This window comes from Klebsiella pneumoniae complex sp. WS1778 (assembly GCF_049472055.1).
Lineage (GTDB): Bacteria > Pseudomonadota > Gammaproteobacteria > Enterobacterales > Enterobacteriaceae > Klebsiella > Klebsiella quasipneumoniae.
Genome location: NZ_JBKGTJ010000004.1, coordinates 1 through 55,481, shown reverse-complemented (window position 1 = coordinate 55,481; position 55,481 = coordinate 1). Strand labels below are relative to the sequence as shown.

Annotated in this window: 58 protein-coding genes and 2 pseudogenes (1 of these 60 running past the window's edge); 49 read left to right on the top strand and 11 right to left on the bottom strand. The window is 59.7% G+C overall.

Annotation, left to right across the window (positions count from 1 at the left end; translation table 11 throughout):
* The 3 genes in view from ACLEXF_RS18645 to ACLEXF_RS18635 are tightly spaced (each overlapping or abutting the next) and all read left to right on the top strand, a layout consistent with a single transcriptional unit that may run on beyond the window.
* Window positions 1-404 carry the 3' portion of an NAD(P)/FAD-dependent oxidoreductase gene (locus ACLEXF_RS18645; RefSeq protein WP_109938266.1) on the top strand. Its footprint begins 706 nt before the window's first position, so 404 of the gene's 1,110 nt are visible here — the last part of the coding sequence; its start codon lies off the left edge, out of view; it ends in the stop codon at window positions 402-404.
* Window positions 401-664: a (2Fe-2S)-binding protein gene (locus ACLEXF_RS18640; RefSeq protein ID WP_004204189.1), complete on the top strand. Its 264-nt coding sequence runs from the start codon at window positions 401-403 to the stop codon at window positions 662-664. The genes ACLEXF_RS18645 and ACLEXF_RS18640 overlap by 4 nt, the downstream gene beginning before the upstream one ends.
* The gene (locus ACLEXF_RS18635) at window positions 645-1,907 is read left to right on the top strand and encodes an FAD-dependent oxidoreductase (protein ID WP_231786840.1); all 1,263 of its coding nucleotides are present in this window, start codon (window positions 645-647) and stop codon (window positions 1,905-1,907) included. The genes ACLEXF_RS18640 and ACLEXF_RS18635 overlap by 20 nt, the downstream gene beginning before the upstream one ends.
* A 3-nt stretch (window positions 1,908-1,910) precedes the next feature.
* On the opposite strand, the gene hpaR is transcribed toward ACLEXF_RS18635, so the two are convergent.
* Window positions 1,911-2,351, bottom strand: a complete 441-nt coding sequence (gene hpaR, locus ACLEXF_RS18630) for a homoprotocatechuate degradation operon regulator HpaR (protein WP_002887503.1) — start codon at window positions 2,349-2,351, stop codon at window positions 1,911-1,913.
* A 64-nt stretch (window positions 2,352-2,415) separates the two neighbouring features.
* Here hpaR and ACLEXF_RS18625 point away from each other — a divergent pair.
* The 16 genes and pseudogenes from ACLEXF_RS18625 to ACLEXF_RS18550 all read left to right on the top strand — a co-directional run bounded on the left by ACLEXF_RS18625 (window position 2,416) and on the right by ACLEXF_RS18550 (window position 18,047).
* Window positions 2,416-2,580: pseudogene (locus ACLEXF_RS18625) on the top strand (hypothetical protein).
* 57 nt (window positions 2,581-2,637) lie between these two features.
* A pseudogene (locus ACLEXF_RS18620) lies at window positions 2,638-4,031 on the top strand (fumarylacetoacetate hydrolase family protein).
* On the top strand, window positions 4,028-5,494 hold the full coding sequence (gene hpaE, locus ACLEXF_RS18615; RefSeq protein WP_002887494.1) for a 5-carboxymethyl-2-hydroxymuconate semialdehyde dehydrogenase: 1,467 nt from the start codon (window positions 4,028-4,030) through the stop codon (window positions 5,492-5,494). Before ACLEXF_RS18620 ends, hpaE begins: the two are co-directional and overlap by 4 nt.
* A 1-nt stretch (window position 5,495) precedes the next feature.
* Entirely contained in the window at window positions 5,496-6,353 is an 858-nt protein-coding gene (gene hpaD, locus ACLEXF_RS18610) for a 3,4-dihydroxyphenylacetate 2,3-dioxygenase (RefSeq protein ID WP_002887492.1), read from the top strand.
* A 9-nt stretch (window positions 6,354-6,362) separates the two neighbouring features.
* A complete protein-coding gene (locus tag ACLEXF_RS18605; RefSeq protein WP_017899124.1) occupies window positions 6,363-6,743 on the top strand; it encodes a 5-carboxymethyl-2-hydroxymuconate Delta-isomerase in 381 nt (126 codons plus the stop codon).
* A 108-nt stretch (window positions 6,744-6,851) separates the two neighbouring features.
* Complete coding sequence (gene hpaH / locus ACLEXF_RS18600) at window positions 6,852-7,655, top strand: 2-oxo-hept-4-ene-1,7-dioate hydratase (protein ID WP_004204180.1); 804 nt, start codon at window positions 6,852-6,854, stop codon at window positions 7,653-7,655.
* 10 nt (window positions 7,656-7,665) lie between these two features.
* Window positions 7,666-8,463 (top strand): 4-hydroxy-2-oxoheptanedioate aldolase, encoded by a 798-nt coding sequence (gene hpaI, locus ACLEXF_RS18595; protein WP_101839055.1) that lies wholly within the window; start codon window positions 7,666-7,668, stop codon window positions 8,461-8,463.
* 21 nt (window positions 8,464-8,484) lie between these two features.
* On the top strand, window positions 8,485-9,843 hold the full coding sequence (hpaX, locus tag ACLEXF_RS18590) for a 4-hydroxyphenylacetate permease (RefSeq protein WP_057213291.1): 1,359 nt from the start codon (window positions 8,485-8,487) through the stop codon (window positions 9,841-9,843).
* A gap of 9 nt (window positions 9,844-9,852) precedes the next feature.
* Window positions 9,853-10,743: a 4-hydroxyphenylacetate catabolism regulatory protein HpaA gene (hpaA, locus tag ACLEXF_RS18585; RefSeq protein WP_004204176.1), complete on the top strand. Its 891-nt coding sequence runs from the start codon at window positions 9,853-9,855 to the stop codon at window positions 10,741-10,743.
* Between the two features lie 223 nt (window positions 10,744-10,966).
* Window positions 10,967-12,529 carry a 4-hydroxyphenylacetate 3-monooxygenase, oxygenase component gene (gene hpaB, locus ACLEXF_RS18580; RefSeq protein ID WP_002887473.1) on the top strand — a complete coding sequence of 521 codons (1,563 nt, stop codon included), beginning with the start codon at window positions 10,967-10,969 and terminating at the stop codon, window positions 12,527-12,529.
* 19 nt (window positions 12,530-12,548) lie between these two features.
* Entirely contained in the window at window positions 12,549-13,061 is a 513-nt protein-coding gene (locus ACLEXF_RS18575) for a 4-hydroxyphenylacetate 3-monooxygenase reductase subunit (protein WP_017899127.1), read from the top strand.
* 295 nt (window positions 13,062-13,356) lie between these two features.
* Window positions 13,357-15,507, top strand: a complete 2,151-nt coding sequence (locus ACLEXF_RS18570; RefSeq protein ID WP_004204173.1) for a carbon starvation CstA family protein — start codon at window positions 13,357-13,359, stop codon at window positions 15,505-15,507.
* Between the two features lie 110 nt (window positions 15,508-15,617).
* Window positions 15,618-15,821 carry a YbdD/YjiX family protein gene (locus tag ACLEXF_RS18565; RefSeq protein ID WP_002887451.1) on the top strand — a complete coding sequence of 68 codons (204 nt, stop codon included), beginning with the start codon at window positions 15,618-15,620 and terminating at the stop codon, window positions 15,819-15,821.
* An 11-nt stretch (window positions 15,822-15,832) separates the two neighbouring features.
* Window positions 15,833-16,789, top strand: coding sequence for a GTPase (gene yjiA / locus ACLEXF_RS18560; protein ID WP_017899128.1), 957 nt, complete (start codon window positions 15,833-15,835; stop codon window positions 16,787-16,789).
* Window positions 16,790-17,181: 392 nt separating this feature from the next.
* Window positions 17,182-17,727 carry a YfaZ family outer membrane protein gene (locus tag ACLEXF_RS18555; protein WP_004204167.1) on the top strand — a complete coding sequence of 182 codons (546 nt, stop codon included), beginning with the start codon at window positions 17,182-17,184 and terminating at the stop codon, window positions 17,725-17,727.
* The gene (locus ACLEXF_RS18550; protein ID WP_004204165.1) at window positions 17,727-18,047 is read left to right on the top strand and encodes a hypothetical protein; all 321 of its coding nucleotides are present in this window, start codon (window positions 17,727-17,729) and stop codon (window positions 18,045-18,047) included. The genes ACLEXF_RS18555 and ACLEXF_RS18550 overlap by 1 nt, the downstream gene beginning before the upstream one ends.
* 48 nt (window positions 18,048-18,095) lie before the next feature.
* Here the strand turns inward: ACLEXF_RS18550 and ACLEXF_RS18545 are convergent, their stop codons facing one another.
* On the bottom strand, window positions 18,096-19,466 hold the full coding sequence (locus tag ACLEXF_RS18545; RefSeq protein WP_136023488.1) for an NAD-dependent succinate-semialdehyde dehydrogenase: 1,371 nt from the start codon (window positions 19,464-19,466) through the stop codon (window positions 18,096-18,098).
* A gap of 159 nt (window positions 19,467-19,625) precedes the next feature.
* Window positions 19,626-20,540, bottom strand: a complete 915-nt coding sequence (locus ACLEXF_RS18540; RefSeq protein WP_043522348.1) for an Rpn family recombination-promoting nuclease/putative transposase — start codon at window positions 20,538-20,540, stop codon at window positions 19,626-19,628.
* A 215-nt stretch (window positions 20,541-20,755) separates the two neighbouring features.
* Between ACLEXF_RS18540 and ACLEXF_RS18535 the strand changes: the two genes are divergently transcribed.
* From ACLEXF_RS18535 to ACLEXF_RS18500, 8 genes are all read left to right on the top strand, one after another.
* A complete protein-coding gene (locus ACLEXF_RS18535; RefSeq protein ID WP_131076826.1) occupies window positions 20,756-21,571 on the top strand; it encodes an AraC family transcriptional regulator in 816 nt (271 codons plus the stop codon).
* A 47-nt stretch (window positions 21,572-21,618) separates the two neighbouring features.
* Window positions 21,619-22,281 (top strand): LysE family translocator, encoded by a 663-nt coding sequence (locus ACLEXF_RS18530; RefSeq protein WP_049092928.1) that lies wholly within the window; start codon window positions 21,619-21,621, stop codon window positions 22,279-22,281.
* Complete coding sequence (locus tag ACLEXF_RS18525) at window positions 22,274-23,566, top strand: DUF445 domain-containing protein (protein ID WP_023319661.1); 1,293 nt, start codon at window positions 22,274-22,276, stop codon at window positions 23,564-23,566. Before ACLEXF_RS18530 ends, ACLEXF_RS18525 begins: the two co-directional genes overlap by 8 nt.
* Window positions 23,567-23,619: 53 nt before the next feature.
* Window positions 23,620-24,867 carry a multidrug efflux MFS transporter MdtM gene (gene mdtM / locus ACLEXF_RS18520; protein WP_032431187.1) on the top strand — a complete coding sequence of 416 codons (1,248 nt, stop codon included), beginning with the start codon at window positions 23,620-23,622 and terminating at the stop codon, window positions 24,865-24,867.
* 25 nt (window positions 24,868-24,892) lie between these two features.
* Entirely contained in the window at window positions 24,893-25,132 is a 240-nt protein-coding gene (locus tag ACLEXF_RS18515; protein WP_004204157.1) for a DUF2164 domain-containing protein, read from the top strand.
* Window positions 25,133-25,228: 96 nt separating this feature from the next.
* The gene (locus ACLEXF_RS18510; protein WP_049116146.1) at window positions 25,229-26,380 is read left to right on the top strand and encodes a double-cubane-cluster-containing anaerobic reductase; all 1,152 of its coding nucleotides are present in this window, start codon (window positions 25,229-25,231) and stop codon (window positions 26,378-26,380) included.
* 9 nt (window positions 26,381-26,389) lie between these two features.
* The gene (yjiL, locus tag ACLEXF_RS18505; RefSeq protein WP_017899136.1) at window positions 26,390-27,157 is read left to right on the top strand and encodes a putative 2-hydroxyacyl-CoA dehydratase activator YjiL; all 768 of its coding nucleotides are present in this window, start codon (window positions 26,390-26,392) and stop codon (window positions 27,155-27,157) included.
* Window positions 27,154-27,408, top strand: a complete 255-nt coding sequence (locus ACLEXF_RS18500) for a DUF3343 domain-containing protein (protein WP_004204154.1) — start codon at window positions 27,154-27,156, stop codon at window positions 27,406-27,408. The genes yjiL and ACLEXF_RS18500 overlap by 4 nt, the downstream gene beginning before the upstream one ends.
* Here the strand turns inward: ACLEXF_RS18500 and ACLEXF_RS18495 are convergent.
* The 4 genes from ACLEXF_RS18495 to ACLEXF_RS18480 form a co-directional block, all read right to left on the bottom strand.
* Complete coding sequence (locus ACLEXF_RS18495) at window positions 27,405-28,469, bottom strand: DUF2955 domain-containing protein (protein WP_004204153.1); 1,065 nt, start codon at window positions 28,467-28,469, stop codon at window positions 27,405-27,407. The genes ACLEXF_RS18500 and ACLEXF_RS18495 overlap by 4 nt on opposite strands.
* On the bottom strand, window positions 28,459-29,526 hold the full coding sequence (locus ACLEXF_RS18490) for an HlyD family secretion protein (protein WP_423265803.1): 1,068 nt from the start codon (window positions 29,524-29,526) through the stop codon (window positions 28,459-28,461). The genes ACLEXF_RS18495 and ACLEXF_RS18490 overlap by 11 nt, the downstream gene beginning before the upstream one ends.
* Before the next feature lie 6 nt (window positions 29,527-29,532).
* Complete coding sequence (locus ACLEXF_RS18485) at window positions 29,533-29,997, bottom strand: MarR family winged helix-turn-helix transcriptional regulator (RefSeq protein ID WP_004204151.1); 465 nt, start codon at window positions 29,995-29,997, stop codon at window positions 29,533-29,535.
* A 164-nt stretch (window positions 29,998-30,161) separates the two neighbouring features.
* A complete protein-coding gene (locus ACLEXF_RS18480; RefSeq protein ID WP_004204150.1) occupies window positions 30,162-30,326 on the bottom strand; it encodes a DUF1127 domain-containing protein in 165 nt (54 codons plus the stop codon).
* A gap of 177 nt (window positions 30,327-30,503) precedes the next feature.
* On the opposite strand from ACLEXF_RS18480, the gene ACLEXF_RS18475 reads away from it, so the two are divergent.
* The gene (locus ACLEXF_RS18475) at window positions 30,504-31,916 is read left to right on the top strand and encodes a PLP-dependent aminotransferase family protein (RefSeq protein ID WP_004204148.1); all 1,413 of its coding nucleotides are present in this window, start codon (window positions 30,504-30,506) and stop codon (window positions 31,914-31,916) included.
* A 72-nt stretch (window positions 31,917-31,988) separates the two neighbouring features.
* Here ACLEXF_RS18475 and fosA read toward each other — a convergent pair whose 3' ends face one another.
* The gene (gene fosA, locus ACLEXF_RS18470; RefSeq protein ID WP_017899137.1) at window positions 31,989-32,408 is read right to left on the bottom strand and encodes a FosA5 family fosfomycin resistance glutathione transferase; all 420 of its coding nucleotides are present in this window, start codon (window positions 32,406-32,408) and stop codon (window positions 31,989-31,991) included.
* On the bottom strand, window positions 32,402-33,310 hold the full coding sequence (locus ACLEXF_RS18465) for a LysR family transcriptional regulator (protein ID WP_060656742.1): 909 nt from the start codon (window positions 33,308-33,310) through the stop codon (window positions 32,402-32,404). Before ACLEXF_RS18465 ends, fosA begins: the two co-directional genes overlap by 7 nt.
* An 86-nt stretch (window positions 33,311-33,396) precedes the next feature.
* Here ACLEXF_RS18465 and ACLEXF_RS18460 point away from each other — a divergent pair, with 86 nt between their 5' ends.
* From ACLEXF_RS18460 to ACLEXF_RS18360, 21 genes are all read left to right on the top strand, one after another.
* On the top strand, window positions 33,397-34,179 hold the full coding sequence (locus ACLEXF_RS18460; RefSeq protein ID WP_423265802.1) for an NAD(P)H-dependent oxidoreductase: 783 nt from the start codon (window positions 33,397-33,399) through the stop codon (window positions 34,177-34,179).
* Window positions 34,180-34,320: 141 nt separating this feature from the next.
* Window positions 34,321-34,905 carry a TetR/AcrR family transcriptional regulator gene (locus tag ACLEXF_RS18455; RefSeq protein WP_017899140.1) on the top strand — a complete coding sequence of 195 codons (585 nt, stop codon included), beginning with the start codon at window positions 34,321-34,323 and terminating at the stop codon, window positions 34,903-34,905.
* Window positions 34,906-34,926: 21 nt separating this feature from the next.
* Entirely contained in the window at window positions 34,927-35,733 is an 807-nt protein-coding gene (locus ACLEXF_RS18450) for a winged helix-turn-helix domain-containing protein (RefSeq protein ID WP_023319648.1), read from the top strand.
* Entirely contained in the window at window positions 35,730-36,248 is a 519-nt protein-coding gene (locus ACLEXF_RS18445; RefSeq protein ID WP_004204137.1) for a FidL-like protein, read from the top strand. Before ACLEXF_RS18450 ends, ACLEXF_RS18445 begins: the two co-directional genes overlap by 4 nt.
* 446 nt (window positions 36,249-36,694) lie before the next feature.
* On the top strand, window positions 36,695-36,973 hold the full coding sequence (locus ACLEXF_RS18440) for a BMC domain-containing protein (protein WP_004182810.1): 279 nt from the start codon (window positions 36,695-36,697) through the stop codon (window positions 36,971-36,973).
* A gap of 17 nt (window positions 36,974-36,990) precedes the next feature.
* Window positions 36,991-37,275, top strand: coding sequence for a BMC domain-containing protein (locus ACLEXF_RS18435; RefSeq protein WP_002442227.1), 285 nt, complete (start codon window positions 36,991-36,993; stop codon window positions 37,273-37,275).
* Between the two features lie 12 nt (window positions 37,276-37,287).
* A complete protein-coding gene (locus ACLEXF_RS18430) occupies window positions 37,288-37,566 on the top strand; it encodes a BMC domain-containing protein (RefSeq protein WP_004146125.1) in 279 nt (92 codons plus the stop codon).
* A gap of 53 nt (window positions 37,567-37,619) precedes the next feature.
* Complete coding sequence (locus ACLEXF_RS18425) at window positions 37,620-39,224, top strand: acetaldehyde dehydrogenase (acetylating) (RefSeq protein WP_114506241.1); 1,605 nt, start codon at window positions 37,620-37,622, stop codon at window positions 39,222-39,224.
* A 25-nt stretch (window positions 39,225-39,249) separates the two neighbouring features.
* Window positions 39,250-39,516 carry a EutN/CcmL family microcompartment protein gene (locus ACLEXF_RS18420; protein ID WP_017899143.1) on the top strand — a complete coding sequence of 89 codons (267 nt, stop codon included), beginning with the start codon at window positions 39,250-39,252 and terminating at the stop codon, window positions 39,514-39,516.
* 8 nt (window positions 39,517-39,524) lie between these two features.
* Window positions 39,525-40,679 carry a 1-propanol dehydrogenase PduQ gene (locus ACLEXF_RS18415; RefSeq protein ID WP_114506240.1) on the top strand — a complete coding sequence of 385 codons (1,155 nt, stop codon included), beginning with the start codon at window positions 39,525-39,527 and terminating at the stop codon, window positions 40,677-40,679.
* Between the two features lie 25 nt (window positions 40,680-40,704).
* Window positions 40,705-44,091 carry a choline trimethylamine-lyase gene (gene cutC / locus ACLEXF_RS18410; protein WP_017899145.1) on the top strand — a complete coding sequence of 1,129 codons (3,387 nt, stop codon included), beginning with the start codon at window positions 40,705-40,707 and terminating at the stop codon, window positions 44,089-44,091.
* A gap of 85 nt (window positions 44,092-44,176) precedes the next feature.
* Window positions 44,177-45,124 (top strand): choline TMA-lyase-activating enzyme, encoded by a 948-nt coding sequence (gene cutD, locus ACLEXF_RS18405; protein WP_023319643.1) that lies wholly within the window; start codon window positions 44,177-44,179, stop codon window positions 45,122-45,124.
* A 12-nt stretch (window positions 45,125-45,136) separates the two neighbouring features.
* Window positions 45,137-45,535, top strand: coding sequence for a BMC domain-containing protein (locus tag ACLEXF_RS18400; RefSeq protein WP_004204127.1), 399 nt, complete (start codon window positions 45,137-45,139; stop codon window positions 45,533-45,535).
* A complete protein-coding gene (locus ACLEXF_RS18395) occupies window positions 45,532-46,152 on the top strand; it encodes a phosphate propanoyltransferase (protein WP_080848031.1) in 621 nt (206 codons plus the stop codon). Before ACLEXF_RS18400 ends, ACLEXF_RS18395 begins: the two co-directional genes overlap by 4 nt.
* A gap of 12 nt (window positions 46,153-46,164) precedes the next feature.
* Window positions 46,165-46,833: a hypothetical protein gene (locus tag ACLEXF_RS18390; protein WP_114506239.1), complete on the top strand. Its 669-nt coding sequence runs from the start codon at window positions 46,165-46,167 to the stop codon at window positions 46,831-46,833.
* A 31-nt stretch (window positions 46,834-46,864) separates the two neighbouring features.
* Window positions 46,865-47,278 (top strand): DMT family transporter, encoded by a 414-nt coding sequence (locus ACLEXF_RS18385; RefSeq protein ID WP_017899148.1) that lies wholly within the window; start codon window positions 46,865-46,867, stop codon window positions 47,276-47,278.
* A gap of 19 nt (window positions 47,279-47,297) precedes the next feature.
* Window positions 47,298-47,627 (top strand): DMT family transporter, encoded by a 330-nt coding sequence (locus tag ACLEXF_RS18380; RefSeq protein ID WP_004204123.1) that lies wholly within the window; start codon window positions 47,298-47,300, stop codon window positions 47,625-47,627.
* Between the two features lie 279 nt (window positions 47,628-47,906).
* The gene (gene trpS, locus ACLEXF_RS18375; RefSeq protein ID WP_062914345.1) at window positions 47,907-48,914 is read left to right on the top strand and encodes a tryptophan--tRNA ligase; all 1,008 of its coding nucleotides are present in this window, start codon (window positions 47,907-47,909) and stop codon (window positions 48,912-48,914) included.
* Between the two features lie 306 nt (window positions 48,915-49,220).
* Window positions 49,221-50,288, top strand: a complete 1,068-nt coding sequence (locus ACLEXF_RS18370) for an HlyD family secretion protein (RefSeq protein ID WP_407259942.1) — start codon at window positions 49,221-49,223, stop codon at window positions 50,286-50,288.
* Window positions 50,285-53,029, top strand: a complete 2,745-nt coding sequence (rbbA, locus tag ACLEXF_RS18365; protein WP_407259943.1) for a ribosome-associated ATPase/putative transporter RbbA — start codon at window positions 50,285-50,287, stop codon at window positions 53,027-53,029. Before ACLEXF_RS18370 ends, rbbA begins: the two co-directional genes overlap by 4 nt.
* The gene (locus ACLEXF_RS18360) at window positions 53,029-54,153 is read left to right on the top strand and encodes an ABC transporter permease (protein ID WP_023319637.1); all 1,125 of its coding nucleotides are present in this window, start codon (window positions 53,029-53,031) and stop codon (window positions 54,151-54,153) included. Before rbbA ends, ACLEXF_RS18360 begins: the two co-directional genes overlap by 1 nt.
* A 41-nt stretch (window positions 54,154-54,194) precedes the next feature.
* Here ACLEXF_RS18360 and ACLEXF_RS18355 read toward each other — a convergent pair whose 3' ends face one another.
* Entirely contained in the window at window positions 54,195-54,512 is a 318-nt protein-coding gene (locus ACLEXF_RS18355; protein ID WP_004204117.1) for a hypothetical protein, read from the bottom strand.
* Window positions 54,513-54,833: 321 nt separating this feature from the next.
* Window positions 54,834-55,109, bottom strand: coding sequence for a DUF2574 family protein (locus ACLEXF_RS18350; protein WP_049004348.1), 276 nt, complete (start codon window positions 55,107-55,109; stop codon window positions 54,834-54,836).
* Window positions 55,110-55,481 lie beyond the last annotated feature (372 nt).

The following is a 55,481-nucleotide window of genomic DNA, read 5'->3' as shown; positions in this document are numbered from 1 at the left end:
ACGGCGGCGGCACCTCGGTGGCCTTTAACCTGCAGCCGCGGCCCACCGGCCAGCTGCTGATTGGCTCGTCGCGCCAGTTTGATAACCGCGAGCGCCAGCTGGATCTCCCCTTGCTGGGGCAGATGCTCGATCGCGCCCGCCATTTTGTGCCGGCGCTGGCGACGCTGAATATCATCCGCTGCTGGAGCGGCCTGCGCGCCGCCTCACAGGATGGCAATCCGCTGATTGGCCCGCACCCCACGCGCCGCGGTGTATGGCTGGCGCTGGGCCATGAAGGGCTGGGCGTCACCACCGCCCCGGCGACGGCTGAGCTGCTGGCGGCGCAGATCCTCGGCGAACGCTGCCCGCTGGCGCCTGAGGCCTGGCTCCCGACCCGTCTGTATCATCAGGAGGCGATCGCATGAATAACACGCTCAATATCACTGTCGATGGCGAAGCGCTGACGGTGCCGGAAGGGATCAGCGTGGCGGCGGCGCTGGCGTTGACCGGCGATCCCACCACCCGCCAGGCGGTTAACGGCGACCCCCGCGCGCCGTTTTGCGGCATGGGGATCTGCCAGGAGTGCCGGATCACCGTCGACGGCCGGCGGGTGCTGGCCTGCCAGACCCTGTGCCGGGCCGGCATGCAAATAGAAAGGAGCCGCTATGCACACGCTGCGCTGTGACATTTTAATCCTCGGCGCCGGCCCCGCCGGCATGGCGGCCGCGCTCTCTGCCGCCGCCTGCAATAAGCAGGTCATTATTCTCGACGATAACCCCGCACCCGGCGGGCAAATCTGGCGCGCCGGCTCGCAGACGACGCTGCCCGCCCTGGCCCGGCGCTACCGCGACGCCATCGCCGCGTCTGCCGCCATCCGGATGGTGAACGGCGCGCGGCTGATTGCCCGCCCCTCCGCGCGCAGCGTGCTGTTTGAAACCGCCGACGGCGGGGGCGTGGTTGACTGGCAGAAACTGATCCTCTGCTGCGGTGCGCGCGAGCTGTCGCTGCCCTTTCCCGGCTGGACCTTACCCGGCGTGACCGGCGCGGGCGGCCTGCAGGCGCAGATCAAGCAGGGCCTGTCGCTGAAAGGAGAAAAGGTGGTGATTGCCGGCAGCGGCCCGCTGCTGCTGGCGGTGGCGGATACGGTGAATAAGGCCGGAGGCCAGGTAACGAATATCATTGAGCAAGCGGCGCTCCCGGCGCTGCTGCGCTTCGCCAGCGGGCTGTGGCGCTGGCCGCAGAAGCTGCGCCAGTTAGCGACGCTGGCCCCGAAAGGCTATCTTAGCGGCGCCCAGGCGATCCGCGCCCACGGCACAACGCGGCTGGAGGCCGTGACATTGCGCCAGCGCGGCGTCGAGCGGACTATCGCCTGCGATCGGCTGGCCATCGGCTACGGGCTGGTGCCCAATATCGAGACGGGGCTGCTGTTCGGTTGCGCCACGGCGCAGGAGGCGATCCAGGTTAACCGCTGGCAGGAGACCAGCATCGCGGATGTCTACGCCGCCGGGGAGTGCACCGGTTTCGGCGGGAGCGAGCTGGCGCTGGTGGAGGGCGAAATCGCCGGGTATGCCGCCGCCGGTGCCAGCCAGCAGGCCCAGGCGCGATTTGCCCGTCGTGCCCGCTGGCAGCGCTTCGCCGCGGCTATTAACCGCACCTTCCAGCTGGCGGAGTCGTTGAAAAACGCGGCGACGCCGGAGAGCCTGCTGTGCCGTTGCGAAGATGTGCGCTGCGGCGACGTGGCTGCCGCCGACGACTGGCTGCAGGCCAAACTGACCCAGCGCTGCGGAATGGGCGCCTGTCAAGGGCGCACCTGCGCCGCCAGCGCCCGCTGGCTGTATGGCTGGCCGCTGCCGCAGCCGAGAGAGCCGCTGTCCCCCGCCCGCGCGGAAACGCTTATTGCCCTCGCCAGGCTGAGTGCCGAGCCGTAACCGCTACTCTTCTTCATCACCGCGCCCGGCAGGGACGCCAAGCGCAATAAACTCCTCCAGCAGCGAGGTCAGTTGCTGCAGCTTTTCCGTGGTGAACTGAGCCTCCAGCAGGCGATAGGTTTCTTCCACCTCCGCCTGGGCGCTTTCGTACAGCGCGGTTCCGGCAGGCGTCAGCGAGACGTATAGCTTGCGCTGATCGTTAACCGGCTTCAGGCGCAGCACCAGTCCATCCCGCTCCATACGCGTCAAAATACCGGTCAGACTGGGGCGCAGGATACAGGCGCGAAAAGCCAGATCGTGAAAGTCCATCGACGGACGTTCGGCGAGGATCCGCACGATCCGCCACTGCTGTTCGGTGAGATTGTGTCGTTTAACGATCGGTCGAAAGTAGGCCATCGCCGCTTCACGCGCCTGCAACAAGGCAATGGTTAATGAATCATGCATAGTTTCCCCTCAACGGCCTCATCTAAAACTTATTAACAAATTAATAATTAGCGTTAATCCTGCCATGTACAACCGGTTTCTGCACCTGAAAAGTACCAGTCTTTCCCTGAAAACAATTCAACTCATTGATTAATAATAAATAAGTTATTGATGTGTAAATATTGTGTTAATCCGATCACAAAACATTCACTTCCAGTTGCTAAACCTCAGCGCAAAGCATAAAAGATGATCATTAACATATTAACGAAATCCCTTTAAACCGAAATCAGTCCCAGAGGAGTGGTGAATGAAAGGTACCATCTTCGCCGTTGCGCTCAATCATCGCAGCCAGCTCGACGCCTGGCGCGAGGCGTTTCAACAGGCCCCCTACAAGACGCCGCCGAAAACCGCGGTCTGGTTTATCAAGCCGCGCAATACCGTGATTGGCGATGGCGAGGCGATCCCCTATCCGCCGGGTGAAACCGTGCAAAGCGGCGCCACCGTGGCGCTGATTGTCGGCAAAACCGCGCGCAAGGTGGCGGAAGAAGAGGCGGCGAACTATATCGCCGGCTACGCGCTGGCTAACGACGTCAGCCTGCCGGAAGAGAGTTTTTATCGCCCGGCGATCAAGGCCAAGTGCCGCGATGGCTTCTGCCCCGTCGGCGCGCTGTCGCCGGTGCGCAACGTCGATAACCTGACCATCATCACCGAAATCAACGGCCGCGAAGCGGACAGCTGGCATACCGGCGATCTGCAGCGTAACGCCGCGCAGCTGCTGAGCGCCTTGAGCGAGTTCGCCACCCTCAATCCCGGCGACGCGATCCTCATCGGTACGCCCCACTCCCGCGTCACGCTGCGCCCCGGCGACCGGGTACGTATCCTCGCCGACGGTTTCCCGACGCTGGAAAACCCGGTTGTCGCAGAAGGAGAGCTGGCATGAAACAGGCACGCATTGAATGGCAGGGACAGGTACGCGACGTGCTGGTCGATGAACGCGACCAGGTGCGCCTGGACGATGGCACGGTATTAAAAGGAGGTGAATTCCGTTGGCTGCCGCCCGCCGACGGCACGCTGTTCGCGCTGGGGCTGAATTACGCCGACCACGCCAGCGAGCTGGAGTTTAAGCCGCCAACCGAGCCGTTGGTGTTCATCAAAGCGCCAAACACCTTTACTGGCCACCAGCAGCAGTCGGTACGCCCGGATAACGTCGAATACATGCACTACGAAGCCGAACTGGTGGTGGTGATCGGGAAAACCGCCCGCCGCGTCAACGAAGCCGAGGCCATGGACTATGTCGCCGGCTATACCGTGTGCAACGACTACGCGATCCGCGACTATCTGGAAAACTACTATCGGCCGAACCTGCGGGTGAAAAGCCGCGACACCCTGACGCCGATCGGCCCGTGGATCGTCGGCAAAGAGGCGATCCCGGATCCGCATAATCTGGCGCTGCGCACCTGGGTCAACGGCGAGCTGCGCCAGCAGGGCACCACCGCCGATCTGATCTTCAGCATCCCGTTTCTCATCGCTTACTTAAGCGAATTTATGACCCTGCAACCGGGCGACATGATCGCCACCGGCACGCCGAAGGGGCTGTCCGACGTGGTGCCGGGCGACGAGGTGATCGTTGAAGTCGAGGGCGTGGGCCGCCTGGTCAACCATATCATCAGCCAGCAAGCGTATGAGGAGACACTGTCATGAAAAAAATTAACCATTGGATCAACGGTAAAAACGTTGCCGGCGCAGACTATTTTCATACCACCAACCCGGCCACCGGCGAGGTACTGGCTGAAGTCGCCTCCGGCGGCGAAGCCGAAATCAACCAGGCGGTAGCGGCGGCAAAAGAGGCCTTCCCGAAGTGGGCTAACCTGCCGATGAAAGAGCGCGCGCGCCTGATGCGCCGCCTGGGGGATCTGATCGATCAGAACGTCCCGGAGATCGCGGCGATGGAAACTGCCGATACCGGCCTGCCGATCCACCAGACCAAAAACGTGCTGATCCCGCGCGCCTCACACAATTTCGAATTTTTCGCCGAAGTGTGCCAGCAGATGAACGGCAAAACCTACCCCGTCGACGACAAGATGCTGAACTACACCCTGGTGCAGCCGGTGGGCGTCTGCGCGCTGGTGTCGCCGTGGAACGTGCCGTTTATGACCGCCACCTGGAAGGTGGCGCCGTGCCTGGCCTTAGGCAATACCGCAGTGCTGAAAATGTCCGAGCTATCTCCGCTGACCGCCGATCGTCTGGGCGAGCTGGCGCTGGAGGCCGGGATCCCGGCCGGCGTGCTGAACGTGGTGCAGGGCTACGGCGCCACCGCCGGCGACGCGCTGGTGCGCCATCATGATGTGCGCGCCGTCTCCTTCACCGGCGGAACCGCCACCGGGCGCAACATCATGAAAAACGCCGGCCTGAAAAAGTACTCCATGGAGCTGGGCGGCAAATCGCCGGTGCTGATTTTTGAAGATGCCGATATCGAGCGCGCGCTCGACGCCGCGCTGTTCACCATCTTCTCGATCAACGGCGAACGCTGCACCGCCGGCTCGCGCATCTTTATTCAGCAGAGTATTTATCCGGAGTTCGTCAAGCGCTTCGCCGAGCGCGCCAACCGCCTGCGCGTGGGCGATCCGACCGATCCGAATACCCAGGTCGGCGCGCTGATTAGCCAACAGCACTGGGAGAAAGTGTCCGGTTACATTCGCCTCGGCATCGAAGAGGGGGCCACCCTGCTGGCCGGCGGCGCGGATAAGCCGTCCGACCTGCCGGCGCATCTGAAAGCCGGCAACTTCCTGCGCCCGACGGTGCTGGCGGATGTCGACAACCGCATGCGCGTCGCGCAGGAAGAGATTTTTGGCCCGGTCGCCTGCCTGCTGCCGTTCAAAGACGAAGCGGAAGGGCTGCGCCTGGCTAACGATGTGGAATACGGCCTGGCGTCGTATATCTGGACCCAGGACGTCAGCAAAGTGCTGCGTCTGGCGCGCGGTATTGAAGCCGGGATGGTGTTCGTCAACACCCAGAACGTGCGCGACCTGCGTCAGCCGTTCGGCGGCGTGAAGGCCTCCGGCACCGGCCGCGAAGGCGGCGAGTACAGCTTTGAAGTGTTCGCCGAAATGAAAAACGTCTGCATCTCGATGGGCGACCATCCGATCCCGAAATGGGGAGTCTGATATGGGTAAGTTAGCGTTAGCAGCAAAAATCACTCACGTGCCGTCGATGTATCTGTCTGAGCTGCCGGGGAAAAACCACGGCTGCCGCCAGGGCGCGATCGACGGGCATAAAGAAATTGGCAAGCGCTGCCGTGAAATGGGCGTCGATACCATCATCGTGTTCGACACCCACTGGCTGGTCAACAGCGCCTATCACATCAACTGCGCCGACCATTTTCAGGGCGTCTACACCAGTAACGAACTGCCGCATTTTATTCGCGACATGACCTACGACTACGACGGCAACCCGGAGCTGGGCCAGCTTATCGCCGACGAGGCCGTAAAGCTCGGCGTACGCGCCAAAGCACACAATATTCCCAGCCTGAAGCTGGAGTACGGCACCCTGGTGCCAATGCGCTACATGAACAGCGATAAGCATTTCAAAGTGGTGTCCATTTCCGCCTTCTGTACCGTTCACGACTTTGCCGACAGCCGCAGGCTGGGCGAAGCGATCCTCAAAGCCATTGAGAAATATGACGGCACCGTGGCGGTGCTGGCCAGCGGCTCGCTGTCGCACCGCTTTATCGACGATCAACGCGCCGAAGAGGGGATGAACAGCTACACCCGCGAGTTCGATCATCAGATGGATGAGCGGGTGGTGAAGCTGTGGCGCGAGGGCAAATTTAAAGAGTTCTGCACCATGCTGCCGGAGTACGCCGACTACTGCTACGGCGAAGGCAACATGCACGACACGGTGATGCTGCTCGGCCTGCTGGGCTGGGATAAATATGACGGCAAGGTGGAGTTTATCACCGAGCTGTTCGCCAGCTCCGGTACCGGCCAGGTTAACGCCGTGTTCCCGCTGCCGGCGCAGGCGTAAGGGGGCCCCATGCCGCATTTTATCGCCGAATGTACCGACAACATCCGCGAGCAGGCCGATCTGCCCGGGCTGTTCGCCAAAGTCAACGAGGCGCTGGCCGCCACCGGCATCTTTCCGATCGGCGGGATCCGCAGCCGTGCCCACTGGCTCGATACCTGGCAGATGGCCGACGGCAAGCAGGATTACGCCTTTGTCCATATGACGCTGAAGATCGGCTCCGGGCGCAGCCTGGAGAGCCGTCAGGACGTGGGAGATATGCTGTTCGCGCTGATCAAATCCCATTTCGCGGCGCTGATGGAGAGTCGCTACCTGGCGCTGTCGTTTGCCATGGAAGAGCTCGACCCGACGCTGAACTACAAACAGAACAACGTGCACGCGTTATTTAAATAATGTGCAAATTGCCCGGTGGCGCTGCGCTTACCGGGCCTACAACGGCCATGAATTTGTAGGCCAGATAAGCGAAGCGCCATCCGGCAATACAATGCCACAGGAATCTCTATGCTCGATAAACAGACCCGAACCCTGATTGCCCAGCGGCTGAATCAGGCCGAAAAACAGCGTGAACAGATCCGCGCGATCTCGCTGGATTATCCGTCGATCACCATTGAGGACGCATACGCCGTCCAGCGCGAGTGGGTCGAGATGAAGATCGCCGAAGGCCGCGTACTCAAAGGCCACAAGATCGGCCTGACCTCAAAAGCCATGCAGGCCAGCTCGCAGATCAGCGAGCCGGACTACGGCGCGCTGCTTGACGATATGTTCTTCCACGACGGCAGCGATATCCCCACCGACCGCTTTATCGTGCCGCGTATCGAAGTCGAGCTGGCCTTCGTGCTGGCCAAACCGCTGCGCGGCCCGAACTGCACGCTGTTTGATGTCTACAACGCCACCGACTTCGTTATTCCGGCGCTGGAGCTTATTGACGCCCGCTGCCACAACATCGATCCGGAAACCCAGCGCCCGCGCAAAGTGTTCGACACCATTTCCGATAACGCCGCCAACGCCGGGGTGATCCTCGGCGGCCGCCCGATTAAACCCGACGAGCTGGATCTGCGCTGGATCTCCGCCCTGCTGTACCGCAACGGCGTGATTGAGGAGACCGGCGTCGCCGCCGGGGTGCTCAATCACCCGGCCAACGGCGTGGCCTGGCTGGCCAACAAGCTGGCGCCGTACGATGTTCAGCTCGAAGCCGGGCAGATTATTCTCGGCGGCTCCTTTACCCGTCCGGTACCGGCACGCAAGGGCGATACCTTCCATGTCGACTACGGCAACATGGGCGCCATCAGCTGCCGCTTTGTCTGAGGAGAGCAACATGAACAACGCTTTTAAAGCGGCGCTCAAGGCCGGGCGTCCGCAAATCGGCCTGTGGCTTGGGCTGTGCAGTAGCTACAGCGCCGAACTGCTGGCCGGCGCCGGCTTCGACTGGCTGCTGATCGACGGCGAACACGCGCCCAACAATGTACAAACGGTGCTAACCCAGCTTCAGGCCATCGCGCCCTACCCTAGCCAGCCGGTAGTCCGCCCATCGTGGAACGACCCGGTGCAGATCAAACAGCTATTGGATATCGGCGCGCAAACACTGCTGGTGCCGATGGTGCAGAATGCCGAAGAGGCGCGGCTGGCGGTCAGAGCCACCCGCTACCCACCTGCCGGCATCCGCGGCGTCGGCAGCGCGCTGGCCCGCGCCTCACGCTGGAACCGCGTGCCGGATTATCTCCACCAGGCCAACGACGCCATGTGCGTGCTGGTACAGATTGAGACCCGTGAAGCGCTGAAAAATCTGCCGCAGATCCTCGATGTCGACGGGGTGGACGGGGTGTTTATCGGCCCGGCGGACCTCAGCGCCGATATGGGTCACGGCGGCAATCCGCAGCACCCGGAAGTACAGGCCGCCATTGAAGATGCCATCCAGCAAATCCGTCAGGCCGGCAAGGCGCCGGGGATCCTGATGGCCAATGAACAGCTGGCGAAGCGCTATCTCGAACTGGGCGCGCTGTTCGTCGCCGTCGGCGTCGATACCACCCTGCTGGCCCGCGGCGCAGAAGCGCTGGCGGCCCGGTTTACCCACACCGCAACGACCACAACCGATAACAATAAATCCGTCTATTGAACGGATAATGTGGAGCGCAACATGACTACCTCTACCCTGCAACACACTGATAATAAAGCCGTTGAAGTAGAAAACCGGGTGATCAAAAAGCTGTTCCGCCGCCTGATCACCTTCCTGTTCGTTCTCTTTGTTTTCTCATTTTTGGACCGCATTAATATCGGCTTCGCCGGCCTGACGATGGGCAAAGACCTCGGTCTGACCTCCACCATGTTCGGCCTGGCGGCGACGCTGTTCTACGTCACCTACGTACTGTGCGGGATCCCCAGCAATATCATGCTGGCGAAAGTTGGCGCGCGCCGTTGGATCGCCGGGATCATGGTGGTCTGGGGGATCGCCTCGACCTGTACCATGTTCGCCACCAGCCCGCATACGCTGTACATCCTGCGCATGCTGGTCGGCATCGCCGAGGCTGGTTTCCTACCTGGGATCCTCGTCTATCTGACCTGGTGGTTCCCGGCCTACCATCGCGCCCGCGCCAACGCCCTGTTTATGATCGCCATGCCGGTGACGATGATGCTCGGCTCGATACTTTCCGGCTATATTCTGGCGCTCGACGGCCTGTGGAACCTGAAGGGCTGGCAGTGGCTGTTTCTGCTGGAAGGCCTGCCATCGGTGGTGCTTGGCGTCGTCACCTGGTTCTTCCTCAACGACACGCCGGATAAAGCCAACTGGCTGGATAACGAAGAGAAACAGGCGCTGAAGGCGATGATCGATCGCGAACGGGAACATGCGGCGATCGTCCCGGCTTCGCCGCGTTCCACGCTGCGCGAAGTCCTGACGCCAGCGGTGCTGATGTATACCCTGGCCTACTTCTGCCTGACCAATACCCTCAGCGCCATTAATATCTGGACGCCGCAGATCCTGCAGAGCTTCAACACCGGCAGTAGCAACATCATGATTGGCCTGCTGGCGGCGATCCCGCAGTTCTGCACCATTTTCGGCATGATCTGGTGGAGTCGCCGCTCCGACCGGCGCAAAGAGCGCAAGATGCATACCATCCTGCCCTACCTGTTCGCCGCGGCGGGTTGGCTGCTGGCTTCGGCAACGCACCACAGCCTGATCCAGCTGATCGGCATTATTATGGCTTCGGTGGGATCCTTTACCGCGATGGCCATTTTCTGGACCACCCCGGATCGGGTGATCAGCCTGCAGTCGCGCGCGGTGGCGCTGGCGGTGATCAACGCCATCGGCAACGTCGGCTCTGCCGTCAGCCCGCTGTTGATCGGCATTTTGCGCGATACCACCGGCAGCTTTAGCTCCGGGCTGTGGTTTGTCGCCGGGCTGCTGATCGTCGGCGCGCTGGTGCTCACCCGCATTCCAATGAGCCAGCGTGAGGACGCCGCCGCCGCGCCGGGCTTAGCGGCGCAAAAAGGCCACTAAGGAGCGGGTATGTGTCAGCATTCCATCGCCAACATCGACATCAATAAAGATTACGACGAGAGCCTGGGTACCGAAGAGGTGCACTATCAGTCGTTTGCCCGTATGGCGGCCTTTTTTGGCCGCGACATGCAGGCGCATCGCCACGACCGCTATTTTCAGATGCACTTTCTTGATACCGGGCAGATTGAGCTGCAGCTTGATGACCATCGCTACTCGGTGCAGGCGCCGCTGTTTGTGATAACGCCGCCTTCGGTGCCGCACGCCTTTATTACCGAGTCCGATAGCGATGGTCACGTGTTGACGGTGCACGAAGAACTCATCTGGCCGCTGCTGGAGGTGCTTTATCCCGGCACGCGGGAGACCTTCGGCCTGCCGGGGATCTGCCTGTCGCTGGCGGATAAACCCGACGAGCTGGCGGCGCTGGCGCACTACTGGCAGCTGATTCGCCGGGAATCTACCGCCCAGTTGCCGGGGCGCGAGCATACCCTGGCGCTGCTGGCGCAGGCGGTCTTTACCCTGCTATTGCGTAACGCAAAGCTCGACGATCACGCTGCCAGCGGCATGCGCGGCGAGCTGAAGCTATTCCAGCGCTTTAACCAGATGATCGACAGCCACTACCATCAGCACTGGACGGTACCGGATTACGCCAGGGAGCTGCACCTGACCGAATCGCGGCTGACCGATATCTGTCGCCGCTTTGCCAACCGTTCGCCGAAGCGGCTGATATTCGACCGCCAGCTACGCGAGGCGAAGCGGCTGCTGTTGTTTTCCGATAGCGCGGTTAATGAGATAGCCTGGCAGCTGGGGTTTAAAGATCCCGCTTATTTTGCGCGCTTTTTTAGCCGCCAGGTCGGCTGCTCGCCCAGCAGCTACCGGGCGCAAAAAGTACCGGTATCGTAAGTCCCCGCTGGCGCTGCGCCTGCCGGACGATGGCCCACAGGTCGGGTCAGCGCCGCGCCAGCCGGCAAAAGCTGCAGAGATCACAAAATTGACTCCCGCCTGAAAAGTACCCGTCGTTGTCGCAAACGTCCCTTCACGACAAGCGCAATAACCGCTTCAATTAAACAACAAAAACAAAACATATATTTAACATTATTTTCCGATAAATACTGAAGAGGCCCCTATGAAACCTGAAGATTTCCGCGCCGACGCGAAACGCCCGTTAACTGGCGAAGAATATTTAAAAAGCCTGCAGGATGGCCGCGAAATTTATATCTACGGCGAGCGCGTGAAGGATGTCACCACCCACCCGGCTTTCCGTAACGCCGCGGCTTCTGTCGCGCAACTGTACGATGCGCTGCACAAACCGGAGATGCAGGATTCCCTGTGCTGGGGCACCGATACCGGCAGCGGCGGCTACACCCATAAATTCTTCCGCGTGGCGAAAAGCGCCGACGATCTGCGCCAGCAGCGCGACGCCATCGCCGAGTGGTCACGCCTAAGCTACGGCTGGATGGGCCGCACCCCGGACTATAAAGCCGCCTTCGGCTGCGCGCTGGGCGCCAACCCGGCGTTTTACGGCCAGTTCGAGCAGAACGCCCGCAACTGGTACACCCGCATTCAGGAAACCGGCCTGTACTTTAACCATGCGATCGTCAACCCGCCGATCGACCGCCACAAGCCGGCTGATGAAGTGAAGGATGTCTACATCAAGCTGGAAAAAGAGACCGATGCCGGGATCATCGTCAGCGGCGCGAAAGTGGTCGCCACCAACTCGGCGCTGACCCACTACAACATGATCGGCTTCGGCTCCGCACAGGTGATGGGCGAGAACCCGGACTTCGCGCTGATGTTCGTCGCGCCGATGGATGCCGAAGGGGTGAAGCTTATCTCCCGCGCCTCCTATGAGATGGTCGCCGGCGCGACCGGGTCCCCGTACGACTATCCGCTCTCCAGCCGTTTCGACGAGAACGACGCAATTTTGGTCATGGATAAAGTGCTGATCCCCTGGGAGAACGTGCTGATTTACCGCGACTTTGACCGCTGCCGTCGCTGGACCATGGAGGGCGGTTTCGCCCGCATGTATCCGCTGCAGGCCTGCGTGCGCCTGGCGGTGAAACTGGACTTTATCACCGCCCTGCTGAAGCGTTCTCTGGAATGTACCGGTACCCTCGAATTCCGCGGTGTGCAGGCCGACCTTGGCGAAGTTGTGGCGTGGCGCAACATGTTCTGGGCGTTAAGCGATTCCATGTGCTCGGAAGCGACGCCGTGGGTCAACGGCGCATGGCTGCCGGATCACGCCGCGCTGCAGACCTATCGCGTGATGGCCCCGATGGCCTACGCCAAGATCAAAAACATCATCGAGCGCAACGTCACCAGCGGCCTGATTTATCTGCCGTCCAGCGCCCGCGATCTGAACAACCCGCAGATCGACCAGTATCTGGCGAAATACGTGCGCGGCTCCAACGGTATGGATCACGTTGAACGTATCAAGATCCTCAAACTGATGTGGGACGCCATCGGCAGCGAATTCGGCGGCCGCCACGAGCTGTATGAAATCAACTACTCCGGTAGCCAGGATGAGATTCGCTTGCAGTGTCTGCGCCAGGCGCAGAGCTCCGGCAATATGGACAAGATGATGGCGATGGTCGACCGCTGCCTGTCCGAGTACGACCAGAACGGCTGGACGGTGCCGCATCTGCACAATAACGCTGATATCAACATGTTGGATAAGCTGCTGAAGTAATTCGCAGCGGGAGGTCATAATGCAATTAGATGAACAACGCCTGCGTTTTCGCGATGCCATGGCCAGCCTGTCGGCGGCGGTGAATGTGGTCACTACCGCAGGCGAAGCCGGCCGCTGCGGGATTACCGCCACGGCGGTGTGCTCGGTGACGGATACGCCGCCATCGGTGATGGTGTGTATCAACGCCAACAGCGCGATGAACCCGGTGTTTCAGGGCAACGGCAAGTTGTGCATCAACGTGCTGAACCACGAACAGGAAATCATGGCCCGTCATTTCGCCGGGATGACCGGGGTGACGATGGAAGAGCGGTTTGCCCTCAGCGGCTGGCAGCACGGCGCGCTCGGGCAGCCGGTGCTGAAGGGCTCGCTGGCCAGTCTCGAAGGCGAGATTAGCCAGGTGCAAACCATCGGTACCCACCTGGTATATCTGGTGGAGATCCGCAATATTACCCTGAGCCCGCAAGGCCACGGCCTGATTTACTTTAAACGCCGTTTCCACCCGGTGATGATGGACATGGAAGTCGCGGTGTAATGGCCTCGCCTGCTCCTCCCCGGTTGGGGAGGAGCGTTAACCAACAGAGTCGCAGGCCACAATCTCCTGTGATCACAATCACATAATCCAGCCCTGTTCACTTCGTAGCCAACCGCTTACCCCCTCCAGTAACCGCTTAACCCCCTATACAACCACTCACCGATTTACCCAACTTTACGCGCGCGTCGTTCTGGCAAGATCGAAGCCAGCCTAGCTAATCAATACCTCCATTAACCCTTACTTAAAACCAGACGGCTTCGGCCAATTATTCATCTAATTAACGCCAGGTTTTACTATGGATACCAAAAAACTACTCAAGCACATACCCTGGGTGATTCTCGGAATCATCGGGGCATTTTGCCTCTCAGTCGTCGCCCTGCGCCGCGGTGAGCACGTCAGTGCCCTGTGGATCGTCGTGGCGTCGGTTTCCGTGTACCTCGTCGCCTACCGGTATTACAGCCTGTATATCGCGCAGAAGGTGATGAAGCTTGACCCGACGCGCTCGACGCCGGCGGTCATTAATAACGATGGCCTGAACTATGTGCCGACCAACCGCTACGTGCTGTTTGGCCACCACTTCGCCGCCATTGCCGGCGCCGGCCCGCTGGTGGGCCCGGTGCTTGCCGCGCAGATGGGCTATCTGCCTGGCACCCTCTGGCTGCTGGCCGGCGTGGTGCTGGCGGGGGCAGTACAGGACTTTATGGTGCTGTTTATCTCCTCGCGGCGTAACGGCGCCTCGCTGGGCGAGATGATCAAGCAGGAGATGGGGCCGGTTCCGGGCTCTATCGCCCTGTTTGGCTGCTTCCTGATTATGATCATCATCCTCGCGGTACTGGCGCTGATCGTAGTGAAAGCGCTGGCGGAGAGCCCGTGGGGCGTCTTTACCGTCTGCTCGACGGTGCCTATCGCCCTGTTCATGGGTATCTACATGCGCTTCCTGCGCCCGGGCCGCGTGGGTGAAGTGTCGGTTATCGGTATCGTGCTGCTGGTGGCCTCCATCTGGTTCGGCGGCATTATTGCTCACGACCCCTACTGGGGCCCGGCGCTGACCTTTAAAGACACCACCATCACCTTTACCCTGATTGGCTACGCGTTTATCTCCGCCCTGCTGCCGGTATGGCTGATTCTGGCGCCGCGTGACTACCTGGCCACTTTCCTGAAAATCGGCGTTATCGTCGGCCTGGCGCTGGGGATCGTTATCCTCAACCCGGACCTGAAAATGCCGGCAGTGACCCAGTACATTGATGGCACCGGCCCGCTGTGGAAAGGCGCCCTGTTCCCGTTCCTGTTTATCACTATCGCCTGCGGCGCGGTCTCCGGCTTCCACGCGCTGATCGCCTCCGGCACCACGCCGAAGCTGCTGGCCAACGAAACCGATGCCCGCTTTATCGGCTATGGCGCGATGCTGATGGAATCTTTCGTGGCCATCATGGCGCTGGTCGCGGCATCGATTATCGAACCGGGTCTCTACTTCGCGATGAACACCCCGCCGGCGGGCCTTGGCATCGTCATGCCGAACCTGCACGAAATGGGCGGTGAAAACGCGGCGATGATCGCCGCGCAGCTGAAAGAAGTGACCGTCCACGCGGCGGCGACCGTCAGCTCCTGGGGCTTCGTGATTTCACCTGAGCAGATCCTGCAGACGGCGAAAGATATCGGCGAACCTTCGGTACTGAACCGCGCCGGCGGCGCGCCGACTCTGGCCGTCGGTATCGCCCACGTGTTCCATAAAATCATCCCGATGGCGGATATGGGCTTCTGGTACCACTTTGGTATCCTGTTTGAAGCGCTGTTTATCCTCACCGCGCTGGATGCCGGTACCCGCGCAGGCCGCTTTATGCTGCAGGATCTGCTGGGTAACTTCGTGCCGTTCCTGAAAAAAACCGACTCGCTGGTCGCCGGGATTATCGGTACCGCGGGCTGCGTCGGGCTGTGGGGCTACCTGCTGTATCAGGGCGTGGTCGACCCGCTGGGCGGCGTGAAGAGCCTGTGGCCGCTGTTCGGTATCTCTAACCAGATGCTGGCCGCCGTGGCGCTGGTGCTTGGCACCGTGGTGCTGGTCAAAATGCAGCGCACCAAATATATCTGGGTCACCGTGATCCCGGCTGCGTGGCTGCTGCTGTGCACCACCTGGGCGCTGGGCCTGAAGCTGTTCAGCACCAACCCGCAGATGGAGGGCTTCTTCTTTATGGCTCAGCAGTATAAAGAGAAGATCGCCGCCGGCGGCGAGCTGACCGCGCAGCAGATTGCCAACATGAATCATATCGTGGTCAACAACTACACCAACGCCGGGCTGAGTATCCTGTTCCTGGTGGTGGTGTACAGCATCATCTTCTACGGCATCAAAACCTGGCTCAACGTGCGCAACAATAAGGTGCGCACCGACAAAGAGACCCCGTACGTGCCGGTACCGGAAGGCGGTGTGAAGACCTCGTCACATCATTAACTCTGATGCCGGATAGCGCTACGTTTATCCGGCCTACAAACAAGCGCATTAACGTAGGCCGGATAAGGCGCGAGTCGCCATCCGGCTTTATTCGTTATCTGGAACTTACAATGTTTGGTAACTTAGGTCAGGCTAAAAAATATCTCGGTCAGGCGGCGAAAATGCTGATTGGCATTCCGGATTACGACAACTACGTCACCCATATGCAAACCAACCATCCGGATCAGCCGTACATGACTTATGAAGAATTCTTCCGCGAACGCCAGCAGGCCCGCTACGGCGGCGACGGCAAAGGCGGCGTCCGCTGCTGTTAATGGAGGCAATAATGGCACCGATTGCAGTCACCCTACTCACCGGTTTTCTCGGCGCAGGAAAAACCACCCTCCTGCGCCATATCCTGAATGAGCAGCACGGTTTCAAAATCGCCGTGATTGAAAATGAATTTGGCGAAGTCTCCGTTGACGATCAGCTGATCGGCGACCGCGCCACGCAGATCAAAACCCTGACCAACGGCTGCATCTGCTGTACGCGCTCCAACGAACTGGAAGACGCCCTGCTCGATCTCCTCGACAGCCGCGATCGCGGCGAAATCGAGTTTGACCGGCTGGTGATTGAGTGCACCGGCATGGCCGACCCGGGGCCGATTATCCAAACCTTTTTCTCCCATGAGGTGCTTTGCGAGCGCTATCTGCTGGATGGCGTGATCGCCCTGGTGGATGCGGTCCATGCCGACCAGCAGATGGATCAGTTCACCATCGCCCAGTCGCAGGTGGGCTACGCGGACCGCATTTTGCTGACCAAAACTGATGTAGCCGGCGATACCGAAAAGCTGCGCGAACGCCTGGCGCGCATCAATGCCCGGGCGCCGATTTATACCGTCATTCATGGCGATATCGATCTAAGCCAGCTGTTTAACACCAGCGGCTTTATGCTGGAAGAGAAGGTCGTTAACAGCACACCGCGTTTCCACTTTATGGCCGAGAAGCAAAACGACGTGTCATCAATCGTGGTTGAGATGGATTACCCGGTGGATATCAGCGAGGTATCACGGGTAATGGAAAACCTGCTGCTCTCCTTCGCCGATCAATTGATGCGCTATAAAGGGATGCTGTGGATCGACGGCGAGCCGAATCGGCTGCTGTTCCAGGGCGTGCAGCGCCTCTACAGCGCCGACTGGGATCGCCCGTGGGGCGATGAAACGCCGCACAGCACGCTGGTGTTTATCGGCATTCAGTTGCCGGAAGAGGAAATTCGCGCGGCGTTTGCCGGGTTACGACGCTAACCTACCCGCCTGCGCGCTAAGGCGCAGGCCCCCTTCTCTCACCGCACATCGTCAAAGACAGGAACAAAACGTCGTCATCGCGTCGAAAAATGTAAATCAACGTTTTTATAAGTAACAGTAGAAACACTTTTGGAAATAATAAGAAACTAAATGAATAGGATCCTTAATAATTAATGCCCGCCCTGTTCAGTTTCTGTTTAGCTCACCCATTAAACCTCTGCTAAACAGACCAAATTTCATGATTGACCTCGCCGTAACCCAACGTCTTTACAACATTATCAAAACACACCGCTGACAAAACCAGCATAAAAAATCGACGTAAGTCACATTTGCAGAGGTAAACATCGATTGTTAAGGTGCCCTCAGACAAATTTAATGACGAGGAGCAAACCATGAAAAAGCTTAACATCCTTATTGTTGCTGCCCTGACTGCGGTCTCTGGTTCCGCCATGGCAATGGGGTTTACCGTTGAACAAGGTAAGAATTTTACCAACCTGAATATGGAAATGGGTAAATCCTCTTCCGGCCTGTATGCCGAAAGCCACTGGCTGAAGAATACCGATGACGGTAGCCAGACCGGCGGCGTTGGCGCGGGTTACAATCTGGAAGTGGGCCCGGTGATGCTCAACGCTGGCGCGAAAGCTATCTATCTGGGACCGAAAAAAGGCGATAACGGCGTCGCGTTTCCGGTCGGCGGCGGGGTGAACGTGGCCCTGACCGACAGCATCCACGTATTTGGCGAAGGGTATGTCGCGCCCGACGGCCTGAACAACAGCGTGAAAAACTATGTTGAAGCGAACGGCGGCGTGAGCTGGTCCCCGGTTGGTCCATTGACCCTGAAGGTGGGTTACCGTCACGTGAGCGTTGACGGCAAAGAGGGCCGCCCAAACCACACCCTGATTGACGGCGCCTACGTAGGCGGCGGGGTTACCTTCTGATGAAATCACGTCTCGCCGCGCTCTCTGCGCTGAGCCTGGCGTTGCTGCTGACCGGCTGCACTCAGTATACCTGGGTGAAGCCGGGTTTAAGCGATGCCGAGATGCATAAAAAGCTCACCGAATGTGAAGCGCAGGCCCTGGTCGATCTCCCGCCGGATAACGTGGTGACCGGGTCCAGTTCAGAAAAAACGGACAAAAAACAAAAGAAACAGGATGTTGAAACAAGTTATACAGTAGAAGACGCGAATGAATATCAGCGGGAGACCTTAGTCGACAGCTGTATGTTCAAAAGCGGCTGGGATAAAGTCGAAGTGCAATAAATCTATTATAAAAAAACCTGCCGGATGGCAGGTTTTTTTATGGCCGGCCTAGCGGCGCACCACCACCAGCTTCTGGTTCACGAACTCTTTGATCCCGAGATCGGAGAGCTCCCGGCCATAACCGGAACGCTTCACGCCGCCAAACGGCAGTTCGGGCGCGGTATCGGTCAGCCAGTTGATATAGACCATCCCGGTTTCAATGGCGGATGCCATCCGTTTGGCGCGTTCGATGTCCTGACTGAACACCGCGCCGCCCAGGCCATAGTGAGAATCATTGGCAAGCGCAATCGCCTCCTCATCGTTTTTCACCACGTAGATCTGCGCCACCGGGCCAAAGAACTCTTCGAAGTACGCCGGGTTGTCACGGGTGATACCGGTCAGGATAGTGGGTTCAAAGAAGTTGCCTTCCCGCGCCACCGCTTTGCCGCCCAGATGCAGCGTGGCGCCGTTTTTGACCGCCTCGTCCACCTGCTTGCTCAAGGTTTCCAGCGCATCTTTAGAGGAGAGCGGCCCCAGCGTGGTGCCTTCATCCAGCGGATCGCCTATTTTTACCTGGCGAAACGCCTCGCTAAATTTCGTCAGAAACGACTCAGCGATGTTCTCATGCAGAATAAACCGCTTGGCGGCAGTACACACCTGGCCGGCGTTATTCAGCCGCGCCTGGACGCCGATTTTCACCGCGCGCTCGAGCTCAGCATCATCGAGCACCACAAACACATCGTTGCCGCCGAGTTCCAGGGTCGATTTCTTAATATGCTTCGCCGCCTGCGCCGCCACCACGCTGCCGGCTTTTTCCGACCCGGTCAGCGCCGCGCCCTGCACACGGTCGTCGGCGATAATCTTCGCCACCTGATCCTGAGAGATAAACAGGTTGGTCCACGCCCCTTCCGGTGCGCCGGCCTCGCGCACCAGATGGGCAAAGGTCTCCGCGCAGTGCGGTACGATGCTGGCGTGTTTGGCGATAACCGGGTTCCCGGCCGCCAGGTTTGGCGCCAGGACGCGCATCAGCTGGTAATAGGGGAAGTTCCACGGTTCCACCGCCAGTAAGACGCCAATGGGGTGGTGCTCAACCCAGGCTTCACCCAGTTCGGAGGGATACTTCACCGGCGCCAGCATCGATTTGGCGTTATCGGCGTAATAGCGGGCGATTTGCGCGCACAGTTTCACTTCGCCGCGGCTCTGCTTAATGAGTTTCCCCATCTCCTGGCTGGCGATTTTCGCCAGATCTTCCACCCGGCTGTCGATCAGATCCGCCAGCTTATGCAGCACCGCCAGGCGCGGTTCAATATCGCCTTTCGCCCAGGCCGAATGATAGAGCGCATCCGCCTGCCGCAGCGCCGCCTCCACGTCCGCATCGCTGTGCGCCGGGTACGTTTTAATAAGCTGATTGTTCGCAGGATTCACCGTCTGATAGGCCATATCGCATGTCTCCTTGTTATCGCTATAAAGGCAGTCAAAAATGCCGTTAAGGATATTAAGGGTAGTCGAGATGGCTGGCGATGCGGGTAAAGTTAGGTATATCCGGAATATTCCATAACGGTGGCTAACCGGGGCGACCGTCAGGCCGCCCCGGCGTTATCAATGCGCCAGCGCGGCGACCTCATCGGCGGTCAGGCCGGTGATTTTCACCACCGTCTCGCGGGCAATGCCGTCGGCCAGCATCCTCTGGGCAATGCGCAGCGCCTCGGCATGCTGTCCCTCCTGCCGGCCTTCCCGTTTGCCTTTTCTGCGGCCCACTTCCTGTATTCGTTCGGCGATGGTCATCAATCTCTCCCTGTGCTGAGGAACCCGTTGCGCCACTTTGTGGATAAACCGGCCAAAGCGGCGCGCGTTGCCAGTGTGCAGCAGATAATTAAACAGCGTTTTTATCTGCCTGTCATTAGCGTCACCGCTAAGTAAAATCGTCGTCAGTTGCTCAACAATACCCATTAAATCGCGCTGGCGAATATGCTTCTGTATCAGCTCGAGTAATGCCACGCGCCGGTGACGAACGATCTCATCGTCGGGGATCACCGTGATATCCACCAGCGGAAAGGGCGAGGCATAAAGCTCCCTCGCCAGCGGTGGATCGGCAAAGCAGTCCAGCCAGTTGAGCGACCACGGGTATGGCGTGGTCGCTCCGTGATAGAACAGCATCGGCACCACCAGCGGCAGTCTGGTATGACCGCTATCCAGATGGCGCTGCATCGCGGCGATGGCGTAGCGCATCAGGCGGAAGGCCATCTGCGCATCCGGCGAGCTCTGATGTTCGATAACCACATAAATGTAGCCCTCGCCAGACGCGGTTTTGAGTGACCACAGCACATCGGAGTACCAGGCCCGCAGGCTCTCCTCGATAAAGCTTGCCGACTCCAGCTGTAAGGTATCGAGGTCGCAGCGCTGACGCAGCGCAGGCGGTAGATGGATCGCCAGGAAATCACGCGCGATGTCGGCCTGAGTGAGAAACTGTTTAAACACCGCATCATGCGGCGTCGAGGTGGTGCCCTTTGCCATCGGCTCATCCCTGCCTGCTTATCCTGCAGGGACTCTACCTCCCATGAATGTCGCTGACACCCCGGAAACCGGAGTTTTACGTTCCGCGACGAAAACATATTTCCCCGGACTGCAAGCGCGACATCCTTTTTCGACGCGGTACGCAAATCCCGGCGGGCGACAGCCTCGGCGCAGCATGCTATAAACGATTTATCCCCTCAGCAAAGGTCGATGCGGTGAACCATACCCGAGATATTCCCCAAACCTTCTGGCGAGACGATCGCCTGCCGTGGCTGGAGCTGCGCAGCACCTGGCGCAGCCGTCAGGCCTATAAGCGCCACAGCCACCCGCAGCTCTCGGTGGGGGCGATTATCGACGGTGAAACGCGCTGCCTGTGCAATGGACAGGAATATCTCCTGCAGCCCGGGGATCTGATCGTGATCCCGCCGCACGCGCCGCATAGCTGTAATCCGCTGCGTGACCAGCCGCGCAGCTATCATATGCTGTACCTGGAGGCGGCATGGTGCCATGCGCAGCGTCCGGATATTCCCCCTACCGTCAGCATGGCTTCGTCCCAGCCGCTGCTGCGCGACAGCCCTCTCTTTGCCTGCTTCCAGCAGATTGTCGCCCTGATGAGCCGCGGCCGCATTGAGCAACTGCCAGCCCGGGTGGCGCAGCTCCTGCACGCGCTGCCGCTGTGCGCCGCCGCGCCGCAGGCGCCACATCACGCCAGCGCCCTGCTGTTTCAGCGCCTGGCGACAGATCTGCCGGCGCCGCCATCGCTGGATAAGCTGGCCCACGATAGCGCGCTACGTAAAGAGACCGTTATCCGCGCCGTGAAACAGGATACCGGCCTGACGCCCGCCAGTTTGATCAATATGGCGCGCATCGAATATGCGAAAACGCGCTTACGTGCCGGGGACCCTATCGCCGACGTCAGCTATCAAGCCGGCTTTGCCGATCAGAGCCATTTCCATAAAACCTTCGTCAGCTATACCGCCGCCACGCCGCGGCAGTATGCGCACAGCAGATCAATTTCCGACAATAAGTAATTTTCCATCTGGCGTAGGGTGGCTTCAGCACCATTATCGAGGCCACTATGCATACCTTATCGACTCTCTTCCCCGCCGCCTTCCCGGCGTTAGCCCTGTCCCACTTTGTCGCCCTGCTCAGCCCGGGCCCCGATTTTTTTCTACTGGTCGGTTACGCTGTACGCTACCGGATCCGCGGCAGCCTCGGACTGTGTCTAGGCATCGCCGCCGGCAATGCGTTGTATATTGTTCTGGCCATCGTTGGCTGGGGACTTCTGCGCCAGGCGCCGCTGCTGTTTTTACTCATCGAGCTGTTGGGCGCGGGCTACTTACTGTGGATTGGCAGCCTGCTGATTCGCAGCCGTCCCGCGGCGCTGGCGGTGGAGAGCGTTCGCACATCGCGTCCGGGGTTCGGCAAGCAGCTACTGCTGGGGCTGGGGTCATCGCTGCTCAACCCCAAGAATGCGCTGTTTTATCTGGCGCTGATGACTTCCCTGCTGGGGCCGGCGGTCACCCTGCTGCAGCAAACGGTGAGCGGGCTGTGGATGGTCAGCGTGGTGTTCTTCTGGGATTTACTGCTGGTGAGCGCGATTGCGCTGCCGCAGGTGCAGCGCCGCCTGAGCGCTATCGTCTGGCGGGTCGAGCGGGCGGCGGGGGCGATCCTGATGATGTTCGGTCTGTGGATTATCTGGCGATTTTTGCACGACCTCGCCGTCAGGTTATATGCTTAAGTTTATGGAAAAACTCGCTGAACTGAAACGCGCCAAACTGCTGGCGCTGTCGCTGCTGCTGATCGCCGCCGCGCTATTTATCACCACCCTGCTGCTGCCGCCGACGCCGTGGGTCAGCGCGCTGAAGGCCATTTCCGAAGCGGCGATGGTCGGAGCGCTGGCCGACTGGTTTGCGGTGGTGGCCCTGTTTCGCCGTATTCCGCTGCCCTTTGTCGCCCGCCATACCGCGATTATCCCGCGCAACAAAGATCGCATCGCCGACAACCTCGGCCGCTTCGTTGAGGAGAAGTTCCTCGATACCCCGTCGCTGGTGGCGCTGATCCGCCGCTATCAACCAGCGCTGATGCTCGGCAACTGGTTCAGCCAGCCTGAGAACGCCCGGCGGGTTGGCCAACACCTGCTGCAGGTGATGAGCGGTTTTCTCGAACTGACCGATGACGCCCGCATTCAGCGCCTGCTGCGGCGCGCGGTGCATAAGGCGATCGATAAGGTCGACCTGACGCAGACCAGCGCCATGATGCTGGAGGGGCTGACCCGCGACAACCGCCATCAAAAGCTGCTGGATTCGCTGATAAATCAGCTGATCGCCCTGCTGCAGCGCGACAGCTCCCGCGCTTTTATCGCCCGCGGCATCGTACACTGGCTGGAGACCGAACATCCGCTGAAGGCCAGGCTGTTACCCACCGAGTGGCTCGGCGAGCACAGCGCCGAGATGGTCACCGACGCCGTGAATACCCTACTGGACGAAGTCACCCACGATCGCACCCACCAGATCCGCCAGACCTTTGACCGCGCGACGCAAAAGCTAATCGATAACCTGAAATCCGACCCGGAACTGGCGCAGAAGGCCGATAACATTAAAGCCTGGCTGAAAAACGATGAGACCTTCAACCGCTATCTTGGCGAAGTGTGGGGCGACCTGCGCGGCTGGGTAAAAAACGATATCAGCAGCGACGACTCGCGTATCAAGCAGCGCATCGCCGAGGCCGGCCAGTGGTTCGGTGAAACCTTACTCCGCGACGACGCGCTGCGCGAATCGCTCAACGAACACCTGGAGCAGGCGGCGCATCGGGTGGCGCCGGAGTTCGCCGCCTTCCTCACTCGACATATCAGCGACACGGTGAAGAGCTGGGACGCCCGCGATATGTCGCGGCAGATCGAGCTCAACATCGGTAAAGATCTGCAATTCATCCGCATCAACGGCACCCTGGTGGGGGGAACTATCGGCCTGTTGTTGTGGCTGCTCTCGCAGATCCCCTCGCTGCTGCATCTGCATATTGGTTAGCAATGATACTAACTGAACAATAGCGCTGATAAATATTCCACAGGGAGGGCGAGATAATGCACCGGATGACCCACTGGCTAACCCGGCACGCCGCCGCGCTGTTCTTCCCGGCGGCGCTCATTCTGTATGATTTTTCCGCCTATCTCACCACCGACCTGATCCAGCCGGGGATCCTCCACGTGGTGCGGGATTTTAACGCCGATGTGGCGCTGGCCCCAGCCTCGGTAAGCCTGTATATGGCCGGCGGCATGGCGCTGCAGTGGCTGCTGGGGCCGCTCTCTGACCGAATCGGACGGCGTCCGGTACTGCTCACCGGCGCGCTCATTTTCACCCTCGCCTGCCTGGCGACGCTGTTCACCACCTCCATGACCCAGTTCCTGATTGCCCGCTTCGTGCAGGGCACCAGCATCTGCTTTATTGCCACCGTCGGCTACGTCACCGTGCAGGAAGCCTTTGAGGAAAAAAGGTCGATCAGGCTGATGGCGGTGATCACCTCCGTCGTGCTGGTGGCACCGATCGTCGGCCCGCTCTCCGGCGCGGCGCTGATGCATTTTATCCACTGGAAAGCGCTGTTCGGCATTATCGCCGCCATGGGGCTGGTGGCCTGGCTGGGGCTGCTGTTGACCATGCCGGAGACGGTGCGCCGGGGCGATGTGCCGTTCAGCCCCCTGGGCGTACTGCGCGATTTTCGCAACGTCTTTCGCAACCGCATCTTTTTGCTCGGCGCCGCCACGCTGTCGCTGAGCTATATTCCGCTGATGAGCTGGGTGGCAGTATCGCCGGTGATTTTAATGGACGCCGGCGGGCTGACCACCAGCGAGTTCGCCTGGAGCCAGGTGCCGGTCTTCAGCGCCGTCATCATCGCCAACCTGTCGGTGGCGCGCTGGGTAAAAGATCCCACCCGCCCGCGCTTTGTGCTGAGCGCGGTGCCGGTACAGATGCTCGGCCTGGCCATCCTGATCGTTGGGAATCTGGTATGGCCGCACGTCTGGCTGTGGTCGGTGCTCGGCACCTGCTTCTACGCCTTCGGCATCGGGCTAATTTTCCCGACGTTGTTCCGCTTTACCCTCTTTTCCAACGACCTGCCGAAAGGCACGGTCTCCGCCTCGCTGAATATCGTGATCCTCAGCGTCAGCGCCTTATCGATTGAAGGCGCGCGCTGGCTGTGGTTCCATGGCGGGAGACTACCCTTCCACCTGTTAGCGGTGGCCGCCGGGCTCATCGCCGCCTGCTGCCTCGCCGGACTGTTACGCCACCAGCGTCAGTGTGCGCAAGCGGTCATTGAAGCCCGGCAGTCGTGACCCCTTTTACGGAGAAAGCCCCATCATGAGTGAGATTGAACTCAGCCCGGCGCAGCGCGACCTGCTGCGCGACAGGCTCAGCAAGTACTGCGAAGAGACGTTTAACCTCGAGCTGGAGCAGTTTGACGCCGAATTTTTTGTCGACTTTATCGCCCAGGAGCTGGGGCCGCTGTTTTACAACGCCGGTATCGAAGAGGCCATCCGCACCCATCTGGCATGGAGCGAGCGGATCCAGGAAGAGATGGATTTAAAGAAGGTCTATTAACGCCGCGCGCAGACGCAGGAGATCAATAAAAGCACACAATCAACAGGGTTATAATGGCGACTCTTTCAGCATCTCCCGTGTACGGGGAAGGAAACCATGTCGCTTATCACCGATCTACCCGCCATTTTTGACCAGTTCTCGGAAGCTCGCCAGAAGGGCTTTCTCACCGTCATGGATCTTAAAGAGCAGAACGTGCCGCTGGTAGGCACCTACTGCACCTTTATGCCTCAGGAGATCGCTATGGCGGCGGGGGCCGTGGTGGTCTCGTTGTGCTCCACCTCCGATGAAACCATCGAGGAAGCGGAAAAAGATCTGCCGCGCAACCTCTGCCCGTTAATCAAAAGCAGCTACGGCTTCGGCAAAACCGATAAATGCCCCTACTTCTATTTCTCTGACCTGGTGGTCGGGGAAACCACCTGCGACGGCAAAAAGAAAATGTACGAGTATATGGCCGAGTTCAAGGCGGTCCACGTGATGCAGCTGCCGAACAGCGCCAGCGACGCAGCCTCCCGCGCCCTGTGGAAAGCGGAGATCCTGCGCCTGCAGCAGGTGATTGAGGCGCGGTTTGGCGCGCCGATTAGCGAGGCGGCGCTGCGTGAAGCCATCGTGCTGAAAAACCGTGAACGCCGGGCGCTGGCCCACTTTTATCGTCTCGGGCAGCTCAATCCGCCGGCGCTCAGCGGCGGCGACATCCTGAAAGTGGTGTACGGCGCCACCTTCCGCTTCGACAAAACCGCGCTGATTGACGAGCTCAACGCCATGGCGGAGCGCATCCGTCAGGAGTGGCGGCAGGGTAAACGGCTGGCATCCCGCCCGCGCATTCTGATCACCGGCTGCCCGATCGGCGGCGCGGCGGAGAAAGTGGTTCGCGCCATCGAAGAAAACGGCGGCTGGGTGGTAGGCTATGAAAACTGCACCGGTGCGAAGGCCACCGAGCGCTGCGTGGCGGAAGAGGGCGACGTCTACGACGCCTTAACCGACAAATATCTCGCCATCGGCTGCTCCTGTATTTCCCCCAACGACCAGCGCCTGCAGCTGCTGAGCCAGATGGTGGAGGAGTACCAGGCCGACGGGGTGATCGACGTCATTCTGCAGGCCTGCCATACCTATGCCGTGGAATCGCTGGCCATCAAACGCCATCTCCGCCAGCAGCACGACCTTCCTTATATGGCGATAGAAACCGACTATTCGACAGCGGACCTCGGCCAGCTCAGCACTCGCGTCGCCGCCTTTATCGAAATGCTATAAGGAGCACGCGTGATCTACACGGTTGGTATTGATTCCGGCTCCACTGCCACGAAAGGCATCCTGCTCGCGGACGGGGTGGTTACGCGTCGTTTCCTCTGCCCGACCCCCTTTCGCCCCGCCGACGCCATCCATGAGGCCTGGGAGACGCTGCGCGCTGGCCTCGCGGAAACGCCCTTTTTAACCCTCACCGGCTATGGTCGCCAGCTGGTAGATTTCGCCAATAAACAGGTGACGGAGATTTCCTGTCACGGTCTCGGCGCCCGCCTGCTGGCACCGGACACCCGCACGGTGATTGATATCGGCGGCCAGGACAGCAAGGTTATCCAGCTGGATGCCGGGGGCAACCTCAGCGACTTTCTGATGAATGACAAATGCGCCGCCGGCACCGGCCGCTTTCTGGAGGTCATTTCACGCACCCTCGGCGCCAGCGTCGAACAGCTGGACGCCATTACCGACGGCGTGGAACCGCATGCCATCACCAGCATGTGTACGGTATTCGCCGAATCGGAAGTCATCAGCCTGCGGTCGGCGGGAGTCGCGCCGGAGGCGATTCTGGCGGGGGTGATTAACGCCATGGCCCGGCGCAGCGCGAACTTTATCGGCCGCTTATCAGCGCAGGGGCCGCTGCTGTTTACCGGCGGCGTCAGCCACTGCGCCGCCTTTGCCCGCATGCTGGAAAGCCATGTCGGCATGGCGGTGACAACCCATCCCGACGCCCAGTTCGCCGGGGCGATCGGCGCGGCGCTGATCGGCCAGCGCCAGCGGAGGCGCGGATGACAACGTTTCTGTTTTTATTTCATTCCACGGTGGGAGTGGTGCGAACGCGCAAAGCCCTGCAGGCGGCGGGAATGACCTTCGAGGTCAAAGATATTCCCCGCCAGCTGCGCAGCGGCTGCGGGCTGTGCATCCTGCTTGAGGGGACGGAAGCCGACGCGCGAGCCTGGATCGTCCCGGAACAGACGGCGGCGTTATATCAGCAGGACGGGGAGGCGTGGCGCTGTCTCGCCACCTTCCCACCGGCAGGTTAATCGCTTACCACAAAGCGCGTCGCCGCAAAGCAGTTCAGCAGACGGTGCATAAGAAAAACCAGGGTCAGCGTGACCACCAGCGAGACCGTCACCGAGGTGATGCGGTACAGATCGCTGAACACCAGATCCTGATAGGGATGCAGGTTTTGGCCAAACATAATGCCGATGGTGGTAATGCTGGCGAAGCCCACCCCGGCGCCCACTTTCTCCATCACGTGCAGGCGGGCGCTAAAGGCCAGCCCGAGGCCAATCAGCGGCATCATCAGGATCATGTGATTGCTGAAGTCATAGATAATCAGCTGCACCACCAGAATATAGAGACAGGCCAGCACCACCCCCGCCACGCGCCAGATCGAGCTGATCACCGCCCCGCGATAGTGCATCGGGAACAGGATCAGGATCCCGGCCATCAGCGCCGACAGCGAGTCGCTGAGATCGCAGATCTGAAACACCACGAAGATGATCGTCGCCACCGTGCCGGAGAGCAGCGACTCGTGGCGGATGCGGGCGGCGTCTTTTTCAATGCGCGGCGGCGGCTTGCGCGGTTCGACGTCCGGGATCAGGTAATGCAGCAGCGCGCTCAGCGCCACCGCCAGCACGCACGCTTCCATGTTGGAGAACATCAGGGTGTGCCAGTTGCTGGTCGGGTAGCTCATAAAGTTGAGCATCGTGCTCTGACACACCACCCCCATCGACCCCAGCAGAAACAGCGGCCCCTGGCTCATAAAGCGAAAACGCATCACGTACAGGGCGAACACCACCAGCGTCATGATCACCGGCCATTGCGACAAATAACCGACAATCAGCACCATTTCGACGCAGTTCACCGCCGCGCTGAACACAAACTGGCGGGCGACGTGGCGGTTGAACACCGGCACCAGCGACATCAGCATCAGCGGATACACCACAAAAAATACGCCGTACTGCACGTCGTAGAAGGTGGAGATGCTGAGCGCAATGGTCCCGGCCACGGCGATACGCACCGTCTGGCGAAAATCATTCGCCGTGTAGACGATATTGCCGTGCGGGGTAAAGACGTGCGCCAGGGTATTAATAGACATAGTGCAACCAGCTCACCAGATGAATCTGCAGGCCGGCGAAGGTGCGGGCGAAAGGTCCCTCGCTATTGTACAGCTGCACCGTGGCGCGGGCGCCGGTCGGCAGCGGTTTCGCCAGCGGCTGATCCAGCGCGACGTGAATGCGCATTCGCTGGGCATCACGCACCCAGCGGGTGGACTGTTCCGGCTGCGACAGCTGCCCGTTAACCGCCTCTTGCCCCGCCAGAATCCCGGCATCGCTGCTGGTCACGTGCGCCGGGAAAACTTCCCCCGGCAGGGCGTCAAAAACCACCGCCGCATCGGTGTTTACCGCGGTGTGGCGCAGGCTCTTCTCACGGAAGTCAGCGACGATATCGGTATTGTTGTTGACCAGCGCCAGCACGGCCGTCGCCGCGGTGGCGTAGATCCCCGGGTTAAGCTGCAGGTTGCTGACCATGCCGTCAGTTTCCGCACGCACTTTGGTCCAGGCCAGGTTCAACTGCGCCTCCTCCAGCGCGTTGCGGTATTTCTGCAGGGTGACGTTGCGCTTATCGTCGCGCTCGCCGCGCTGGATCAGCAGGTTCTGGATCTGCGCGTTCAGCGCCGAGACCGACTGCTCGCTGGTCTGCCAGGTGGTCCGCACCTTGTCGAGATCGGACTGCGAGACGTTCTGCATGGTGCTCAGGCGCTGATAGCGATCGAGCGTGACCTTATCGTTACGGGCGGTGTACTGCGCGGTGCGCAGGTTGGCGCGGGCGGCGGCGATTTGCGCGTCCAGCTGCTGGTTGCTCAGTTTCGCCTGTTCAAGGGCGATCTGTGCCGCTTCAACTTTATTAATGAATGGCGTCGGGTCGAGCTCATACAGCAGGTCGCCCTTTTTCACCTGGCTATTGTTATGCACGTAGACGTGCGAGACATAGCCGGAGACCCGCGACGAAATCGGGGTCACCACGCGCATGACGGTGGAGTCCGGCGTCAGCGGGATCCAGATATCGGCAACGATAAACCAGGCGAATATTCCCAGAAAAGCGGCAATACTCACCCGTACCCAGCGGGCAAATTTTTGTTCAGGCGTCATCATAGTGTGTTAGATCTTGTTATCTTCTTCGCGGATATTCCGCAAACGGCAGGCGATTTGATTTAACGTGGCGCTGAAGGTGACGAGGTCGGCCTCCGGGATGGTCTGGGTTACGCGCTCCTGATAGGTCTCGATCACGCGGCTCAGTTTTTCCAGAATAGCCCGCCCCTCGGCGGTCAGCGTCAGCAGGCGAATGCGTTTGTCATATGGCGATGTGGAACGCAACAGATAGCCCTGCTTTTCCAGTAATGAGAGGGTGCGCGTCAGCGGCGGCAGTTCAATCCCCTGCACCTCCGCCAGTTCGCTGACCGAGACGTTGTCCCCCAACTGATGCAGTTGCATCAGCACCGTCCAGCTGGACTGGGTGAGTCCCGTATCGGTGATAGCGGAGTCAATAATCGCGCGCCACTGGCGCACCACCATGGCCATCCGCATCCCCAGCGGGCGGCGGGCAAACAGTTCGTCTTCAGTCACAGCTTTTCCTCTCATTGTTGAGAAGAAAATAATACTTATCAGGGTAAGTATCAAGAAACGGAAGGTCGCGTCGCATCAATTGATAAATTTCGTGAATGTTTCCCCGGCGTCGCCAGCGCTTACCGGGGCAAAGAAGAAGTGATGCCTGAAAAAAACCGCACTTTTTAATTGATCTGATCCCGACGCAGGCCGATATCTTTCAGCTGTTCGTCGCTCATTTTCTGCAAAGCTCTGCGCGTTTGCTCCTGAAGCCACCATTTTTTGACAAACCGTGCCAGCAATACGAAACCGATAAATGGCTGTCTTGCCCTGTTCTCATGAAATTCCATCCTCTACCTCCTCACCTTGCCAGAGACTTTATCTTCACGGATTTTGGGGGGAGGAATACAGATTCACAAAACACTTTTCTTTAACATACAGATTGGCTAAAACGTACAGCAGACCGCAATTTTTTCTGCCATCTGTACTGGTTATTCCATCTGTATGGCGACAATTAAGGATACAGCATGACCCGCTATCAACATCTTGCGACGCTGCTGGCCGAACGCATTGAACAGGGCCTGTATCGCCACGGCGAAAAGCTGCCGTCGGTGCGCAGCCTGAGCCAGGAGCACGGCGTCAGCATCAGCACCGTCCAGCAGGCCTATCAGCTGCTTGAGCAGCAGCAGATGATTGTGCCGCAGCCGCGATCGGGCTATTTCGTCGCCCCCCGCAAGGCCCAGCCGCCGGTGCCGCCGATGTCGCGTCCGGTGCAGCGTCCGGTGGAGATCACCCAGTGGGATCAGGTGCTGACCATGCTCGACGCCCGCTACGATAAAACGATCATCCCCTTCGGCGGCGGCTCGCCGGACGTGACGCAGCCAAGTCTGAAGCCCATCTGGCGCGAACTGAGCCGGGCGATCCAGCACAACCTCACTGAGGTGTTGAACTATGACGAACTGGCCGGTCGCCGCGAGCTGCGGGAGCAGATCGCCCGCCTGATGCTCGACGGCGGATCGGTGGTGACTGCCGACGATCTGGTGCTCACCAGCGGTTGCCACAGCGCGCTGTCGCTGGCCCTGCTGTCGGTGTGCCAGCCAGGGGACATCATCGCCGTGGAATCCCCCTGCTACTACGGCACCATGCAGATGCTGCGCGGACTGGGATTAAAAACGATTGAGATCCCCACCGATCCGGAAACCGGGATCAGCATCGAGGCCCTGGAGTTGGCGCTGGATCAGTGGCCGATCAAAGGGGTGATCCTGGTGCCGAACTGCAACAACCCGCTGGGATTTATCATGCCGGACGCCCGCAAGCGCGCGGTGCTGAACCTGGCCCAGCGCCACGATATCGTTATTTTCGAGGATGATATCTACGGCGAGCTGGCTACCGAATATCCGCGCCCGCGCACGATTCACTCCTGGGATATCGACGGCCGGGTGATGCTCTGCAGCTCCTTTACCAAAACCATCGCCCCCGGCCTGCGCATCGGTTGGATAGCGCCCGGGCGCTACTACGACAAGCTGCTCCAGATGAAGTACGCCGCCAGCGGTACTAACGTCCCTTCAACACAGCTGGCGGCCTTTAACTTTATTCGCGAAGGCCATTATCACCGCCACGTGCGGCGGATGCGGCAGATCTATCAGCGCAATATCGAGATCTACACCTGCTGGCTGCGGGAGTTTTTCCCCTGCGGGATCTGCGTCACCCGGCCGAAAGGCGGTTTTATGCTGTGGGTGGAGCTCCCGGAGCAGGTGGATATGGTCTGCGTCGCCAAACAGCTGTGCCGGCTGAAGATCCAGGTCGCGCCGGGGTCGCTGTTTTCCGCGGCGGGCAAGTATCGCAACTGCGTCAGGATCAATTGCGCCCTGCCGCCGACCGAGAAACATAAAGCGGTGATGGTTAAGCTGGGAGAAGCGGTGAAGGTGGCGATGGAGTGAGGTTTAGCCTGTTCTCCCCGGTGGCGCTGCGCTTACCGGGGCGACGGGTTACCTCGCGTCCGCAAATCAGCTTCACTGGTCAAAAAACACCATCCCCTTATACGGCTGCTCGCGGCAGGCGGCCAGACGCTGGGCGAGGCTACCGACGTGCAGCTCCAGCTTGTGGCCGTCGGGATCGAGGAAGTAGTGCGAAGCGCCTTCGCTACGGTTCAGCTTCCAGACCGCCACGCCGGCAACCTCAAGGCGAGCGGCGAAGCGGGCGAAATCCGCTTCGCTAATGCTAAACGCATAATGGGTGTAGTCGCTCTCCTCCGGCGGAGTGACACGCCGCTGCGGATCCAGCGACAGGCACAGCCACAGATCGCCGCAGGAGAGATAGGCGCCGCTGTCCCAGCGGGCGTGCAGCGTCATGCCCAACAGCTGCTGATAAAACGCCACGCTCGGCGCCAGCTGGCTGACCGCCAGGGTCAGGTGATTCAGTCCGCTCAGCATGTCTGTTCCTCCAGTGAATTCACAATGAACTGGCGCAGCCATTGATGCGCCGGGTCGCGGTGCCAGCGCTCGTGCCACAGCATCAGCATCTCAAAGCCGGCGACCGCCAGCGGCGGCTCGACGACCACCAGCCCGCTCTGCCCGCGCACCAGCCGCTCCGGCAGGACCGCCACCAGATCGCTATTGCGCAGGGTCTCCAGCATAAACAGGAAATGTGGCACGGAAAGGACAACCCGCCGCGTCAGGCCAAGGTTCGCCAGCGCGGTATCGGTCGCCGCGCTGAAGCCGCCTCCGTCCGGGGAGACGATCGCTTGCTCCAGCTGACAGAACGTTTCCAGGCTCAACCCTTGCCGCAGCACCGGATGCCCGGCCCGGCCCGCCAGCACGTAGCGCTCGCGAAACAGCAGGCGCTGATGCAGCCCCGGCGGCGCGCCCTCGCGGGTATGGAAAAAGAGATCCACTTCATCGCTGGCCGCCTGCTGCTCCAGCCGCGCCGGCTGGAGTTCGAATACCGCCAGCCGACTGCCGGGAGAGGCCTGCCGTAGCCTGCCCAGCATCGGCATGAGGGTCGCCGAAGCCATATAGTCCGTCGCCGCCACCCGCCAGGTCTCCGCCGCCGCGGCCGGATTAAAAGGTGCTACCGGCGCCACCGCCTGCTCCAGCGCGGCTAACGCAGCGCGCAGCGGCTGGCGAAGCTCATCGGCGCGGGCGGTGGGCTGCATGCCGCGCGGGCCCGGCATCAGCAGCGGGTCGGCAAACATCTCCCGCAGCCTGGCGAGTTGAATACTCACCGACGGCTGCGACAGATTCAGCCGCTGCGCCGCCCGGGTAACGTTATTTTCACTGAGCAGCACGTCGAGCGTGCGCAGCAGATTGAGATCCAGACGATGTAAATTAATCACAGCTATACCTGGGATTTAAGTAATTAATTTCTACTATAGCGCCAGCTTTCCTACTCTGCAGCTCTTCCCACTTCAGAGGTGATGTTATGAAAGTACTGCTGATTTACGCCCATCCGGAACCGCGCTCCCTCAATGGCGGTTTAAAAAATTTCGCCATCCGTCATCTGCTGCAGGCCGGTCATGAAGTCCAGGTCTCCGATCTCTACGCCATACGCTGGAAGGCCGGGTATGACGCCGACGACAGCGGCGCGCCGCCGGTCGGCGAGTTCTGGCGTCCTACCCTGGACTCCAGACAGGCCTTTGCCCAAGGTACTCAAAGCGCGGATATCGCCGCCGAGCAGGAAAAGCTGCTGTGGGCCGATACGGTGATTTTTCAGTTTCCGCTGTGGTGGTTCTCGATGCCCGCGATCATGAAAGGCTGGATCGACCGGGTGTACGCCTGGGGCTTTGCCTATGGTGTCGGCGAGCACAGCGACCGCCACTGGGGCGATCGCTATGGGGATGGCACCTTCGTCGGCAAGCGGGCGATGCTGATCGTCACCGCCGGCGGCTGGGCGGAACACTATTCACCGCGCGGGATCAATGGCCCCATCGACGACATCCTGTTCCCCATTCAGCACGGTATGCTGTTCTATCCCGGCTTCGAGGTGCTTCCGCCGCTGGTGTTTTACCGCACGGACAAAACCGATGCCGCGCAGTTCGCCGACCAGTGCGCCACGCTGGCCGAGCGGCTGGACACGCTGTGGCAAACCGAGCCCATTCCATTCCGCCGGCAAAATCATGGCGACTACCTGATCCCATCGCTAACGCTGCGTCCGGAGCTGGCGCCGGGGCAAAGCGGCCTGGCGGTGCACCTGGCAACGAAATAAACCTCAACGCGATAGCCCTTCCGGGTTATCGCTTTCATTAATATGACAATTTGTGAGCCTCCACGCATTAACGGCATCGCATCGCGCGAAGCCGCCTCTCATATTGATAGCGATCAAAAATAATCATACCGTCTGGTCGGTATGATTCCGGCCATGAACATGGAAGCCCAGCATCGTAAAAAAGATCCCGTCCGTCTCCACCGTCAGCTGCTTGAATCGGCGGCGATGATTGCCGGCCGGGACGGTATCGCCGCCCTGTCGCTGAACGCTGTCGCCCGCGAGGCTGGGGTCAGCAAAGGCGGCCTCCTGCACCATTTTCCCAATAAGCAGGCGCTGATTTTCGCTCTGTTCGCCAGGCTGCTGGCGATTATGGAAAAGGCGATTAGCGAACTGATGGCCGCCGATAACATCGCTTACGGACGCTTTACCCGGGCCTATTTGCACTATCTGTCCAATCCGCAGTTGACGGACACGCACGAAAGCCGTCAGCTGATGGTGCTGTCGCTGGCGATGCCGGACGAACCGGTGCTGCGAAAATGCTGGCGAGACTGGATGCTGGATCATCTGGCGCAGGGCGATGCGCTGGATAACGGCCCTACCGGTACCCTGGTACGCTACGCCGCCGACGGCATCTGGTTATCGGAGCTGACCGAAGGGCGCACCATGAGCAGCGAACACCGCCAGTCGCTGGTGAACGATCTGACCAAAATGACGCTTCCCGCATGAAACGAATAGAGTGAGGCCGCGATGCGCTACAACATCAATGCCCGTCTCATTTATGATGCAACGGACGGCACGCTAACCCTGCCCGGCAGCGATGAACCGGATAGCCAGTTATCCATCACCGCCAGCGCGCTGCTCTATTTTTTTCTCCGCCATACCGGCGTGGTCAGTCGCGATGAAGTATTGAAAAAAGTCTGGGACGATAACGGCTTAACTTCTTCCAACAGCAACCTCAACCAGTATCTGAGCATGCTGCGCAAAACTTTCCGCCACTACGATATCGATAACATTATCGTCACCGTGTCGCGCGGCATGCTGCAGCTGAATCAGGATCTCAGCATCGAACTGCTCGACGCCGGGCCGGCGCTGGCCGATGTCGCCAGCCCGGCCGCGCCGCCTGGCGAACCCGCCGGGGCAGGAAGGGAAACCACACCGCCTGCCGCTTCACCACACGCGCGCGGAATGTGCTGGTATCTCGCCGGCGGCTGCCTGCTGGTCATCGCCCTGCTTCTGGTGGCATTCACGTTTGCCGGAACCCACGTCGCCCGGCCAATTAATCTGACGCTGATGAACCACAGCCAGTGCGAACTGCTCGCCAGCGATGAAATGCTGCGTTCGGTCTCGGCGACGGCCTACGGGAAGAATTTTGATGAGGTGCGTCAGCGGCTGAAGCTCAGCTGCAAGCCGGGGGAGCGTTTTGTTTTCTTCTATGGCGACCGGCTGGAGACCAACGGCCTGGGCCGGGTATTTCTCGCCCACTGCGCGATGCACGAAGACAACCCGTTTAGCTATTGCGATAACTACTTTTACTACTCCTGGAAGCCGCAATGAGACTCGCGCCCCGCACCTTTTTCGCTCTCTCTGCCCTCGCGTTTATCGCCGCCGCCGGGTTTAGCGCCTGGCGCCTGCTGCCGGATGCCAACGACGGCGTGATGAGCTGCTCCACCAAAGCGATCATGCGTTTTGAAAACATGGAAAAAGAGAATGTGAACGGCAATATCCATTTTAATTTTGCCGCCAATGGCAACGGGTCGATGGTAGTGGAAGGCTATACCGATTCTGCCGCCGGCTGGCTCTACCTGCAGCGTTACGTCAAATTCAGCTACACCAGCCAGCGCATCTCGGCGACCGAGCGCCACTACCGCATCAAGAAATGGGAATCCAGCGCCTCGTCCATCGATGAATCGCCGGATGTCATCTTCGACTATTTCATGCGCGAGATGTCCGACAGCCACGACGGCCTGTTCCTCAATGCGCAAAAGCTTAACGACAAAGCTATCCTGCTGAGCTCTATCAACTCACCGCTCTACATCTGCACGCTGAAGTCCGGCAGCACGCTTAATTAACCCGTCCCCCCTGTACCACTGCGAGGAAAATGCGCCCTCGCTCACGCTCCATTATTGCCCCCTCTTTCCACGATGCTAAAAGCGCACGTTTTGCGTTTAGCTTCGACGCGAGAACTTGAGCATACCCACAATTATAACGTGGCTATATTACCAATTGCTGGCAAGTAATTAGCATCTTATTAACATTCATCTCCCGCCGATAAATAGCTTAAAAAAACGCCATATCATCATGAAAATCTTCACGCATGAAACAGGATTAAGAGATAAAAAGAAGCCTAAATAAGGCTAAATAGCAGAGTAAAAACCTAAAATATTCATCTACACGGATTTAAATTTCACTTCTCTCCCCATTCCCTATAGTGAACCCCGAACGCCGCTTCCGCGTGTTGATGCCGTTACGCGGACGGTTTTCCCGAATCACAAAACCTGTTCTGGAGGAGATCACGATGGGTGATGCATTGGGGCTTATCGAAACCAAAGGTCTGGTGGCCTGTATTGAAGCAGCGGACTCGATGTGTAAAGCCGCCAACGTCGAACTGATCGGCTATGAAAACGTCGGCTCCGGCCTGGTCACCGTGATGGTGAAGGGCGACGTCGGCGCAGTAAAAGCGGCGGTGGATTCCGGTGTGGAATCGGCGCAGCGCATCGGCGAAGTGGTGACCTCGCTGGTCATCGCGCGTCCGCATAACGACATCAACAAAATCGTCATTAAACACAAGGCCTGAAGGCCAGGAGAACGCAAATGGGTGATGCATTAGGTCTGATTGAAACCAAAGGTCTGGTGGCCTGCATTGAAGCAGCGGATGCGATGTGTAAAGCCGCCAACGTCGAACTGATCGGCTATGAAAACGTCGGTTCCGGCCTCGTCACCGCGATGGTGAAAGGCGATGTCGGCGCGGTGAAAGCGGCGGTGGATTCCGGCGTTGAATCGGCCCAGCGCATTGGCGAAGTGGTGACCTCGCTGGTCATCGCCCGTCCGCATAACGACATCAACAAAATCGTCTCGCATTACAAAATTGCGGACTAACGGAGAAACCTGATGAAAGAAGCGCTTGGTCTTATCGAAACCAAAGGTCTGGTGGCCTGTATTGAAGCCGCGGACGCGATGTGCAAAGCCGCCAACGTCGAATTGATTGGCTATGAAAACGTCGGCTCCGGCCTCGTCACCGCGATGGTGAAAGGCGACGTCGGCGCGGTCAACGCGGCGGTCGACTCCGGCGTGGAAGCGGCGAAACGCATTGGCGAAGTCGTCAGCTCTCGCGTCATCGCGCGTCCCCATAACGACATCGAAAAAATCGCGGCGCAGCACAAAGCATGACCTGACAGGGCACGCCCCGTCCCCACTCTTTTCGTCTGATGAAGGATAGACTCATGATTGAACTGGATAACGATTTGCAGTCCCGGCAGAACGCCCGGGAACTGGTGCGCAACGCCAAAAAAGCGCAGGCAATGCTGGCCACCTTTTCGCAGCAGCAAATCGACGCCATCGTGAAAAACGTGGCCCAGGAAGCAGCGCACCACGCCGAAGCGCTGGCGAAAATGGCCGCGGAAGAGACCGGTTTTGGCAACTGGCAGGACAAAGTGCTGAAAAACCGCTTCGCCTCGCTGCGCGTCTACGACGCCATCAAAGATTTGAAGACCGTTGGCATCATTCATGACGACCCGGTAAAAAAAGTGATGGACGTGGGCGTGCCGCTCGGCGTGATTTGCGCGCTGGTCCCCTCAACTAACCCAACCTCTACGGTTATCTACAAAGCGCTGATCGCCCTCAAGGCCGGTAACGCCATTATCTTCTCCCCGCATCCCGGCGCGCGTCAGTGCAGCTGGAAGGCGATTGAGATCGTCAAACGCGCGGCGGAAGCGGCCGGCGCGCCGGAGGGCAGCGTCGACGGCATCACCCAGCTGACCCTCGAAGCCACCTCAGAGCTGATGCACAGCAAAGACGTTTCGCTGATCCTCGCCACCGGCGGCGAAGGCATGGTGCGCGCGGCCTACGCGTCCGGCACCCCGACCATCAGCGGCGGTCCGGGCAACGGCCCGGCATTTATCGAACGCAGCGCCGATATCCACCACGCGGTGAAAGATATCATCACCAGCAAAACCTTCGATAATGGCGTGATCTGCGCCTCCGAGCAGTCGATCATCGTCGAAGGCTGCATTTACGATGAGGTTCACCGCGAGCTGGAAGCGCAGGGCGCTTACTTCATGAATGAAGATGAAGCGGCGAAAATGGCGGCGCTGCTGCTGCGCCCGAACGGCACCATCAACCCGAAGGTGGTTGGCAAAACCGCACTGTACCTCAGCCAGATGGCCGGCTTCTGCGTCCCGGCCAGCACCAAAGTGCTGATCGCCGAACAGACCATCGTCTCACCGAAAAACCCCTACTCGCGCGAAAAACTGTGCCCGGTACTCGGTCTGTACGTGGCTGAGGACTGGAAAGCCGCCTGCCACCGCGTGGTAGAGCTGCTGACTAATGAAGGGCTCGGCCATACGCTGGTGATCCACACCCGCAACCAGGACGTCATCCGCCAGTTCAGCCTCGAAAAACCGGTCAACCGCATCCTGATCAACACCCCGGCGGCGCTCGGCGGCATCGGCGCCACCACCAATATCTCTCCGGCGCTGACCCTCGGCTGCGGCGCGGTCGGCGGCGGCTCCAGCTCCGACAACGTCGGCCCGATGAACCTGCTCAATATCCGCAAAGTCGGCTATGGCGTGCGGTCGATTGACGAGCTTCGCGCGCCGGGCAGCCGCCCTGAGCCACAGCCAACCATCGTCACGCCGGCGAGCGATCCGCAGCGCAGCATTCTTGATGACGTGCGTTTCAACGCTCCGGCCAGCGCTGCGCCAGCACACGCGGCAGGCAGCGATGACCGCTTCGCCAGCCCAGGCGCCGCAGCGAATGCGGAAGGCGCAATCAACGAACAAAACGTGGAACGCGTTATCCGCCAGGTGCTGGAGCGCCTTGCTAAGTAACGCACTGATATAAGGCGATATAACGATGATTCTCGCAAAGGTGACCGGCCATGTTGTCGCCACGCAAAAATGCGATGAGCTGCGCGGCAGCAACCTGCTGTTGATCACCCGCTTAGATGACAAACAGCAGCCGATGAAGGACCAGACCTGGGTCGCCGTCGATAACGTCGGCGCCGGTATGCACGACATCGTGCTGGCGGAAGAGTACTTCGCGCTCAATAAAGACCGCTACAAAGCGATGTCGGTGGTCGCCATTGTTGAGAAGGTGTTTCGGGACGCCGAACAGGAGTGAATAGCCCAATGAGTGAATTTTTACTGAAACCACGGATTTGCTTCGGTCAGGACGCCCTCTCGGTGCTGAACGAACTTTCCGCCCGCAGCGTGCTGCTGGTGACCGATCAAGCGATGGTGAAATTTGGCCTCGCCGAGCGCGTCACCGCCCTGCTGCGCCAGCGCGGGATCGCCTGGCAGGTGTGGGACGACGTGGTGGCGGATCCGGATATCGCCACCGTGGTGCGCGGTATGAAGCTGATGGATAACCACTACCCGGATCTGGTTATCGCGCTCGGCGGCGGTTCGGTAATCGATGCCGCCAAAGCGGTTATTTTCTCCCTGGCGCAAACCCGTCCGCTGGCCGACCGTCCCCGACCGTGCTTCGTCGCCATCCCGACCACCAGCGGTACCGGTTCGGAAGTCACCGCCTTTTCGGTGGTGAAAGCCAACGCGGAAAAGCTGGTGCTGGTGGATGCGTCATTGCTGCCGGATATCGCCATTCTGGACCCGGCGCTGGTGGCTTCGGTGCCGCCGGCAATTACCGCCGACACCGGCATGGACGTGCTGTGTCACGCCCTTGAGGCCTACGTCTCCCGCGCCGCCAGCGACTTTTCCGACGCCCTGGCGGAGAAAGTGGTGCAGCAGGTATTTCGCTATCTGCCGACCTGCTGGCGCAGCGGCGACAACCTGCAGGCGCGCGAAAAGATGCACAACGCCTCCTGCATGGCGGGGATGGCCTTCACCAACGCGTCGCTGGGGATAACCCACAGCCTGGCCCACGCCCTCGGCGGCGTCTTCCGCGTGCCCCATGGCCGCGCCAACGCCCTGCTGATGGCGCACGTCGTCGCCTGGAACGCTGATTATCACGGGCTGTGCGATACCGATGCCGCCCGCAAATATGCCCGACTAGCCCATCTGCTGGATCTACCTGCGGCCACTACCCGCCAGGGCGTCACCAGCCTGCTGGTCGCCATTCAGGCACTTAAAGACGAAATGAGCATGCCGGCCGGCATCCGCGATACCGGCGTCCTTGCAGACGAGTTTGACCAACGGCTGGCGGAGATGATCGGCCAGGCGTTACGCGACAGCTGTACTCCGACGAACCCACGCGCGCCGGATGCACACGCACTGACCGAACTCTATCGCCGGGCATGGACCGGCAACGCCGTTCAGGGCCACTGATAACAAGATTTGGAGAACCTTACCCATGGCACACTACAGCTTAACGCCGCGCGTCAAAGTGCTGGCAGACCGTTTACTCGCCCAGAAAAGCACGCTGTGCACCGAACATGCCACCACGCTGAACGCCCTGGATGGCGATATCGCGGGCGTTCCCGCCGCCGTTAAACCGGCGCGCCGTTTCTATGAACTGATGCGCCAGCTGCCGCTGACCATCAGCCCCGATGAACTCATTGTCGGCAACCAGAGCCGTAAACCGCACGGGGCGATTTTCCATGACGAAAACGCGACCCGTCGCCCATCGGCTTTCCAGTTCCTCAACCTCAATAGCGATCTGGATTCGCCGGACTACAGGCTGGTGGTCGAAAAAGGGGTGCTGGCGATTAAGCACCAGCTGGAAGAGAAAACCCGCGCACTCGGCAGCGCGGTCAGCCGCAGCGGTATGGATGAAGTCAACGGCTGCCGCGCCGCCATCTACGCCTGCGACGCCCTGCTGGCGCTGGCGCAAAATCTGGCCAACAGCGCCGAGCAGCTGGCGGCGGCGGAGACCAATGCTTATCGCAAAGCCGAGCTGCTCGATAGCGCAGCCATTCTCCACCACGTGCCGGCCCATCCAGCGCGTAATTTCAAAGAAGCCTGCCAGGCGTTCTATCTGTTCCAGCTGGCGCTCCAGCTGGATAACGGCAGCTATGCAGTCAACCCGGAAGGGGCGGACAAGGCGCTGCTGCCTTACTTCCAGCGCGATATCAACAGCGGCGCGCTGAATACCCAGCAGGCGTATGAGCTCGTGGAGTGCCTGTGGTTCAAGCTGGCGGAACTGAGCGAAGTCCGCGCCGCCTGCGCCATTGACGGCTATCCGATGCTCGACGCCATGTTGCATGGCGCCGCTTTTGACCATGCCGAGGTGAACGAACTCTCGGCGATGTTCATCAGCGCCCAGCGCAATCTCAGCGCGTTGAATCTGCCGGTGCGTCTGTTTAGCGGCGCACAACAGGTCAGCCATGCGCCGTTCGCCGCCTGCGCCGACACGCCGGTGATGGAAGGGTTAACCCCGCGTATGCAGCGTCTGCGTAACCACTATCTGACGGTACGCCCGAGCGTCTCTATCTATCGCGCGCTGGCCTTTACCGAAGTGGTGAAAGCTAACCCAGGCATGCCGACCATTCTGCTGCGAGCGAAAGCCTTCCGCCACGCCTGCGAAACCGCGCCGATTCTGATTCAGGACGATGAGCTGATCGTCGGCCACCCGTGCGGCAAGCCGCGCGCGGGCGCCTTCTCGCCGGATATCGCCTGGCGCTGGGTGCGCGACGAGCTCGACACCATGAGCACCCGCCCGCAGGATCCGTTTGAGATCAGCGAAGCGGATAAAAAAACCATTCGCGAAGAGATCGTCCCATTCTGGGAAGGGCGTTCGCTGGATGAGATTTGCGAAGCGCAATACCGTGAGGCTGGCGTCTGGGCCTTCAGCGGCGAGACCTTCGTCAGCGACCTCTCTTATCACCAGATTAACGGCGGCGGCGATACCTGCCCGGGCTACGACGTGCTGCTGTTCACCAAAGGGATGAACGGCATTAAAGCCGATGCCGAGGCGCATCTGGCCAGCCTGAGCATGGAAAACCCGGAAGATATCGACCGCATTTACTACTACAAAGCGGCGATTGAAACCTGCGAAGGGGTGGTCAACTACGCTCGCCGCATCGCCGCCCATGCCCGCGAACTGGCGGCTAAAGAGCAAAACGCCCAGCGCCGCGCCGAGCTGCTGACCATCGCCGACGTCAACGAAAACGTGCCGGCCAATCCGCCGAAGACCTTGCAGGAAGCGCTGCAGAGTATCTGGACCGTCGAATCACTGTTTGAAATCGAAGAGAACCAGACCGGGCTGTCGCTGGGGCGCGTCGACCAGTACTGCTATCCAATGTTCGAAGCCGATATCCGCGAAGGCCGCTTGACCCACGACACCGCGCTGGAGCTGCTGCAGGCGTTTATCATCAAATGTGCCGAACTGATGTGGATGTCGAGCGAACTGGGAGCGAAATATTTCGCGGGTTATCAGCCGTTTATCAACCTCACCGTTGGCGGCCAGAAACGTAGCGGCGGCGATGCCTGTAATGATCTGACCTATCTGATTATGGACGCCGTGCGCTTCGTGAAGGTTTACCAGCCGTCGCTGGCCTGCCGTATCCACAACCAGTCGCCGCAGAAATACATGGAAAAAATCGTCGACGTGGTGAAAGCGGGAATGGGCTTCCCGGCCTGCCACTTCGATGACTCCCACATCAAGATGATGCTGCGCAAAGGCTTCGATTTTGAAGACGCCCGCGATTACTGCCTGATGGGCTGCGTTGAACCGCAGAAATCCGGGCGCATCTACCAGTGGACCTCCACCGGCTACACCCAGTGGCCTATCGCTATCGAGTTCGTGCTTAACCGCGGGCGGATGGTGCTGTTCGATAGCTATCAGGGGCTGGACACCGGCGATCTGCGCGACCTGCGCACCTTCGAAGCATTCGACGCGGCGGTGAAACAGCAGATCGCCCATATCGTGCGCCTGTCGGCTATCGGCACCGTCATCAGCCAGCGCGTCCACCGCGATGTGGCGCCGAAGCCGCTGATGTCGCTACTGGTCGAAGGCTGCATGGAGAGCGGCAAAGATGTCGCCGCCGGCGGCGCGATGGTCAACCACGGTCCGGGGCTGATTTTCTCCGGTCTGGCGACCTACGTCGACTCGATGGCGGCGATCCGCAAGCTGGTGTTCGAAGAGAAGAAATACACCCTTGAGCAGATCCGCGATGCGCTGCTGGCCAACTTTGAAGGTTACGAAGCGCTGCGCCGCGACTGCCTGAACGCGCCGAAATACGGTAACGACGATAACTATGTCGACCAGTACGCGCTGGATATTACCGAATGGACCGAGAAAGAGTGCCGTAAGTACAAGATGCTCTACTCGACCCTCAGCCACGGCACCCTGTCTATCTCCAACAACACGCCCATCGGCGAGCTAACCAACGCCACGCCGAACGGCCGCCTGGCGTGGATGCCGCTCTCCGATGGCATCAGCCCGACCCAGGGCGCGGATAAGCAAGGCCCAACGGCGATTATCAAGTCGGTCAGCAAGATGAACGTGGAAACCATGAACATCGGCATGGTGCACAACTTCAAATTCCTCAAAGGGCTGCTGGATACCCCGGAAGGTCGCCATGGTCTGATTACCTTGCTGCGTACCGCCTCGATTCTCGGCAATGGCCAGATGCAGTTCAGCTATGTCGATAACGAAGTGCTGAAGAAGGCGCAGCAGGAGCCGGAGAAATACCGTGACCTGATCGTCCGCGTCGCCGGCTACAGCGCCTACTTCGTTGAGCTGTGCAAAGAGGTCCAGGACGAGATCATCAGCCGTACGGTGATTGAGAAGTTTTAGTTCTCTTAAAGAGAATTAAATGAGCTGTATTTGAGAAATAACCGGAAGTTCTCCGTCCCGTAACGGGACGGAGCGGGAGGCAAGCGTGATCGCAAAACAAGAATTAACGGGCCGAATTTTCAATATCCAGAAATATTCGATCTATGACGGCGATGGCATTCGCACGCTGGTGTTTTTTAAGGGCTGCAACATTCGCTGCCCGTGGTGCGCCAACCCGGAAGGGCTGAACAGCCAGTTCCAGGTGATGTTCTCGCACGACAAATGCATTAACTGCGGCGACTGCGTCAGCGTCTGTCCGGCGGGTATTCATTATCGGGCGGAAGAGAACGGCGAAATGAAGCACTTCGTCGACCGCCATAAAGACTGCATCGGCTGCCGCAAATGCGAAGAGATTTGCACCCAGAACGCGCTGGACATTATGGGCAAGGACGTCACCGTCAGCGAGCTGATGGAGATCATCATGCAGGACTACGACTTCTACATCTCCTCCGGCGGCGGCGTCACCATCGGCGGCGGCGAGATGAGCCTGCAGACCGATTTTGCCGTCGCCTTATTCAGCGAATGCAAAAAGATGATGATTAACACTGCCGTCGAAACCCAGGGCACCACCCCACTTGCCAACTACCAGAAGCTCGCGCCGGTCACCGACACCTTCTTATTCGACATTAAGCAGATTAACAGCGAACACCACAAGGCGATGCTCGGCATCGGCAACGAAGGGATCCGCCGCAATCTCGAATGGCTGGTGGATTCCGGCGCCAACGTCATTGTGCGTATGCCGCTCATTCGCGGCTACAACGACTCATTCGACGCCATTACCGGCGCCATTGATTACGTACAGAAGCTGGCGAAGCGCGGGAATATCCGCCGTATCGACATGCTGCCGTACCACCAGCTGGGACGCAAAAAGTACGAACGCCTGGATATGCCCTACCCGATTAGCCAGGACCCGTCTTATTCGCCGGATGAACTGGACCGGCTGGAAGCCTTCTTCCGGCAATTTGATTTTGATATTCGCTTAGTCCGCCATTAACAGGAGCCGACCATGAAAAGTTTAGGCGTAATTGAAACGCGAGGATGGGTCGCCGCCATTCAGGCCGTCGACGCCGCCTGTAAAGCCGCGGGAGTGACCTGCATTGGCTATCGCAAACCAGGCTCCGGGCTGGTGAGCGTCTGCTTTGAAGGGGAAATCAGCGCCATCCACACCGCTATCGAACGCGGCGTGGCGGTTGCCGGCGCCGAGCACACCGTGAAGTCGCTGGTCATTGCCCGTCCGGAGCGCTGCGTGGTTGAAGCATTAAGTAACCTCAAAGGCAACCCTCCGCGCGAGGAAAAAACGGACGAACCGGTGGTTATCACCGCCCCGGAACCCATCGTTCCGCCCGCTATCCCGAACGAAGCGGAAGATAAGCACCCTGCGCTGAAGAAAGGGAAGAAGTCATGATCGACACTTTGCTTCGCGAAAAAATCGCCGCCCGCCTGAGCGCAACGGCGCCGGCGATCCCGGTGGGGATCTCCAACCGCCACGTCCATCTCGCGCAACAGGACGTCGAGGCATTGTTCGGTAAAGACTACAGCCTGACGCCGTTCAAACCGCTGCGCCAGCCGGGGCAGTTTGCCGCCCAGGAGTGCGTGACCGTCGTCGGGCCGAAGGGCTCGCTGACCAACGTTCGCGTCCTCGGGCCGACCCGCCCGCTATCGCAACTGGAAGTGTCGCGCGCCGACTGCTTCACGCTCGGCATTCAAGCGCCAGTTCGTGAGTCCGGTCAACTGGAGAATGCCGGTAGCGCGCTGCTGATTGGCCCCGCCGGTCACGTTGAGCTCCATTCTCAGGTGATCTGCGCCTGGCGGCATATTCATATGTCGCCGCAGGACGCGCGCCAGCTCAACGTCAGCAATGGCCAGAAGGTCAGCGTGCGCAGCAACGGCGAGCGCCAGCTGACTTTCGATGAAGTGGTGGTGCGGGTGCGCGATGACTTCGCGCTGGAATTTCACATCGACACCGAAGAAGCCAATGCCGCCGGGTTAAAAAACGGCGCGCAGGTGACGCTCATCGGCTAACGGAGGCTCGCCATGACCGACGAACAGATTGAAGGTGTAGTTGCGCGGATTTTGCAGCGCCTGCGGCCGCCGGTACTGGTAATGGTGACCGCCGCAGACGGCTACCGCGCGGCAATCCGCCAGCGCCTGGCGGGAAGCGGCTATCTGCTGCGCCTCGCGCTGGAGGAGGGTCTCGCCGACGCCGCCGCCTGGCGAGAGGTGGGCGAGATTATCCCGTCATCGGCCTGGCAGGATGCCTTGCCGTCAGCGCCGTGGCGGGCGCTACTGCTGCCGTATCTCGATTATCCGCTGGCTTCAGACCTGCTGAACGGCACCCTGCGCAATCCGGTTTCCCGCTGCGCGCACGAGGCGCTGCTGGCGGGTATTCCGGTTCTGGCCCTGCGCTACCACTGCGATCCGCACAGCGAGCTCAACCAGCTGCGCGGCGCGCAGGCCGGCAGCGCCTATGCCGGGCATCTGCAGGCCACGCTGGCTCGTCTGGAAGCCTGCGGCGTCTTCCTCGGCACCATGAATGAGCTGCTGGCGAAGCTGGACGCACCCACCGCGCCGGCCGCCGCCAGCAGCGAACCGCGCCGTTATCTTACCGTCACAGACGTGGTGAATAATCCGGCGCTGGCGGCGGCCCCGCGCGCTCAGCTGACCGATGCGGCCATTGATTACTTAAAAAACAGAAAGATATGACCTTACCCAACGAAAAACCTGGAGCTTAACGATGTCTTCGAAAACAAAATGCTGGTTATGGATGCTGCTGGTTATCCTCTCCGAAACCTCGGCAACCTCGACGTTAAAAATGTTCGGTAGCAGCGAAGGCGGCAGCAAAATGCTGCTGCTCGGGCTGCTGATTGCGCTTTACTGCACCTGCTATTACTCGCTCTCAAGGGCGGTGAAAGATATCCCGGTCGGCCTGGCGTACGCCACCTGGTCCGGCACCGGCATTCTGGTGGTCTCGACGCTGGGAATGGCATTCTACGGCCAGCACCCGGATACCGCCGCCATCATCGGCATGGCGGTGATCGCCAGCGGCATCATTATCATGAACCTGTTCTCGAAAATGGGTTCCGAAGCGAGCGAAGAGGCGGCGCCCGCCGCGCCAGCCGCCGCCATGGATAAGAACATCGCTAACTGACAGGAAAGGAATACCCCCTATGTTTAATCTCGGATTTTTATGGCTGGCGCTGTCTATCGGCTCCGAAATCACCGGCACCTCGATGATCAAAAAGACCAACGGTTTCAGCAAACTGGCCCCTTCGGTGCTGGTGGTCTGCGCCTACGGCCTCTGCTACTTCGCCCTCACCCGCGCAATGAGCACCATCCCGGTGGGCGTGGCCTACTCGCTGTGGTGCGGCTTCGGTATCGTCGGCGTCACCATCTGCTCCATGATCCTCTATAAGCAGAAACCGGACCTGGCGGCCATTATCGCCATGGCGCTGATTATCTCCGGCGGCGTGATCATGAACGTCTTCTCGACCATGTAACAGCGGTCGTTTTATCCTGTTACCCGGCCTGTGCGGGCAGTCCGTAGGCCCGCGCCAGCGCAGCGCCGCCGGGCATTTTACCAAACAGGGTTTACCCCACTATGGTTTCGTGGCAGGATAAAAAGATGAACAGAAACGCGATCGTGACCTATCCCCGCCGTTGGTGGCTGCCTGCATAACAGGCGGCACGATATACGTTTCCATTTTCAAAGCCGCCGGAAGGCGGCTTTGGTGTTTTCAGGACGTCTTTCGGCTGAACAGTCTGATAAGGAGTTCCTGATGAACCACCCGCAAACCATTCTCACCGGCGACCGCCCCACCGGCCAGCTACATCTTGGCCATTACGTCGGCTCGCTGCGCCAGCGCGTCGCGCTGCAGCACGACCACCAGCAGTTTATCCTGATCGCCGACCTGCAAGGGCTCACTGACAACGGCAGCAATCCGCAAAAAGTTAGCCACCATATCCTCGAAGTGATGGCCGATTATCTGGCCGTCGGCATTGACCCGAGGCTCACCACTATTTGCCTGCAGTCCGCCCTGCCGGCGTTGGCGGAGCTCAGCGCGCTGTATATGAATATCGTCACCGTCGCCCGCGTGGAACGTAATCCGACGGTCAAGAATGAGATTGCCCAGAAAGGATTCGCCCGTTCGCTGCCGGTGGGCTTTCTTGCCTATCCGATTAGCCAGGCCGCCGATATCACCGCCTTCAAGGCCGAGCTGGTGCCAGTGGGCGACGATCAGCTACCGATGATTGAGCAGACCAACGAGATCGTCCATAAGATGAATAACCTCACCGGCGCGCCAGTGCTGCATCACTGCAAGGCGCTCCTCAGCGAAGTGAGCCGCCTGCCGGGCGTCGACGGCAACGCCAAAATGTCGAAATCGCTGGGCAATACGCTGACGTTATCGGCCAGTGAAGAGGAGATTCACCGCGCGGTCAGCGCGATGTATACCGACCCGACGCACCTGAGAGTCAGCGATCCGGGGCATGTCGACGGCAACGTGGTGTTCACCTATCTCGACGCTTTCCATAGCGATAAGGCACTGGTGGCTGAGATGAAAGCCCACTATCAGCGCGGCGGGCTGGGCGATCGCCAGTGTAAAAATGAACTGGAGACCTGCCTGCAGACGCTACTGGCGCCGATCCGCGAACGGCGGGCCACTTTTATTCAGGATAAAGGGATGCTGCTGGATCTGCTGCGCCAGGGCAGCGAGCGCGCCCACCAGCTGACGCAGCAGACGCTGCATGAGGTGAAACGTGGTCTGGGGCTACCGGTGCTGTTCTGAGGTGATGAAATGTTGCCGGTAGTGGATATTTTGTTAACACGTCGACAAGACCCTGCCTTTCGTATGGACAAGCCCGCCGCGGATGTTACTATCGCGTTAACGGTAGCTCTCACTATGCGTGTTTCATTAAGGCCAGGATCGCTGATGATGACCACATAAGTAGTACAGCGTTCGGCTGCGCATCGACGCGGTAGAGCGCTGCGTCAGCGGCCCTTCCCCCCTTTATTCGTCCTTCGCAAGAAGGACGCTCCGCCCGCCGGAGGAGACACGCGTATCACTCAGCACAGGGAACCAAGCGAGTCGCGTATGGACAAAATAAAGAAACGTTGGACAGGGTATTTTGTCGGCTTACTGGTGGTACTCGCCGTCGCGGCATGGTGGCTGCTGCGCCCGCCGGGCCTTCCGGAGGGTTTCGCCAGTAGCAACGGACGAATCGAAGCCACCGAGGTGGATATTGCCAGCAAAATCGCCGGACGTATCGACACCATTCTGGTCAAAGAGGGTCAGTTCGTGCGCCAGGGAGAGGTACTGGCGAGAATGGATATCCGTGTACTGAACGAGCAGCGTCTTGAAGCCGCCGCGCAAATCAAGGAAGCGGAAAGCGCGGTCCTGGCCGCCAGAGCCTTGCTCGATCAGCGGCAAAGTGAAATGCGCGCCAGCGAAGCGGTTGTGAAGCAGCGTCAGGCGGAGCTCGACTCCACAGCGAAACGTCACGTCCGCTCGAATGCCCTGTCGCAGCGCGGCGCCGTCTCCGCCCAGCAGCTGGATGACGATCGCGCCGCGGCAGAGAGCGCCCGCGCGGCGCTGGAGTCGGCGAAAGCCCAGGTCTCCGCCGCCCGCGCCGCCATCGAGGCCGCCCGCACCAGCATTATTCAGGCGCAAACCCGCGTCGAAGCCGCCCAGGCGACCGAGCGGCGGATCCTTGCCGATATTGACGATAGCGAGCTGAAGGCGCCCCGCGACGGCCGTATTCAGTATCGCGTCGCCGAGCCGGGGGAAGTGCTGGCCGCCGGTGGTCGGGTGCTGAACATGGTCGATCTCGCCGACGTCTATATGACTTTCTTTCTGCCCACCGAACAGGCGGGCCTGCTGGCGCTTGGCAGCGAAGCGCGGCTGATCCTTGATGCCGCCCCTGATCTGGTGATCCCGGCCAATATCAGCTTTGTTGCCAGCGTCGCGCAGTTTACGCCGAAAACGGTGGAGACCCGCGACGAGCGTCTCAAACTGATGTTCCGCGTCAAAGCGCGCATCCCGCCGGAGCTGCTGGCGCAGCACCTGGAGTATGTCAAAACCGGCCTGCCCGGCATGGCTTACGTGCGGCTGGATAACCAACACTCCTGGCCTGAAGACCTGACGGTGAGGTTGCCGCAATGATATTGACGCCACTGGATACCTCGCCCCCCATCGCCCGGCTGGACAACGTTGGCCAGCGCTTCGGCGCCACCGTGGCGCTGCGGGATATCAGCCTGGCGATCCCGGCGCGGCGCATGGTTGGCCTGATTGGCCCGGACGGCGTCGGCAAATCGAGCCTGCTCTCTCTCATCGCCGGGGCGCGGGCCATTGAGCAGGGTAACGTGATGGTGCTCGGCGGCGATATGCGCGACGTTCATCATCGCCGCGAGGTGTGCCCGAAGATTGCCTGGATGCCGCAGGGACTGGGGAAAAACCTCTATCACACCCTCTCGGTGTATGAAAACGTCGACTTCTTCGCCCGCCTGTTTGGCCATGATAAAGCCGAACGCGAATCACGTATCCACGAGCTGCTGCAGAGCACCGGGCTGGCGCCGTTTCGCGATCGCCCGGCGGGTAAGCTCTCCGGCGGGATGAAGCAAAAGCTGGGTTTATGTTGCGCCCTTATCCACGACCCGCAGCTGCTGATCCTCGATGAACCTACCACCGGCGTCGACCCGCTTTCCCGGGCGCAGTTCTGGGAGCTTATCGACAGCATTCGTCAGCGCCAGCCGGAGATGAGCGTGCTGGTGGCCACCGCCTATATGGAAGAGGCTGAGCGCTTTGACTGGCTGGTGGCGATGAACGCCGGCGAGGTGCTGGCGACCGGTACCGCTGCGGAGCTGAAAGTGCAGACCGGCAGCCAGACGCTGGAGCAGGCGTTTATCGCCCTGCTGCCGGAAGCGCAGCGCCAGGCGCATAAGGCGGTAGTAATCCCGCCGCGCGACGACCGCGAGGAAGAGATCGCCATCGAAGCCCGTGGGCTGACCATGCGCTTTGGCGACTTCGTCGCCGTCGACCACGTTAACTTCCGCATCGCGCGCGGTGAAATCTTCGGCTTCCTCGGCTCCAACGGCTGCGGCAAATCCACCACCATGAAGATGCTCACCGGTCTGCTGCCCGCCAGCGAAGGCGAAGCCTGGCTGTTCGGCCAGCCGGTCGATCCGAAGGAAATCGCCACCCGCCAGCGGGTGGGCTATATGTCGCAGGCCTTCTCGCTCTATAGCGAACTGACCGTCCGGCAAAACCTCGAACTGCACGCCCGCCTGTTTCATATTCCGGACGGCGAAATCCCCGGTCGGGTGGCGGAAATGAGCGAGCGCTTCATGCTCAGCGAGGTGGAAGACGCCCTGCCCACCGCCCTGCCGTTGGGCATCCGTCAGCGCCTGTCGCTGGCGGTGGCGGTCATCCATCGCCCGGAAATGCTGATCCTCGACGAACCCACCTCCGGGGTCGATCCAGTGGCACGGGATATGTTCTGGCAGCTGATGGTCGACCTCGCGCGTCAGGATCGGGTGACCATTTTTATCTCCACCCACTTTATGAATGAGGCGGAACGCTGCGACCGCATCTCGCTGATGCACGCCGGCAAGGTGCTGGCCAGCGATACGCCGCAGGCGCTGGTCGAACAGCGCGGTGCCGCCAGCCTCGAAGAGGCGTTTATCGCCTGGCTCCAGGAGGCGCAGCCAACCGCCGCAGTTCGTGAGGAACTTGCGCCTGCTGCAGCATCCCATCCAGAACGCGCGGCCCCGCGCCAGGCCTTCAGTCTGCAACGGCTGTTCAGCTACAGCCGCCGCGAAGCGCTGGAGCTGCGCCGCGATCCTGTACGTTCGACGCTGGCGCTGCTGGGAACGGTGATCCTGATGTTTATCATGGGCTATGGGATCAGCATGGACGTCGAGGATCTGCGCTTTGCGGTACTCGATCGCGATCAAACCCTCAGCAGTCAGGGCTGGTCGCAGAATATCGCCGGCTCACGCTACTTCATCGAACAGGCGCCGCTGCGCAGTTACGATGAGCTCGACCGGCGGATGCGCGACGGCGAACTGGCGGTGGCGATAGAGATCCCGCCGAACTTTGGCCGCGATATCGCCCGCGGCACGCCGGTACAAATCGGCGTCTGGGTGGATGGCGCAATGCCAAACCGCGCGGAGACGGTGCGCGGCTACGTGCAGGCCATGCATCTCGCCTGGCTGCAGGAGATGGCCGGGCAGCAAAGTAGCCCGAATCGTGAGACCTCGCTCATCTCCATCGAGACCCGCTATCGCTATAACCCGGACGTGAAGAGCCTCCCAGCCATCGTCCCGGCGGTGATCCCGCTGCTGCTGCTGATGATCCCGGCGATGCTCAGCGCCCTGAGCGTGGTACGTGAGAAGGAGCTCGGGTCGATCATCAACCTGTACGTGACGCCGACCACCCGCAGCGAATTCCTGCTCGGCAAGCAGGTGCCTTACATCATGCTGGGAATGTTTAACTTTTTTCTGCTGTGTGCGCTGTCGGTCTTCGTCTTTGGCGTATCACATAAGGGCAGCTTCCTGACGCTAAGCCTGGCGGCGCTGCTGTACGTCACCATTGCCACCGGACTGGGACTACTGATCTCAACCTTTATGAAGAGCCAAATCGCCGCTATTTTCGGCACCGCCATCATTACGCTAATCCCGGCGACCCAGTTCTCCGGGATGATCGATCCGGTAGCGTCGCTGGAAGGCCCCGGGCGCTGGATTGGGCAAATCTACCCGACCAGCCACTTCCTGACTATCGCCCGCGGCACCTTCTCCAAAGCGCTGAATCTCAGCGATTTGTGGGGCTCCTTTATTCCACTACTGATTGCAGTGCCGCTGGTGCTCGGGCTGAGCGTGCTGCTGCTGAAGAAACAGGAGGGGTGATGCGCGGATTACGCAATATTTATAATCTTGGCGTCAAAGAGCTGCGTAGCCTGCTGGGTGATAAAGCGATGCTGGCGTTGATCGTGTTTGCTTTTACGGTGTCGGTGTACTCCTCAGCCACGGTGATGCCCGGCTCGCTACACCTGGCGCCGATTGCGGTTGCCGATATGGATAAGTCGCAGCTCTCTTCACGCATCATTAACGCATTCTACCGCCCCTGGTTTCTCGAACCGGAGCTGATTACCGCCGATGAGATGGACGCCGGCCTGGATGCCGGGCGCTACACTTTCGCCATCAATATTCCGCCTAACTTCCAGCGCGATGTGCTGGCCGGCCGCCAGCCGGAAGTGCAGGTCAACGTCGACGCCACGCGCATGAGCCAGGCCTTTACCGGCAACGGCTATATCCAGAATATTATTAGCGGCGAAGTAAACAGCTTCATTGCCCGCTATCGGGACAACAGCGTGCTGCCGGTAGAGCTGGCGATAAGAATGCGCTTTAACCCTAACCTGGAACAGGAGCGCTTTGGCGCGGTGATGGCGATCATCAACAACATCACCATGCTGGCCATTGTCCTCACCGGCTCGGCGCTGATCCGCGAGCGCGAGCACGGTACCATCGAGCATCTGCTGGTGATGCCGGTCACGCCGTTTGAGATCATGATGGCCAAGATCTGGTCGATGGGGCTGGTGGTGCTAGTGGTCTCGGGTTTGTCGCTGGTGCTGATGGTACAGGGGATGTTGCAGGTGCCCATTGAGGGGTCGATTCTACTGTTTATGCTGGGGGTGGCGCTCAGCCTGTTCGCCACTACCTCGATCGGCATTTTTATGGGCACCCTCGCCCGCTCAATGCCGCAGCTGGGGCTGCTAATGATCCTGGTGCTGCTGCCGCTGCAGATGCTCTCCGGCGGCTCCACGCCGCGGGAAAGTATGCCGCAGCTGGTTCAGGATATCATGTTGACCATGCCGACCACCCACTTCGTCAGCCTGGCGCAGGCGATTTTGTACCGCGGCGCCAGCTTCAGTATCGTCTGGCCGCAGTTCTTAACCTTGCTGGCTATCGGAGCGGTGTTCTTTACTATCGCCCTGCTGCGTTTTCGCAAAACGATTGGTCAAATGGCATAAGGACTTAAGTAGGGCCGTCGACTCCCGGCGGCCCGAATGGTTTATTTGTGGCGGTTCATAAAGTGGCGCAGACCCCATGTGAAGGCCATCGCCATGCTGAAGAGAATGAACAGCAACACCACCCAGCTGATGGAGATGCGCAGCAGCGTGCCGGGGGTCATAAACGGCTGCAGATAGACGGTGAAGGACTGGGCGGGTGATTTCCCCAGCAGTTCATACAGGTTATCCGTAAGCCATACGCCGACCCGGCAGAACAGCCAGATTATCGCTGGCCAGCAGAGCAGCACCAGAAAGGTAAAGCGCTCCTGAAGGTAAGTGAAGAGCCGGCGCAACGGCGACCAGTTAAGCAGGATTTTCATTTCTATTCTCATATTGCCAGCCGATAACCAAAGCAGATAACGCAAGGTACGTCGGGCAGCATCCATACAGGCAATCATCCCTCTTTGTATATCAAATTTGCTGTCATATAAACCAGATCAAGTTAACAAAGTGTTAATGATATCGCTCATTAAGCCAAAAAACCGGCGAGAAGCATACCCATTGTCGCCATAAATGGGAGTGATGTATTCAGCGGCGGGAATAATTTCGTAATTTCGCTAACGCGTTAATATATATGAAGAAGATGCAGCGCTATTATTTAGCAGAACACAATATAATAGCGCTGAAATAGAGAGAGGTATTTAATCGTAGCTGCTGATAATTATTTTTCGACTCGTATCATTGGATAAATTCACTGTACGAGTGACCACACCACGCGCGTGATTCTCTATATTTTTCGAGGCAATGTGGTAGGTATTTTTTCCGCAGCGCTGCAGAGGTTGTTTATTCACAATATCAGTATTGCAGGTTTCTGACACGACCCGCCCGGAGAGCATTAGGTTGGCGGTTTCGGCAGCAAACAGAGGTGAGCTTAATCCATAAGCGAATATCAGAATCCCAATTAGCGGTTTTTTCATTTAATGTTTAACCAGTTAACAGGATGAAAGATAAGCGAGTTGCTTAATATTTTCTCCGTCAGGAGAGCGATGCATTGGTACAATGCGCAGGGAAGATAAACCATAGTATTACTAAGGGCAATGTAAAGATAACCTATTAATGTGATAATTATTGCTGATAGTAGCGAACCGGCATAGTGGTCTGCCTGGAGACGGTGCTGCGCACCAGGTTTTGTGGCTCAGGACCCGTAGCCCCGGTAAGCGCAGCGCCACCGGGGAGATATACCCCACACAGCAAAAAACCCCGCACCTTTCGGGACGGGGTTCTTGTTAAAACGCAAAAAAGCTCAGCCTTCCGACTGAGCTTTCTGCTTTATTTGATGCCTGGCAGTT

What these genes read in the sequence shown, in the direction of transcription:
- ACLEXF_RS18640 (WP_004204189.1), top strand. Translation starts at nt 401, where the DNA reads ATGAATAACACGCTCAATATCACTGTCGATGGCGAAGCGCTGACGGTG.
- ACLEXF_RS18635 (WP_231786840.1), top strand. Translation starts at nt 645, where the DNA reads ATGCACACGCTGCGCTGTGACATTTTAATCCTCGGCGCCGGCCCCGCC.
- hpaR (WP_002887503.1), bottom strand. Translation starts at nt 2,351, where the DNA reads ATGCATGATTCATTAACCATTGCCTTGTTGCAGGCGCGTGAAGCGGCG.
- hpaE (WP_002887494.1), top strand. Translation starts at nt 4,028, where the DNA reads ATGAAAAAAATTAACCATTGGATCAACGGTAAAAACGTTGCCGGCGCA.
- hpaD (WP_002887492.1), top strand. Translation starts at nt 5,496, where the DNA reads ATGGGTAAGTTAGCGTTAGCAGCAAAAATCACTCACGTGCCGTCGATG.
- ACLEXF_RS18605 (WP_017899124.1), top strand. Translation starts at nt 6,363, where the DNA reads ATGCCGCATTTTATCGCCGAATGTACCGACAACATCCGCGAGCAGGCC.
- hpaH (WP_004204180.1), top strand. Translation starts at nt 6,852, where the DNA reads ATGCTCGATAAACAGACCCGAACCCTGATTGCCCAGCGGCTGAATCAG.
- hpaI (WP_101839055.1), top strand. Translation starts at nt 7,666, where the DNA reads ATGAACAACGCTTTTAAAGCGGCGCTCAAGGCCGGGCGTCCGCAAATC.
- hpaX (WP_057213291.1), top strand. Translation starts at nt 8,485, where the DNA reads ATGACTACCTCTACCCTGCAACACACTGATAATAAAGCCGTTGAAGTA.
- hpaA (WP_004204176.1), top strand. Translation starts at nt 9,853, where the DNA reads ATGTGTCAGCATTCCATCGCCAACATCGACATCAATAAAGATTACGAC.
- hpaB (WP_002887473.1), top strand. Translation starts at nt 10,967, where the DNA reads ATGAAACCTGAAGATTTCCGCGCCGACGCGAAACGCCCGTTAACTGGC.
- ACLEXF_RS18575 (WP_017899127.1), top strand. Translation starts at nt 12,549, where the DNA reads ATGCAATTAGATGAACAACGCCTGCGTTTTCGCGATGCCATGGCCAGC.
- ACLEXF_RS18570 (WP_004204173.1), top strand. Translation starts at nt 13,357, where the DNA reads ATGGATACCAAAAAACTACTCAAGCACATACCCTGGGTGATTCTCGGA.
- ACLEXF_RS18565 (WP_002887451.1), top strand. Translation starts at nt 15,618, where the DNA reads ATGTTTGGTAACTTAGGTCAGGCTAAAAAATATCTCGGTCAGGCGGCG.
- yjiA (WP_017899128.1), top strand. Translation starts at nt 15,833, where the DNA reads ATGGCACCGATTGCAGTCACCCTACTCACCGGTTTTCTCGGCGCAGGA.
- ACLEXF_RS18555 (WP_004204167.1), top strand. Translation starts at nt 17,182, where the DNA reads ATGAAAAAGCTTAACATCCTTATTGTTGCTGCCCTGACTGCGGTCTCT.
- ACLEXF_RS18550 (WP_004204165.1), top strand. Translation starts at nt 17,727, where the DNA reads ATGAAATCACGTCTCGCCGCGCTCTCTGCGCTGAGCCTGGCGTTGCTG.
- ACLEXF_RS18545 (WP_136023488.1), bottom strand. Translation starts at nt 19,466, where the DNA reads ATGGCCTATCAGACGGTGAATCCTGCGAACAATCAGCTTATTAAAACG.
- ACLEXF_RS18540 (WP_043522348.1), bottom strand. Translation starts at nt 20,540, where the DNA reads ATGGCAAAGGGCACCACCTCGACGCCGCATGATGCGGTGTTTAAACAG.
- ACLEXF_RS18530 (WP_049092928.1), top strand. Translation starts at nt 21,619, where the DNA reads ATGCATACCTTATCGACTCTCTTCCCCGCCGCCTTCCCGGCGTTAGCC.
- ACLEXF_RS18525 (WP_023319661.1), top strand. Translation starts at nt 22,274, where the DNA reads ATGCTTAAGTTTATGGAAAAACTCGCTGAACTGAAACGCGCCAAACTG.
- ACLEXF_RS18515 (WP_004204157.1), top strand. Translation starts at nt 24,893, where the DNA reads ATGAGTGAGATTGAACTCAGCCCGGCGCAGCGCGACCTGCTGCGCGAC.
- ACLEXF_RS18510 (WP_049116146.1), top strand. Translation starts at nt 25,229, where the DNA reads ATGTCGCTTATCACCGATCTACCCGCCATTTTTGACCAGTTCTCGGAA.
- ACLEXF_RS18500 (WP_004204154.1), top strand. Translation starts at nt 27,154, where the DNA reads ATGACAACGTTTCTGTTTTTATTTCATTCCACGGTGGGAGTGGTGCGA.
- ACLEXF_RS18495 (WP_004204153.1), bottom strand. Translation starts at nt 28,469, where the DNA reads ATGTCTATTAATACCCTGGCGCACGTCTTTACCCCGCACGGCAATATC.
- ACLEXF_RS18490 (WP_423265803.1), bottom strand. Translation starts at nt 29,526, where the DNA reads ATGATGACGCCTGAACAAAAATTTGCCCGCTGGGTACGGGTGAGTATT.
- ACLEXF_RS18480 (WP_004204150.1), bottom strand. Translation starts at nt 30,326, where the DNA reads ATGGAATTTCATGAGAACAGGGCAAGACAGCCATTTATCGGTTTCGTA.
- ACLEXF_RS18475 (WP_004204148.1), top strand. Translation starts at nt 30,504, where the DNA reads ATGACCCGCTATCAACATCTTGCGACGCTGCTGGCCGAACGCATTGAA.
- fosA (WP_017899137.1), bottom strand. Translation starts at nt 32,408, where the DNA reads ATGCTGAGCGGACTGAATCACCTGACCCTGGCGGTCAGCCAGCTGGCG.
- ACLEXF_RS18460 (WP_423265802.1), top strand. Translation starts at nt 33,397, where the DNA reads ATGAAAGTACTGCTGATTTACGCCCATCCGGAACCGCGCTCCCTCAAT.
- ACLEXF_RS18455 (WP_017899140.1), top strand. Translation starts at nt 34,321, where the DNA reads ATGATTCCGGCCATGAACATGGAAGCCCAGCATCGTAAAAAAGATCCC.
- ACLEXF_RS18450 (WP_023319648.1), top strand. Translation starts at nt 34,927, where the DNA reads ATGCGCTACAACATCAATGCCCGTCTCATTTATGATGCAACGGACGGC.
- ACLEXF_RS18445 (WP_004204137.1), top strand. Translation starts at nt 35,730, where the DNA reads ATGAGACTCGCGCCCCGCACCTTTTTCGCTCTCTCTGCCCTCGCGTTT.
- ACLEXF_RS18440 (WP_004182810.1), top strand. Translation starts at nt 36,695, where the DNA reads ATGGGTGATGCATTGGGGCTTATCGAAACCAAAGGTCTGGTGGCCTGT.
- ACLEXF_RS18435 (WP_002442227.1), top strand. Translation starts at nt 36,991, where the DNA reads ATGGGTGATGCATTAGGTCTGATTGAAACCAAAGGTCTGGTGGCCTGC.
- ACLEXF_RS18430 (WP_004146125.1), top strand. Translation starts at nt 37,288, where the DNA reads ATGAAAGAAGCGCTTGGTCTTATCGAAACCAAAGGTCTGGTGGCCTGT.
- ACLEXF_RS18425 (WP_114506241.1), top strand. Translation starts at nt 37,620, where the DNA reads ATGATTGAACTGGATAACGATTTGCAGTCCCGGCAGAACGCCCGGGAA.
- ACLEXF_RS18420 (WP_017899143.1), top strand. Translation starts at nt 39,250, where the DNA reads ATGATTCTCGCAAAGGTGACCGGCCATGTTGTCGCCACGCAAAAATGC.
- ACLEXF_RS18415 (WP_114506240.1), top strand. Translation starts at nt 39,525, where the DNA reads ATGAGTGAATTTTTACTGAAACCACGGATTTGCTTCGGTCAGGACGCC.
- cutC (WP_017899145.1), top strand. Translation starts at nt 40,705, where the DNA reads ATGGCACACTACAGCTTAACGCCGCGCGTCAAAGTGCTGGCAGACCGT.
- ACLEXF_RS18400 (WP_004204127.1), top strand. Translation starts at nt 45,137, where the DNA reads ATGAAAAGTTTAGGCGTAATTGAAACGCGAGGATGGGTCGCCGCCATT.
- ACLEXF_RS18395 (WP_080848031.1), top strand. Translation starts at nt 45,532, where the DNA reads ATGATCGACACTTTGCTTCGCGAAAAAATCGCCGCCCGCCTGAGCGCA.
- ACLEXF_RS18390 (WP_114506239.1), top strand. Translation starts at nt 46,165, where the DNA reads ATGACCGACGAACAGATTGAAGGTGTAGTTGCGCGGATTTTGCAGCGC.
- ACLEXF_RS18385 (WP_017899148.1), top strand. Translation starts at nt 46,865, where the DNA reads ATGTCTTCGAAAACAAAATGCTGGTTATGGATGCTGCTGGTTATCCTC.
- ACLEXF_RS18380 (WP_004204123.1), top strand. Translation starts at nt 47,298, where the DNA reads ATGTTTAATCTCGGATTTTTATGGCTGGCGCTGTCTATCGGCTCCGAA.
- trpS (WP_062914345.1), top strand. Translation starts at nt 47,907, where the DNA reads ATGAACCACCCGCAAACCATTCTCACCGGCGACCGCCCCACCGGCCAG.
- ACLEXF_RS18370 (WP_407259942.1), top strand. Translation starts at nt 49,221, where the DNA reads ATGGACAAAATAAAGAAACGTTGGACAGGGTATTTTGTCGGCTTACTG.
- rbbA (WP_407259943.1), top strand. Translation starts at nt 50,285, where the DNA reads ATGATATTGACGCCACTGGATACCTCGCCCCCCATCGCCCGGCTGGAC.
- ACLEXF_RS18360 (WP_023319637.1), top strand. Translation starts at nt 53,029, where the DNA reads ATGCGCGGATTACGCAATATTTATAATCTTGGCGTCAAAGAGCTGCGT.
- ACLEXF_RS18355 (WP_004204117.1), bottom strand. Translation starts at nt 54,512, where the DNA reads ATGAAAATCCTGCTTAACTGGTCGCCGTTGCGCCGGCTCTTCACTTAC.
- ACLEXF_RS18350 (WP_049004348.1), bottom strand. Translation starts at nt 55,109, where the DNA reads ATGAAAAAACCGCTAATTGGGATTCTGATATTCGCTTATGGATTAAGC.